Below are 57,671 nucleotides of genomic sequence, written 5' to 3' on the forward strand. Positions count from 1 at the left end.
CATTTTCTGGCTGATGAGTTTTATACAATTGCAGCACTGATTCTTGAGAAGGGCGTACCTCACCAATAATTAACAAACAAGCAGGACGCACTTGTCGAACTGTTGTTAAAGCATTCAATAAAAATTGCTGCCCTTTTTTATCCCTTAATTCCCCACAAAATCCCAAAACTACCTCATCTGCGGCAATTCCTAATTCTTCCCTGCTAATTTCTACCTTCTTTGCTGGCGGAGAAAATATTTCTGTATCAACAGCATTTTTCAATACCAACACATCACCCCGCCCACCCAGTAGCTGAATTTTGCGCGACATATCAGCACTTACTGCCGTAATCACCTTGGTGTGTTGTAGCGTCCATTGTAAACGGGCAAAATCTCCCGGTGGAAACATTTCGCGGTCAATATCATTACCACGGGCGCTAACTGTACTCGGTAATCCCACAAGTGCAGCAAACCAAGTAGCCAAAAAACCACTGGGAAACAAATAATGTCCCCATATAGCATCATAACCAGAGGCAGAATGTAACCATTCCAGAACATTTAATGTATGAGGCATCGTCATGTCCCAATGACGATATAACCCAATACGATAAACACGAATATTTGCTTCCTTAGTTTCCGGTGGTAAAACCTCACCTGGTTGGAGGTAACGACTCCAAGTCACAACATCAACTTCAACACCCAGTTGTGACAGCGTCCCTACCAACCGCGTTGCACTCCTAGCCAAACCACCCAAATCTGGCGCAAATCTCTCTGTAATGAAAAGTAGGCGTGTCATGACTTTCCTTTAGCTCATTTCCGCCTTGTAATTATCTCTTACAGAATGGGAATAAAGGAGTAAAGTTTAACTTTGCGATCGCATTCTTCAAAACTACAAAAAGGCGATAACTTCGTTAAGCTGCGCTAACGCACTTCTCAAAACTACCAAAATGCGATTGCACTCTCTCCACTACAACAAAAACGCGATTGCACTTCTCAAAACTACCAAAATGCGATCGCACTTCTCAAAAACCAAATGCGATCGCACTCCTCAAAACTACTAAAATGCGATCGCACTTCTCCAACACCACAAATGCGTAGCCGTAAGGCTTGTCGTCAGACATCGCACTACAAATCTCTAGCCCAGCAAACGTTTAAGCTGCTTATACACTTCATCGTCGTTACGTTTACCGACTAAAATTACCTCGACCAAATCTGCATCTATATCAAAGCGGTAAACAATACGATATTCTCCAGAATCTACGCGATAGTATCCTGGATAACCAATTAATTCTTTATAATCTGCGGGTAAGGGGTCAACATTGAGTGACATTACTTTTTTCGCTATTTGGGCAGCGATTTTGGGTTGTAAACCTTTGAGAAAATCGAGAACCGTCTCTAAACCATCTAATTTTGCCATACCATAAATTAATCATCAAATGCTGCTAGACGTTCGAGTTCTGTAGTAAAAATCTCAGACCCAACCATTTTAGAATTAGCTACAGCCATTTGTGCTTGTTGACCTAAAATTAAATCTTCTAATTGAGCAATTCTATTCATTAATTGCTCGTAATTCTCCGCTGACATAATTACGTAACTAGCTTGTGATTCGCTTGTCAGTATGATTGGTTCCGTCGCAGCTTGTTCTAAAACATCGCTGTAGATATTTTGGATATCTCCAAGGGTAAATTGGCGCATTTTCAAGCTTTCCTAAATGCTTATGAAGAGATTATAACAAGTACATCATTAATATTTTTTAGCAACTAATTAAATTCACGCGATCGCACTTTCCCAACATCACAAAGGCGTAGCCGTAAGGCTTGTCGTCAGACATCGCACTCTCTCCACTACAACCAAAAGGCGATCGCACTTTCCCATAAACTTAATAAATGCGATCGCATTCCTCAAAACTACCAAAATGCGATCGCACTTTCCCATAAACTTAACAAACGAGATCGCAATTCTCCAAAAACCAAAAGGCAATCGCACTTTCCCAACATCACAAAGGCGATCGCACTTCCCAAAAACCAAAATGCGATCGCATTCTTTAAAACTACCAAAAAGTGATCGCATTCCTCAAAACTACTAAAAGGCGATCGCATTCTTTAAAACTACCAAAAAGCGATCGCATCATCTTAGAATTGACCAAAGATCATCTCGAATTAGCCACCGAACTACTAGAAAAATTAGACGAGCATTGGAAATTGGCTCCCCGTAAAGCTTCTCTATGACCGTATCATCAACGCTTAAAATCCCTCCTATCAAATTAATTACGCTCTTTACCATATCGAACAAATCTTTTGGTTCGTATCTCTCTCTGAGTAAAAAGCGATTTACACTATCATGTGAAACATCTTTCAATATCTCTGCTAATCGGCTGCATCCCCCATGCTTTGGCTCTGATAGCAGAAATAGAGTGTAATGTTCCAGATTACATTGTGCTGTCGAGGGTTTGCTGATTTCTCTAATTGTCCGATACCTGTGAGTAGACGACACCAATCTCAAGTCAGCATTATATTACCACTCTGTCAATGCGTAAGTCCTAGATCCAATAGTCATCAAATTACGAAAAATTGGCGCGGGAGGGGACACAGCAGTGCTGTGTCCCTACGATATATGTAGTTTTAAAAACCATGCATATTTAGTATTTCCTGGCTTAACTCTTAAAGGCTATAAATTCAAGAGTGCGATCGCACTTCCCGCATCAATCAGAAGGGAATGAGGGAACAAGGGAGAGAAGGGAGACAAATACCCAATGCCCCATGCCCAATGCCCCATAACAAAAAAGAGGCCTCACTCGACCTCTTCGCAACTCCCTACAATAATCTTCGTTATATAGATGGTAATTACAGCAACCCAGTGTTAGTACCTTGCTTACCAGTTGCCAATTCAACTTTAACGATTTTGCCACCCATTTTCATGATGCGTTGCTGTTCGCGGAACCAGTTCTCGAAGGGGACTAACTTGGTGAAGTAGGTATTTTGCAGTTCGCGTTGGGTGCGAATTCGGGTTTGACTGGGTACACAAGCAGTAACTTTAAACAACCGGGCCATCTTAGATTCTCCTGTAGTAATTGTGAAAACTTTTTTATTTCAAAAAAGGGGAGCGTTTTTAAGACAAATTCTTTAAATTAATCACTGCAAAGGCTGGAAATCAAGCATCAATACTAGACCGCTAACACTCATCATAATTGATTATTTCAACGAAGTTAAGCGATAAACGCTCTAGCACTCACAATTGATTTCCAGACTTCAATTAAGCCGCACCTAAATTATTAAGTGCCAACTAACTCTTAGCTTAAGCCAGAGGAGATGTAGTCTAGGTAAACACCCATTTCTTTACCAGCATCAGAACCTACCAAGCTAGCGGTTACTTCTTTGATAGCTTGGATAGCTTGTACGGTAGAGCTAACGGGAACGCCCAAGGAGTTGTAGGTTTCTTTCAAACCGTTGAGTACGCGCTCGTCGAGGATGGAAGGATCGCCAGCTAGCATAGCGTAGGTAGCATAGCGGAGGTAGTAATCCAAGTCGCGGATACAAGCAGCGTAGCGACGGGTGGTGTACATGTTACCGCCGGGACGGGTAACGTCAGAGTACAACAAAGATTTAGCTACAGCTTCTTTAACGATCGCAGCAGCGTTAGCGCTGATGGTGCTAGCAGCACGTACGCGGAGTTCGCCACTTGCAAAGTAGTTTTTGAGTTTGTCTAAAGCAGAAGCGTCTAGATATTTACCTTGAACGTCTGCAGAGTTAATGACAGAGGTAATTGCGTCTTGAGCCATGTTGTTAATTCCTTTTTTCCAACCGTATTACAATACTTCGGTTTTAGCAGCGAAACCGCTTTAACCTAGGAGAGGGCACCAACTACGTAGTCGAAGTAAGAACCAGCTTCAGCTGCATCATCAGCAGACAGTAATGCAGAAGCGCCGCTCTTTAGACCACGGATACCTTCAGTAATACCTTCGATAGGAGTACCCAAGGACTTGTACATTTCACGAGCACCGATTACACCGATTTCTTCGATGGGGGTTACGTCGCCAGAAACGATTCCGTAGGTAACTAGACGCAAGTAGTAGTCTAAGTCGCGTAAGCAGGTAGCTGTCAATTCTTGACCGTAAGCGTTACCACCAGGAGACACTACGTCAGGACGCTTTTGGAAAACTTGTTCGCCAGCTTGCTTAACTAGACGCTCGCGGTTTTCAGTTAAGATTTGTGCAATCCGCAGACGACGCTCACCGCCGCTAACAAAGGACTTGATCCGATCTAACTCACCAGGGCTGAGGTAGCGGGCTTCTGCATCAGCATTCACGATGGACTTCGTGACGATACTCATTAATGGATTCCTCCAATCTACGAATTAAACCAGAATTTTAATTAAAACTGGTGCGACTTTAAATTTTGGATGACGGTAGCTTTTTTCTTGTTAATTCTTCAGAACAAACACTTGACAAAAATGTCATATGTAGTTTTCAGAATAACTGCTTGAGTCAATATCTACTACGCAAGCTGCGAAAATTTAGTTACCTTCCGCAAAACATTCTCCGGCATTCTGTTGAGCATTTATGACTGCTCTTAACACTTTGTAATATTCCTTTTCAGATTTAGCGAAAGTTTTAAGAGTCTGAAAGTAATGTTACGAAAGGTTACAGAATTACCGTCAATAGGCACAATTAAGCAGTGCTGAATGATTGCTGAGTCATCAGTATTCAGCACTGAATGAGGTCAAGAGTCCAAGATGTTGAACTCCTGACCTGTGATTATTGATGATTAACTAGTTAACTGCGCTCAACGATTAAAAGCGTGCATAAGGCACTACATCTTCACCGAAGTAGCGAGCATACTCTGCACTATCTACAATGGCTTCAACAGCGGCTCTTAGACCCCGGCTAGCCAACAGCTTGTTGTATTCGCTGATTTCGGTTTGAGTTTCTGGTGCGCGTCCTAACAAATGACGGCAGAGGAACTCAATTACTTTAGCACTGGGGTAAGGAGTGTAGAAGCGATCGCAATATATGTCGGAACTAGCTAGTTCGCGGACAAACTCGCGCACAGAGATTTCTCCTGCTTGCAGTTTGCTCTCTAGTGCAGTTAAGCGGTAATTAGCAGGGATCTCATTGCTAAATACATCCAATACCTGAGAGTAAATAGCATTGATTACCAATTGCGCTTCCGCTTGGTTCGTACCTTGACTCAAGCGATAAATGCGTGCAGGCTTGGAACGGTTGCTAGCTACAGTAACTTCACCAAATTGTCCCTGAATGCTGCTGGAAGAACGACCCAAATCAGCATAAGAACTGCCATTAGATGATGAGCCAGCCAAAGCCAAGCGTTTTTGTACTGGCTTAAAGCTAGGTACTACCAAATCATCATTTTGCTTAGTTAGCTGGTTGTACAGCTTTTCAGTATTCGGGAAGTTAGCCGCAGGTAAGGTGGGGAAGCGACGGTAAGGTACTGTATCTTCACCAAATACCTCGCCATATTCTGCACTATTCACCAAAGCACCAATAAAGGCGCGAATACCTTGAGTAGCCAAAATCTGGTTATACTTGCGGATTTCTGCTTGATCTAAAGGTGCACGGCCTAAGAAGTGCTTAGTTCCTAGTTCAATTACCTTGGTGTTGGGGTAAGGAGTGTAGAACTCTTTGATGTACAGGTTAGAGTAACCTAAACCTTCAATGAATTCTTTAACAGTAATTTCCCCGTTACTCAGTTTGCTTTCTAAAGCTGAAAATTCGTTTTTCGCAATATAAGGTGCAACATCGCGTTCAAAAATCTGACGGTAAGCAGCACTAATCAACGTTTGCACAGCAGCTTTATCGTTGATATTTGCCACTTGCTTGAAGATTTTTGTTTGTTCCCGTTGCTTGCTAACACCTTGGTTAATGCGGAATTGAATATCTGGTTCTGTCCGGTTGTCAGTAACCGCACCCAAAGTTACAAACAAAGGTGTTTCTTTCTTCTGGACTTTCGCACCCACATCTTCGCGAATACTACCAACTCGCAATTGACGTAATGCGACACCAGATGGAGTCACATAGCGTTCGTAAGGTACTGTATCCTCACCAAAAGCTTCGCTGTATTCCAGGCTGTCAATAATCGCATCTACCACAGCATAGAAGCCTTTCTTAGCGGCGATGTCAAAATATTTGTTGATTTCTTGACGACCGTAGGTAGGACGACCTAACAAGCGGCGGTGAATATATTCGATCGCTTTACAAACATACAGCGATGTCCAGTAGGTTTTGCGGAATACATCCGACTTAGCCAAAGCCCGAACAAATTCCCGTACAGAAAGTTGTCCATTTTCCAGCTTAATTTCTTGGACTGTTAAGCGCTGACCTTCGTAAACATCGCGACCGAAAACTTGCAGGTATGCAGCTTTGATGACCTTTTGGGTAGAGCTTTCGGAGAACTTAATGCTTGCACCCTTGGCAGCCTTTTTACCAATTGTGCCTGGCAGTTGATCCAACCGGAAGACTTTAGGCCCTAAGCTACCAGGAAACTCACCTCTAGCTCCAGGATTGCTAATTTGGTTATTAATTCCCGGCCCTTGGTGAATTAAGATCCGCTTGGTATCCTTGCCAAAGGGTGCAGGACTGCTGCTGGGATTGCGGGTTTCTTTCGGAAAAATCGCGCCAAATTGGATTTCTAATGGATCGTTACCAGAACCGTAGGGATGCTGATCTGGTAATGGGCGATCGTAAGCAGCGAATGTTGTAATAAACTGAGGTACTTTGCGGAAAGGCGCACTGTAGTTAAACAGGTCTTGTTGTGGCCCCCAGTTGCGACATTCTTGTGCTTCTTGACCTAAACCACGCAGGTAAGGTACTGTCTCTTCACCAAAGTAATCGCTATATTCTGGTGAATCCACCAAAGCATCTACTAAAGCTGGTAGACCACCGTTAGAAATAATTGCGAAGTATTTTTGGACTTCTTCACGACTACTTGGCCCCCGTCCCAAAATGTGACGGAAAGCCAATTCAAGTACACGACTGTTAATAAAAGGCTGGTAAAACTGTTTTTGGTAAAGGGGAGATTTGGCAAGACGACGAACAAACTCTTTCATTGAGATGTCGCCGTTTTTCACCTTCGACTCTATGTCAGAGATGGACAAGCTGTAAGCACGAGTAATGTCGCGCTCAAAAATTTGCCGATAGGCAGCTTTAACTACCTCATTTTTTTCACTGGCTGATAACCCAGGCTTCATCACAAACTTGGGACGCCGTTCTGCCGCTTCAAAGTAAATTTGCGGCAGTTGTAACCCTTGCTGATCATTAGAAGGACGTTGGCGTACTTTATTGGAAGGTGTTGCTGCTTTAAATTCTGTGAGCAACACATCCATGTACTGAGACACAATCTCAGTTGCCTTAGGATCTTGGCGGAAAAATGAGAGTGATGCTGCTTTAATTTCTTGTAAAGCTACAATTGTTGCTTCACCAGAACAAGCATTTTCAATAATTTCCCGCAAACCCCTAGTATTCACCACAATGATACTGGGGTCGCCTGCCACGATCGCATAAGTAGCATAGCGTAAGAACCAGGATAAGTCCCGCAAGCTCTTGGCCATATTGCTAGGGCCATAACGAGCAACGTTAATCGGTCTAAAACCTGGAGGTGTTGGGCCGCTAGGAGAACTGTTAAAGATGGAGCGTAAATTTTCTAGAAATCCACCCCGACTTTCAACATAGGTAACAGTACCCAGTTTCATGCCTTCTTGAACATTCCCACTAGCAGCACTAGCCATAGCTAATTCTGCTTCTCTTGGTTTTTCTAAAAAAGACATTGGCGAGCCACCAACAAAAATTCTGTTGGCTGCCCGAGATACAATAATCTCGGAATTTTCCGTGAGCGTCTGGGCAATTTCTAAACGCTTTGCGCCAGATGCAAAATAGCTTGCCAGTTCATTTAGTTCACCAGTTCCCAAAAAGCGGTCTTGCTGCTCCGCTTGGGAAATTGTCGCTACTGCTAGGGTTTGATATAGTTGCGGACGCGCAACTGAGCTTCCACCACTTGCCTTAACACTCATCGGATTTTTAAAACTCCCATCATAATCATTTATGTGTTAAGTCTGGGTCGCTTTGAGGCTTGACACATCGGTGTAGTCATGCCTTAAGAGTACCGCCTTCAAAACTGCCAGTAAATTAACCCAGTCAGCTTTTAGATTAGAACGTTTTGCGGCTTACCTGTTGATTTATTAAGAAGTATGTAGAATCTGACTTGTCCAGACGCTAAGTTCCAGAGCCAATACTCTTGCTTCCCTGAGATTTAGACTAAGTTTTGTATCTATTCTTGATCAAAACCTACAAAAATATTTTCGCAGTCAATGGTCATTAGTCAATGGTCATTGGTCACTTGTCCTGCGTCCTACTCAATGAGTGGAGCGATACTTGGCTTTTTTTATACGCAAGATAAAATGTTTTTTATAACACATAAAATAGTAGCGAAAAAATACTATGTTGAAGAATCACATCTTTTACATAAAGCTTTCTTTTGCTTTATGTACTGTGCCTGTAAGTCTTTCTCTGGCTCCTGCTCATGCCTTACCTGGACAAAATATTAAGACCGTTGTCAATTGGGTTAAGACCAAAGCCATGTTACCAGCGCTCAAATATAACAGCGAATCCCATGGTTATGATGGCACCAAAGGTAAATTGTATTTTTATGCTGATGTTACTTCTCAAAACGGGACAGTAACCAAAGAGGGAATCACAGTCAGTGGTAACTCTAGCCTGAAATTCACGCAAAAAAATAGTCCATCTGTAAAATTAATTCAAAATATTTATAATTCCAGCATTGCTAACGATTACCAAAAGTCTCGTAATGTAATTAAGGTTGGTCGAGACCTTTTCTCTCGCGGTCAAAAATATGCATACATCACGGCTGAAGTTCAAGGTGGCTCTGCATTTCAGATAATTTCCTTAAGCAGTCTTCAAGATGCAATAGATAATGCTAAATTTTGCCAAACCAATCAATGTGATATTTAGCACTATCACTTGATTTATAAATTTATTTGTAGAGGTAGGCAACAGCTAAGACGTAAATAACTTGTAGTAGTTAAGTGGCAAACTACATCTGGTAAACTCAATTTTGCCGCCAAAATTACTTGTTATGTCCGACGCCCAAACTGTTAGCGCTGCTGTTGCTCAACTTTACAACACTTACCCCTTTCCTCCAGAACCGTTGTTAGATGAACCACCTCCAGGTTATAACTGGCGCTGGAATTGGCTAGCTGCTTACAATTTTTGTACTGGTAAAAAACCGCAAAAGCAAGACATCCGCATTTTAGACGCTGGTTGCGGTACTGGGGTCGGTACAGAATATTTAGTTCACCTCAATCCGCAAGCTTCGGTTGTTGGTATCGATTTGAGTGCTGGTGCTTTAGCTGTAGCTAAAGAGCGTTGTCAGCGTTCTAAAGCCAACCGCGTTGAGTTTCATCACCTCAGCTTGTTTGATCTGGAACAGCTACCAGGTGAGTTTGATTTAATTAATTGCGTTGGTGTGTTACACCATACTTCTGACCCAATTCGCGGGATTCAAGCCTTAGCGAAGAAGTTAGCACCAGGCGGCTTAATGCACATTTTTGTCTATGGTGAGTTGGGACGCTGGGAAATTCAACTCATGCAAAAAGCGATCGCTCTCCTTCAAGGTGACAAACGCGGCGATTATCGCGATGGCGTACAAGTCGGACGGCAATTATTCTCTTCTCTACCAGAAAATAACCGAATTGTCAAGCGCGAAAAAGAGCGCTGGTCACTGGAAAATCATCGGGATGAAAACTTTGCTGATATGTACGTTCATCCCCAAGAGATTGATTACAATATTGAGACACTTTTTGAATTAATTGATGCTTCTGGTTTAGAGTTTATTGGCTTCTCTAATCCTGGTTTTTGGCAATTAGAAAGACTTTTAGCCAAAGCACCAGAGTTAATTACCAGAGCCAATCAGTTGAGCGATGCCTCCGGCGGGCTACGCCAACGCCAAATTTACCGTTTAATTGAATTACTCGATCCAGAAGTTACCCATTACGAATTTTTTCTTGGGCGTCCTCCAATTACCAAAGCCGATTGGTCAGATGATAACAGTCTATTACAAGCGATTCCCGAACTGAATCCTTGTATAGAGGGTTTTCCCAGCCAATGTATCTTTAACTACGATTACCAAATAGTTAATTTGTCGTTAGCAGAATTAGAATTTCTACAACGTTGTAATAGTAATTATACAGTGGCAGATCTATTAGCTGATGTGCAGATAAATTTGGATGATGTCAGAAAACTGGTGAAACAGCAGTTGATTTTGTTAACACCAGCTTAATTTCGCTGCTAAAATTCTTGTATTTTACTTATGTTCCGGTCGTTTGCAACGTTCCGGATTTTTTTTACTAGCAAAATATATATTTATACAAATTTTATCAAAAATTACTTTTATATAAAGTTTCTATCAAAGCTACTCTTTTTGGCTAAGTATTGAAAATTATTAAGATACATTGTTTACAGCCTCATATCAGAGGTTGTACTTAAAAAACTTAACTGTAGTCATTCAGAGAATTTGCGGATGAAATTAACTAAACATGTGAGTGTTGCTGCTGCGAGCCTAGCCTTAACTGTTGCGGCTGTGAATGCTAAACCTGCACAAGCAGCAAGTGTAGTACTCGACAATCAAGTTGGTCAAGAATACAAGTACAAGGTAAATTTTGATAATTCTAATACTTCTGGTAACCAGGAAACATTAATACCTGGTTCATCGTGGACTTTGTCTGGACTCAAGGGTGTAACAGATGTCTTTGCTGATGTGAATTACTTATTAGCTGAAATCTTCGGACAAGAAACTGTTCGTTTGACCCTGAAAAAATCAGTAAGTGGTACAGAAGGGACTTCCAATCCATCCTTAAATTTTTCTATATTGAGTCCCTTTAAACCAAATAACGTAAATTGGAGTCTCACACGAGTCAACCCGAATGGAAAGCAAAATCTATTTTCTGATGAAGTTATAGGGCCAGTAGAAGATGTTCCCGAACCTGTGACAGTTGGTGGCTCCTTGCTAGCTGTAGGCTTTGCTGCATGGATGAAGCGCAAAAAAGCAGAATTAGCTCAGGAAGCCTAATTCATCAACCATAACTACTGTTAACTAGTTAGTTAAACGGGGTGCAAAAACCATTGTGACTATAAACAAAAACCTTATGCCCCAGAGATTGCCTGTGCTTCTGTTGGGGCATTCATCATTGTTTGGTTTTGAATCTGGTACTATAGCTGTATCGCCTATCCTCTGAATTAACAACCTCAAAACTTAGATTTCTCTTGCTAGTTAGCCCCTCATGGGAAAAACCAACAACTACAACATGAAAATCTCTCTTCCCTAGCCCCTAGTCCCTAGCCCCTAACCCCTAATTTAAATAAAGGCGATCGCTCACAAAAATTCTGGGAACTCTGAAGTTAGAGTCGCTAAAAATCCCCATCAACTTAACTAGCCTCTACTCACTACATTCACTACAAATGGGAGTTTTACGTATTCACACTGATGACATTACCGAATAGTAACTTAGCCCAGTATTGGGGAAACTCTCAATAGACCCTGACCTTGCATTTAGAGCTTTCTCAATCTCTTCACTTCACCAACTTGGGGAGTTGCTGTTTGCTGAAAAGAAGTTAATTGTTTTTTTCTAAAGTATTGTTACCAGATCGTGATATGATTCAGCTGACTGGATGTGCAGTCATCATCCTTAGCTGTACTGGTTTCAAGTCTCGTGAGCTTGTCAGACGAATCAACTGCATCGACTCCAACAACAACACAAAATGCTCAATCTGGTTCCGAGGACGAAGAACGAGTAAACTCTATGGAGGAGTTCTATCAACTCTACCAGAAGTTGTTGGTAATCACACTTGTCATAGCAGGGATTGTTTTTATCTCTGTGTGGATTTTTTATTCACTGAACATTGCTCTGAATTATTTGATTGGGGCGTGTACAGGTGTGGTTTACTTAAAAATGCTGGCCAAAGACGTTGAGCGACTCGGTGGTGAGAAAAAGCGTCTGAGTAAAAGTCGTTTTGCTCTATTTATTGGGTTGATTGTATTAGCAACTCAATGGCATGAGCTAAAGATTTTGCCCATATTCTTGGGATTTCTAACTTACAAAGCCACGCTCCTCGTCTACACCGTGCAAACTGCGTTTCTTCCTGATTCTTAACAAGTCAGGCTCACAAAGAAAATACTCCCATCCTCGCTCGTTGGGGAAAATGCTTGAAGAATGCAAATGCTTAGTGTCTTAAACGCCTTTAATACATTTCCCCTCGCCTCGTTAGAAGTAGGTCATCATTTCTACTGGCAGCTGGGAAATCTGAAAATTCATGGGCAAGTTTTTCTCACCTCATGGTTTGTGATTGGCCTGCTAGTAATAGCTTCACTAGCTGCTACTCGCAATGCCCAAAGAATTCCTCGTGGCATCCAAAACTTGATGGAATATGCCCTAGAATTTATTCGGGATCTAGCAAAAAACCAACTGGGTGAGAAAGAGTACCGCCCTTGGGTGCCATTCCTGGGCACATTGTTCTTGTTTATCTTCGTATCGAACTGGTCAGGCGCTCTCATCCCTTGGAAACTAATCAAGTTACCATCTGGTGAATTAGCAGCTCCCACCAATGACATCAATACGACCGTAGCATTGGCATTGCTGACTTCTTTGGCGTATTTTTACGCCGGTTTTAGCAAGCGGGGTTTGGGCTACTTTAAAAAGTATATTGAGCCAACGCCTGTCCTGTTGCCGATCGCGATCCTAGAAGATTTCACCAAGCCCCTCTCCCTAAGCTTCCGTCTATTCGGGAACATATTAGCGGATGAATTGGTTGTAGCGGTGCTGGTTCTGCTTGTTCCTCTATTTATACCTCTGCCTGTAATGGCTTTGGGCTTATTTACCAGTGCCATTCAAGCCCTGGTATTTGCTACCCTAGCTGGGGCATATATTCACGAGGCCTTAGAGGGACATGGTGGAGATGAGCATGAGGAGCATCATTAAAGCTTCTCAGTAGATAAGCACAGTTCCGACGAGCCTAGATGCTCAAAATATCGCCCAGCGCGATTTGTGAGAACTTGGTGCAGCGTGGAAACCACGTCTTAACTAGTTAACCTACTTTTGTTAGTTCTGTACTTCAAGCAAGGAAAATCATCATGGATCCATTAGTTTCTGCTGCTTCAGTTCTGGCTGCTGCTCTCGCAATTGGTTTAGCTGCAATTGGCCCTGGTATCGGTCAAGGTAATGCTGCAGGTCAAGCAGTAGAAGGTATCGCCCGTCAACCCGAAGCAGAAGGCAAAATTCGGGGTACTCTACTGTTAACCTTGGCGTTCATGGAATCCCTAACCATTTACGGTCTGGTAATCGCTCTAGTATTGCTGTTTGCTAACCCATTTTCCTAATCCCTAAAAGTTTTATGAATGTAGAGGCGTGAATCTTCACGACTCTACAATTCAAAGCTTTTGGGTATTGAATCGTTCTGATGTAAGTTACCCTTGTTGGCTAAGGGTTCCTAAAATATAAACGGTTGGATGTTATTGCTAGCCATGAAAACTGCTACTCCAACCAAAGAGGAGAGAAATGTTTGATTTCGATGCTACTTTGCCATTAATGGCATTGCAGTTCCTGTTGTTAGCAGCTTTGTTGAATGTAATTTTCTATAAGCCACTGACCAAGGTGCTGGACGATCGCGATAATTACATCCGAACGAATACCCTTGAAGCCAAAGAACGCTTGGCTAAAGCCGAACGCTTAACCCAGGAATATGAGCAGCAGCTAGCAGACGCTCGCAGGCAGTCGCAAGCTACTATAGAATCTGCTCAGTTGGAAGCTAAGAAAATTACTGCCCAAAAAATCGCTGAGGCGCAACAGGAAGCTCAACAAGAAAGAGAACGCGCTGCTATTGAAATAGAGCAACAAAAACAACGAGCTTTTAGCGAGTTGGAACAACAAGTTGATGCTCTAAGCAGACAAATTCTAGAAAAACTATTAGGGCCGACTCTCGCTAGATAAGCGACAGTATAGGTTCTGTGAAAGCATACGCGCAAATGGGCACTTCACCCAGAGCGCTTAATTAAGTGTCAGCAAAAGGCACTTTTTTCCTTCGGGAAGTTAAGCAACTTTATTTCCTTTGCGGAGGTTAAGTAACTTTATTTCCCTGCGGGAAAATACAACGTATTAGCAAGCAGCGCACTTGTAGATGGGTAACATGGGCACATTCTTATTACTTGCCACAGAACACTCTGAATTAGCAGAAGGCGCAGCAGAAGGTGGTTTCGGTCTAAACCTAGACATATTAGAAACCAATCTCATTAACCTGGCGATTCTGGTTGGCATATTATTCTACTTCGGACGTAAAGTTTTAAGCAATATCCTGAACGAGCGACGGTCAAAAATTGAAACCGCAGTTCGGGAAGCAGAAAAGCGCCAAAAAGAGGCACAAACTTCTTTATCTCAGGCGCAAGAGCAGTTAACTCAAGCGCAGGCAGAAGCGCAACGCATCCGCAAAGCTGCCGAAGAAAGCGCCCAAGCTGCGAAAGACGCTGTGTTGGCAAAAGCAGCACAAGATGTGGAACGCTTAAAACAAACAGCAGCAGCAGATTTGAATACAGAAAGAGAGCGAGCGCTAACCGAATTACGGCAGCGTGTAGCTGCATTGGCATTGCAAAAAGTCGAGTCAGAACTGCGGGCTGGTATTGCTGACGATGTTCAACAAACAATAATTGACCGCAGTATCGCGCAGGTGGGAGGACGCTGATGAAAAGTAATGTAGAAACAGCCGAAGTAGCCCAACCTTACGCCCAGGCTTTGATGTCAATCGCTCAATCCCAGAATCTGACAGAAGGATTTGGTGAAGATGCGCGAGCATTGCTGAATTTGTTGAAAAATTCAGCGCCACTGCAAAATTTAATTGACAATCCGTTTATTCAGCCTGAACGGAAAAAAGCAGTACTCACTCAAATACTGGGTGATGGTGCAAATCCCTACTTACGCAAATTTTTGAATCTGCTGGTAGACAAACGCCGCATTTTCTTCTTGGAGCAGATTTTACAGCAGTATTTAGCGTTGTTGCGCCAGCTGAATCAAACCGTATTAGCGGAAGTGACTTCAGCTGTTCCCCTCACAGAAGCTCAACAACAAGCTGTAAAAGATAAGGTTCTGTCTATCACTAATGCTCGCCAAGTAGAACTGGAAATCAAAACCGACCGCGACTTAATTGGTGGTTTGATCATTAAAGTAGGCTCGCAGGTAATTGACGCTAGTTTACGAGGTCAGTTGCGCCGCCTTTCTTTGCGTTTAAGCAGTTCATAGAAATTCAGTAGTTTCGGTGAACCGATTACTCTGTTCCGTCTCCCAAAAAAAAAGTTAGACACATGAGCATTTCAATCAGACCTGACGAAATTAGTAGCATTATTCAACAGCAAATCGAGCAATACGACCAAGATGTCAAAGTTGCTAACGTCGGTACCGTGCTGCAAGTCGGTGACGGTATTGCCCGGATCTATGGTCTGGAAAAGGCTATGGCTGGGGAGCTATTAGAATTTGAAGACGGTACAGTTGGCATCGCCCAAAACTTAGAAGAAGACAACGTGGGTGCGGTGTTAATGGGTGAAGGTCGGGAAATTCAAGAAGGTAGCTCTGTAACCGCTACTGGCAGAATTGCCCAAGTACCCGTAGGGGAAGCCTTGATTGGACGAGTTGTTGATGCCTTAGGTCGTCCCATCGATGGTAAGGGAGATATCAAGTCTTCAGAAAGCCGTTTGATTGAATCTCCTGCGCCTGGTATTATTGCTCGTCGTTCTGTACACGAACCGATGCAAACCGGGATTACAGCTATCGACTCCATGATTCCCATCGGTCGTGGTCAGCGGGAGTTAATCATTGGTGACCGTCAAACTGGTAAAACTGCGATCGCAATTGACACCATCATCAACCAAAAAGGTGAAGATGTAGTTTGTGTATACGTTGCTGTTGGTCAAAAAGCTTCCACCGTTGCTAACGTTGTCCAAACACTGCAAGACAAAGGCGCAATGGACTACACCGTAGTCGTCGCCGCTAACGCCAGTGACCCTGCAACTCTACAATTCCTCGCTCCCTACACCGGAGCTACCATTGCTGAGTACTTCATGTACAAAGGCAAAGCTACTCTCGTCATTTACGACGACCTTTCCAAGCAAGCCCAAGCTTATCGCCAAATGTCCTTGCTGCTACGTCGTCCACCCGGACGGGAAGCTTACCCCGGAGACGTATTCTACATTCACTCTCGCTTATTAGAAAGAGCAGCGAAACTGAGTGATGAATTGGGTAAAGGTAGCATGACTGCTCTACCCATCATCGAAACCCAAGCCGGTGACGTATCCGCATACATCCCCACCAACGTAATTTCGATTACCGACGGTCAGATCTTCTTGTCTTCTGACTTGTTCAACGCTGGTATCCGTCCCGCTGTAAACCCCGGTATCTCCGTATCCCGTGTAGGTTCTGCGGCACAAACCAAGGCAATGAAAAAAGTTGCCGGTAAGATTAAATTGGAACTAGCACAATTTGATGACTTACAAGCCTTCGCGCAATTTGCTTCTGACTTAGATAAAGCTACTCAAGACCAATTGGCACGAGGTCAGCGCTTACGGGAACTCCTGAAGCAGCCCCAAAATGACCCACTGTCTGTATACGAGCAAGTAGCAGTTCTCTATGCGGGTATCAACGGTTATTTAGATGATATCCCAGTAGAAAAAGTTACCAGCTTTACCAGAGGTCTCCGCGATTACTTAAAGACAGGCAAACCTCAGTACGCTGAAGCAGTGAAATCTTCCAAAGCATTAGGTGACGCTGAAGAAGCTGCTTTGAAGGAAGCGCTAACCGAATTCAAAAAGACCTTCAAGGCGACAGTGTAACTAGTCATTGGTCATTGGTCATTGGTCATTAGTAGAAAACTGGTGACTAATGACACAAGACAAAAGATAAATGGCTAAAGACTAAGGAAAAATTATGCCCAATCTTAAAGCAATACGCGATCGCATTCAGTCGGTCAAAAACACCAAAAAAATCACAGAAGCTATGCGGCTGGTAGCGGCGGCGAGAGTACGCCGGGCGCAAGAGCAAGTATTAGCTACCCGTCCTTTTGCTGATAAACTAGCGCAAGTTTTATACGGTTTGCAAACCCGGCTGCGGTTTGAAGAAGCCAACTTACCCCTGTTGAAAAAGCGGGAAGTTAAAACAGTAGGGCTGTTGGTTATCGCAGGCGATCGCGGTCTGTGTGGCGGTTACAATAGTAACGTCATTCGTCGTGCCGAAAACCGCGTTAAGGAACTGCAAGCCGAAGGTATAGATTACAAATTTGTGTTGGTAGGTCGCAAGTCAATCCAATACTTTCAACGCCGTAATCAACCTATTGATGCTACCTACAGCGGCCTAGAACAAATTCCTACCGCAGCCGAAGCTAACAAAATCGCTGATGAGTTACTGTCTTTGTTCTTGTCAGAAAGTGTAGACCGCATTGAATTAATCTACACCCGATTTGTCTCCTTGGTTAGTTCTCGTCCGGTGGTACAAACCCTGCTACCTTTAGATCCTCAAGGTTTAGAAGCAGCAGATGACGAAATCTTCCGCTTGACAACCCGTGGCGGTCAATTTCAAGTAGAACGCCAAAAAGTCACTACTGAAGTTCGTCCTTTGTCTCGCGATATGATTTTTGAACAAGATCCAGTACAAATTCTGGATTCTTTGTTGCCTTTATACCTCAGCAACCAGCTATTACGGGCGTTGCAAGAATCAGCAGCTAGCGAACTAGCAGCACGGATGACTGCGATGAACAACGCCAGTGACAACGCTGGTGAATTGATCAGAACCCTATCTTTGTCTTACAACAAAGCTCGACAAGCTGCAATTACCCAAGAACTTCTAGAAGTTGTGGGTGGTGCGGAAGCGTTAACTTAGGGAATTGTCAATTGTTGATTTCTCATAAATAGCCAATTGCTAGTTGTTTTAAGTTAGCAGTTGGCTATTTTGAGTTTTAGGGTAAAGTTTTGTTTTATAGATGACCCGTGAAGGCTGTCATTGTTTGTTACTGGAATATTGACTTTTGACTACAGACAAATTTTTTGTCTGCACACACAATTGAAAATCCGCGTATTATAATTGGAGTATGAAGCACATGGGTCCGTCACGGTTTCGACAGGTTGGCGAACGCTGCTCTGTGATTCAGGTCGAGAGTGAGTCTCCTCTCGCAAATCAAAGGCTCAAAACAAAAGTAAATGCGAATAACATCGTTAGCTTTGCTCGTAAGCCTGCTCTAGCAGTTGCCTAAAAACCTCTAATTGGTTCGAGCGTCTTTAGCCTGACTCCGTTAAGGGCTAGAGACCAACCCCAACGGATGCTCTAGCAAGTGTTCTCTGGTTGGCTTGCTAGCTAAGACTTAATCAGAGCATCCTACGTTCGGGATAATGAACGATTCCCGCCTTGAGGGTCAGATAGGCTAAACCTGTGAATGAGCGGAGGGTTAATACCCAATTTGGACAGCAGTTCGACTCTGCTCGGATCCACTAAAATATATTAAACAAGTCCACCTGATAATTCTATGTTCAGGTGGATTTTGTTTTTGAGTATAGCTGCGATCAGCCTACTGCAAAGTCAGTGTAATGCCTCATTTTTGGCAGATGGTTTTGCTCAATGAGTTCCTGAATAAATGGTGCCTGAAAAATGAATGCTTGTACAATAAGTATTCAAGCGGAGGAATAAAGCTTGAAACTGATATTAGTAGCGCCCGATTCATCATTAGCAGCAGCATTTCAAGAACATTTTTATTATTTGCCTAATGTTGAAATCGTTAATGACTACTTTGAGTGGTTACCGAACTATGACTGTTTAGTTAGTCCTGGTAATTCATTTGGGATGATGGATGGTGGGATAGATGCTGCCATTATCAAATTTTTTGGTAGTGCATTGATGGAAAAAGTCCAGCAACAAATACTGACAAGGTATTTAGGCGAACAGCCAGTAGGAACATCAATGATTGTAGAAACCGATTATCCATTACATCCGTTTTTAGCGCACACGCCGACAATGCGAGTTCCTATGTCTATTATTGGGACAGATATTCCTTATGTAGCGATGTGGGCTATGCTGTTGTCTGTGCGACAACATAACCAAGATGCTGAGTACAAAATTAATACCATTGCTTGTCCTGGTTTAGGTACGGGAATCGGTCGAGTAGCATATAGTGAGGCTGCTAGACAGATGGCGTTAGCCTACGATCATTTCCTTTACCCACCAAAGCATCTTAACTGTTTTGTTGCAGCTTCTAGACAACTTTTGATCTGGGAAGGAAGTTGTTAAGCGGCATATCAATATATTTTAGAGGGCATGGCACTGCCATTGCTCCTACTATGGCATTGTTTTTTTAATTGGTGTAACGATGTTGGGGATTTTGGCGTAAGTTCTGTTTTGATACCAGAGGTTTTGGAGACGACTTCTCAGGCTAAGATGGGAAGAGTACCCGCCTCTTCCCATAAGACATAACTTAAGCGTCCCCTCTTCTTTTACAAAGCGTTCTACTCCTAAGCTGAGAAATGTATCTGGTACTAATGGCGGTTGTAATGGTGCATAATAAATGCCCATATCGATACCAAAAAACCAGTCAGCACTGTTATTCTATGCTCAAGCTAAAATCGCTGTTATTAAATTAGGGATGAGGTGTTAGAGTTCGTTATCTACCAGGGTGTCATCAGAGTCGGGAAGTTCTGCTGCGGATGGCAGATAGTCAAGGGGATTGTACTGTACCATGACAGTCTTGAGTTAGAGTAGGTGGCTATATTTTAAGGTTAAAATAATCAAGCTCCTGAGAATATGTACCTTTCAACAGTCACATTACGCCTGTCACAGATAACATTTATATATGAACGCTACACAAGAAAAACTAAAACATCAATTTGCACAGGCCTTGGTGGCTGCGTTTGGCGCTGATTATGCTGGAGTAGATCCGATTTTGGTGACTGCTAGCAATCCTAAGTTTGGAGATTATCAGGCGAATGTGGCTTTATCTTTGAGTAAAAGATTAGGAAAGCAACCAAGACAAATTGCAGCTGCGATCGCGGATAATCTAGATGTGTCAGAAATCTGCGAAGCGCCGGAGATTGCTGGGCCTGGGTTTATCAATCTCAAGCTGAAAACCACTTACCTGGAAGCACAAATCAACACAATTCACGCAGATTCGCGCTTAGGTATTCCCACTGCGAAAACACCACAGCGAGAAATTGTTGATTTTTCCAGTCCGAATATTGCTAAAGAAATGCATGTTGGGCATCTACGTTCTACTATTATTGGTGATAGTATTGCCCGGATTTTGGAATTTCTCGGACATGATGTTTTGCGGTTAAATCATGTGGGTGATTGGGGTACTCAATTTGGCATGTTAATCGCCTACCTCAGAGAGGTTTATCCAGAAGCTTTAACTACTGCAAATGCTTTAGATATTGGCGATTTAGTTAGCTTTTACCGCAAAGCTAAACAACGGTTTGATGCAGATGAAAAATTCCAAGAAACCGCCAGACAAGAAGTTGTCAAATTACAAGCTGGTGCTGAAGATACAATCCATGCTTGGAAATTGCTGTGCGAACAATCCAGACAAGAGTTTCAGCTAATTTATAATTTCCTAGATGTTGATGTAAAAGAACGGGGCGAATCTTTTTATAATCCTTTACTACCAGGAATTGTGGAAGATTTAGAAAAATCTGGATTACTGGTAGAAAACCAAGGCGCAAAATGTGTATTTTTGGATGGGTTTACTAATAGAGAAGGTGAACCTTTGCCGTTGATTGTGAAAAAATCTGATGGTGGTTATAACTACGCGACAACAGATTTAGCCGCATTACGCTACCGGATTCAAAAAGATGAAGCGAAGCGGATAATTTATGTCACAGATGCTGGACAATCAAATCACTTTGCCCAATTTTTTCAAGTAGCACGTAAAGCCGGATGGATTCCTGATGATGTGGAATTAGTTCATGTACCTTTTGGTTTGGTGCTTGGGGAAGATGGAAAGAAATTTAAAACCCGTTCGGGAGATACTGTTAGGTTGCGGGATTTGTTAGATGAAGCAATTTCTCGTGCGCGCGCAGACTTAGAAGTAAGATTGAAAGAAGAACAACGGTCAGAAACTGAAGAGTTTATTAATCAGGTTGCTGAGGTAGTTGGTATTAGTGCAGTGAAATATGCTGACTTAAGCCAAAACCGCACCAGTAACTACATTTTCAGTTACGACAAAATGCTGGATCTCAAAGGTAATACGGCTCCTTATATGCTGTATGCTTATGCCAGAATTCAAGGAATTAGTCGTAAGGGTGAGATTAACTTTGAGGAGTTGGGAGAAAATACCAAAGTTCTGTTGGAACATGAAACAGAATTAGCACTGGCAAAATATTTACTGCAACTCGATGAAGTTATTAATACTGTAGAGCATGACTTAATGCCCAATCGATTATGTGAATATTTGTATGAACTGAGTAAGAAATTTAATCAGTTTTATGATCGCAATCAAGGGGTTCAGGTTTTGGGCGCAGAAGAACCTTGGCGGACATCTCGGTTAGTTCTGTGCGATTTAACGGCGAGAACTTTAAAGTTAGGTTTATCGCTGTTGGGAATTCAGGTATTAGAAAGAATGTAACAGCTTGCATAATTTATTGAGAGAATTCCAAAAAATAAATTATGTCAACTTAAGCTATAAATAGCTTTACTTTAAGCTTCCTAGCTCGCCTGGGAATTAATTAATTCCCAGGCTAATAGCTCAGTAGACTCAAAATTTTGAGGATACTCTTGGATTGATGTGGTAGAGGTAGGCGATAATGCGATCGCCATCAATGATTCAAAATAGAAAAGTAGTTGATTTGCGAAATTATGAAATTCAAGGTTGTACTAGAACCCAGTGATGAAGGCGGATATACTGTCTATGTTCCCTCTCTTCCTGGTTGTCTCAGTGAAGGGGAAACAGTAGACGAAGCATTAAAGAATATCCAAGAAGCAATCGAACTCTACCTTGAGTAAATAGTTATTTAGTCTCTTCTACTATCAGTGTAGAATCAGCCGCACGCCCAAATTCTTCTGGTGTATATTGTAAATGCGCTTGGGCACCAGGCCAGAGGAATTTACCGGGGGTAACGGAACGGACTAAGTAATGCAGGCTGTAAACTCCTGGATCGAGGTGGTCGGCATAGGCGATAATGCGATCGCGATATATATTCCTAAATCCTAATTGCCAACTATCGGCTTTTGCTTGCAATGCGGCGGTTGTAGTTTGGAAACTAGCGTCTACTGCTTCTAATCCGGCTGGTAGAGGATCTGTAATTACTACATGCTCTACTGGATGGTCGGTAATAATTTCTACACCAATATCAAATACTTGTCCCGGTTTTAAGGTTAAGGGTTTATCGAAGGCGTAAAGTCCAAATTTTTGCAGAATGTTTTTCTCTTCGCCTAATTTCTGAATTTCTCTGCTGACTCTTAACCCGTTAAATTTACCTGGTTGATTTCCTTGCAAGCGGTAATTATAAGCTACCAGATAATGTAATTTACCTCTGCCGGATTTTTGTAAGATTAAATCGTGGCGATCGCGTGGTAATTTATCCATTGGCACATTAATCTGTAAGCTAGGATTGCTGTACCCTTCAAAGCGATTTTCGCCTAACTTTTTACCCGCTAATTGTACGGAAGCAACAAAGTTTGGTGGTGTGGGTTGGAGTTGGCTATATTCTACTAAGGCTGTGAGTGCTTGCGCGTTGTTATAACTAGTTTGCCATGTACCATCTCTTCTTTGAGCTAGCAAACTTTGAAATAATTTATCGACAACTTCCGGTTTGGCTTTATTAGCAATAAATAACCGCAAAGCTTGTGCTTGTGCTGTTGTCTGCGAACTCATCCATCCCCAACTATTAGGTATACTAATTACTGCTGTCCTACCAGTTTCATAGATACTTTTTTGTAACTGGTTAAACATGGTTTTGGCTTCATCTTGCCATTCGGGGAATTGGGATAAGTACTGCGCTAATTTGATTTGATTAACTACATCAAATTTATTACGCTGTTGGTAAATATCTGCTAAGAAGCTATTGCGTTTATCGCCTAATTCTGCTAATGCGATTAAGGTATTTAGTTGAAGTTGAGTTTTACATACTTGCTGTTTACAAAAATCATATTGTCCGGGGTTAGCGAGGACTTTTTGCAAGTAACTCTTAAGGCGAGACAGCATTGCCGAATTAATCGCGCCGGGGAAGGCTTGATTGGCTTTGGCTAAGGATTCCGCCGCATAAGCAGATATCCAAGGATCTGATTTTTCTTGTTCTGGATAGGAAGCAAAACCACCATCGCCTAGTTGCAGTTTTTGCAGTTGTTCTGTGGCTTGATTGGCTTGTTGATTAATGTTGAATTCCGCAAATGTCTGTCCATATTTTTGGGATAAAGTTTGCAAATTCGCTGCAATCATTAACTGACTGGCTGCGGGTTCAGCGAAGGGTAACTCATCATCACCTAAAACTTGTTTGGCTGGTGCTGTAATTTCTGGAACTAAGGTACTCGCCAGTTGAATATCTAAACCTCCCGCGTTGGGGATGGTATTTTTATCTACATTTAAAGGTATCTTGATTTGCTTTTCGGTGATGCCGGTTTCTACAACTTGTTCAGTAATTTCTAGCGGCTTAATTTCTAAAGGTAGTTCAAATGCATCGGCTGCATTATTTAACTGTGTGGTAAAGCGGATTTTCGCCTCTCCCACATCTTCCGCCAACATGGGGAAGCGATAAGCTTGGGTAGTGGTTTGTGCTGGGGTTTGTAAATTTGTGGTGGTGGGGTTATTCTCGGCAAATTTGACTGTACCGCTAATTTCGCCGTTAATCGAGAGGTTTCCGCCGTTTCCCGTGTTATTGGTAACTGATAAACCAGCCAGCAGGCGATCGCCTGGACGGGCGAATTGTGGCAAAATGGCGTTAGTGAGTAATGGTTTTGTCGTGATAAAAGTGCGATCGCCATTGCCAAATCGCAAATTACCATCGGTAGCTACAGCCATGACGCGCCATGTAGTTAAGTCATCGGGAAGTTTAAAGGTTATCTGTGCTTTCCCTGTAGCGTCGGTGAGTACAGCACCGTTGTAATAGGCTAAGGCTTGAAAATCTGTGCGCACCCTGGTATTTGCTGCGCCTGATGAAAAGCCACCGCCATAACCCCAGCCTTTGGGTTTGGGGATGTCTTGGGGTTGAATGACGACATCGGGACGATTATCACTGAAGCGAGTTGCGATCGCTTGTTCGGCGTATACTGTATTTACTAAATCTGGTGGACGATAGCCAGATAGTTGCAATACAGCTTCATTCACCACCATGACTGTAATTTGTCCGGAGGTGGGGTTACCTTGGTTATCTTTCAGTTCTAGTTGAACAGTTTCCTCCGCACCAGGTTCTAATGATGCTTGCAATGGGTTAACTTGTACTGTTAAATATTTATCTTGCAAGTTGACTTTAAAAGGTGCAAAGCCAATTTTCACTAATTTATCTAAGCTTCCCGGTTCTACTTCCTGAATTGGTTTACCTTGTCTAACTAATACAGCTTGTACTGCTGCATTGGGTAACATTTCTGGCGTAACTGTAAACTGAATTTGTGGTGCGCCTCCCTTAACTTTGGTAATTTGTTGATAGAGAGGTTTGTCTTTAATGACTGCAAAATACAATTCTGCTTCTGGGTAGGGAGATTGAATTAATGCTGTTGCAGTTTCCCCTGGTTTAAATTCTTTTTTATCTAATTTAACTTCTAGCCTATCTTCATCTGGCGCACCCCAATAAACTTGGTTATCTCCAGTTACCCAAATTTGTAAATCTGTGGCGCTGATTTCGTCTTTGGTATCGCTAAAATTTGCCCTAATTCTATAAGAACCGGATGCTTTTGGCGTTAAAGTTACCGATTGGGGATTACTTGCAGATGTGACTTCTACTTGTCCGACTGTTTTATATTCAACTTGATTTTTTGGCGTGCGGCTACCTTCAACTACTTTGGTAACGCTACTATATTTTATCTCTTGTAATTCTAGCTTTAGTCGTTGACCTGTAAGCAATTTTCCGCTAGGGTCAGTAACAATGGTTTCAATATTAAATGGTTTACCAGCATCAGCCACAAAATTACTTTTTAACCCAATTAACCGATTACTAGGTAAAGCTGTAAAACTTTGGGAATTTGCTACCGATAAATTAGAAACATCTGCGACTTGTACATCTACCCGGTAAGTCATGGGGTAGGGTAAATCTTTCGCTACCGTCAGACTTTGTTCGCTTTTCCCATTTGCATCGAGTGTAGCAGTAGTTTGTAAAACATCGCTAGTGACATTCGGACTCTCTTCCGGCCAAAACCATTGTCTACCAAAACTAAATTCTTCCCAACCTTTAGGAATAAAATTAGCTTGTTGGCGAGTCACAAAATATTTTGCTTCGCCTCCTTGTACAGGCGCACCAAATAAATAATTACTAGCAGCTTTCGCCGCAACAGTATCGCCAATATAAGCAAATTCTTTATCTAAATTCAGTTCAACTTTAAAATTAGGCGGTTTAAATTCAGCAACGCGGAATTCTCCAGAAATTGCTTGCCCAGATTTCCCCTTCGCCTCGACTGTATAATAGCCTAAGCGTTGAGTTTTACTAATTGGTAATTCTAAGGAGAATGTCCCAAATTCATTAGTGGTTTTCGTGCCTAAATTCGTCCTTTTGCCATCAGGATCTACTAAATTTACTTGGTAAGCTGCATTTTTATCTTGCTGAATGTTACCATTTTGTAAATAATCGGCAAAACCAGTTAACCAAGCTTTTTCACCTGGTTGATATAATTGTCTATCAGAGAAAATAATTCCCCGCGATTCTGGTTTACCATCTTGCCAACCTGCATCAATCCCATAACCATATACGCCGCTATATTCTTCTGTTCTTGTAAATGCCCAATCTTGATTTTCACGGGCAATTATTAATAGTTCAGGTGCTTTTGCTAATCTTTGACTACCAGGAAAACATTGCTGTAAATCTGCGGGTTTAATAGTTAAATTACCACTATCATCTGTTTTCCCTGTTGCGCAAGGTGAAACTGACAGACGAGATTTTGTATTTAATTTTGATTGATAAATTTCTACAGATGCAGCTTTCACCGGCGCACCATCACTTAAATGATGAACGCGAATTAAACCGGAATCAGGAAACCATTGAGAAAATACACCTAAATTGGTTAATTGTACTAAGCCGTAAGTTGTAGGTTCGCGCCAAAGTTCTTTACCATTTTCTTGATATTTATTAGTCCTGGCTTGCACGCCATAGGCTAACATTCCTGTAGGTGCAGAGAGTTTTTCTCGTAGAGGTACGTTAATATCAACGGCTTGGTTGTTCTTCCTAGCCACAGAGAAACTTTGCCATTCACCTGGTTTAGGTAATAAATTACTCGCGTAATTATCGTAAACTAAATCTGTTGGCTGAACGACTTTATATGCGGCTTTGTATTTCGCCTCTGGTAAATTTATTGTATTGATATTTAACTGTAAATCTTTACCAGCAGGGAAAATATTTAAATCAGAGGGAAGCCAAATATCTCCAGCTACATCACCAGTTTCATAATTAACTGTGACGGGTTTACCTAAAGTTTGTCCAAATTTATCTTTGAGATTTCCCCCGACTGTAATTGTATAACTAGTTGCTGGCGCTAAGGCATAGGGATTGATATTAATTACTCTATCTTCATCGTTAACTTGGATGAGTCGAGGAATATCTTTTGGTGTCGGGGTAATGGTGATATTTTCTTTAGCAGAATCGGGAAGGATGATGTTATTAAATTCTAATTGCGGACTACCTTTAACAAATCTCCCGTAAGTTCCCCCGGCGTCTGGTTGTCCGTAATAATTAATTTTTTGCAATGCTAAAGGTGAATAAGTAGCTAATTTACTGACGAATTCTTTTTCACTAGGTAAATTACCATAAGCGGGACGAATCCCTGGCGCAAAAGTTAGGCGATAACGAGTAGCTGTGGTGAGATTTTGTTGGGGAATCAGTTTGTAAACCCAATTAATTTGTGACGGATCGAATTTTTCTAAAGGATCTTCGGTTTCTTGGGGTTTATCTTCTTTAACTAGTTCTACTTTAAAGTTAATTTTTTCTGTTTTACCTTCGGGAATTAGCTGTAAATTTTTGGCGACAGAATTAACATCTAATTCCACATTCGAGGTAAATTCTAATTTAGGCTGTAAATCAATTGGTTGATCGTCAGCCTTTTCCATTGGGTTAACGCCTGGTAAATTCGTCAGTTTAATCGGTTCTGTATTAAAAGTCCAAGCTAAATCTTGATTTAAACGATGTTTTTTTAAGTCAGATAAGCCAGATTTTAGGGTTACTTGAAATCTTGTTGCTTGGGGTAAGGCTTTATCAGCTTGAAAACCCACCATCCGGGGTGTCAAAAAGCGAAATCTTCCGGGAATAGGTGGGGTGAGTTCAAATTTTTGCAGTAAATTTTGCTGTTCTGGACTATCTAGACTTTCAACGGGAATTAATGCTTCTTTAAACCTGATGCGAATTTGATTCAGGGGTTTCGCATCGCCAACGGGACTAATTTGTTCTATCCAATCTGGTAATTTAGGCGGTGCGAGAGGCGCAACTGTTGGTAGTGGTTCTTTTCCTGAATTAATGCCGAAAAAGTTACACCCTGCTATTCCTAGCATTAGTGTGAGGGTAAGTAAAAATTTAATTAAAGTTTTAATAATCATATTTAATATAGATATCTCTTGTCTTAGCGTGAGATTATTCTATAGATAACCAATAAGAGGGGATTGTTCCTAGTAATAAGTACAATTCTTAATGATATTTAAACGAACCGCGTTCGCGCAGCGTCTCGCAGAGAAGACACAAAGAACACGAAGAGAAGAGTGATGAACCGCAGAGGCGCAGAGGACACAGAGAATTAAGAAATGTTGATTTTTTGGAGATGATAATTGGAGAATAAATACCAATGACAAATGACTAATGACAACTGACAAATCAGTTGTAAATTGTTAGTAATATTTCCTGATTAAAGTGCGATCGCTACGTCAAAATTAAAGTAAGTTTGACAGGGTAGAGCATTCGCTGATGCAAGTAACTTCACGCAGGCTAATTCAAATTACGCAAAAGTTTTGGCGACGATTAAATCGCAGTCGCCGGGGGAAGGTTATTCTAGCTTTGCTGCTGATGTGCTTGGCGGTGCGCTTAATGCCCTATTTTGCACCAGTTCGCGCTACAGATATTCAACAAAATCAGCTAGCGTTACAATTTAGCGATCGCAATGGGCTATCTTTAGGAACTATACTCACTCGCGATCAAGAGCATACTGCTGTAGTCCCATTAAATCAGGTTTCTCCCCAGTTTATTCAGGCGATTTTGGCGGCGGAAGATAGCAGTTTCTATCATCATGGGGCGTTGGATTTAAAAGCAATCGCCCGCGCGATTAAGGAAGCGATTCACGCGAAAAGAATTGTCTCTGGTGCTTCGACGGTAACAATGCAGTTGGCGCGGATGTTAGATCCGGTTCCCCGCAATCTTTCTGGTAAACTGCAAGAAATTTGGTTAGCTTGGCGGTTAGCTGCGGGGATGAATAAGGATGAAATTCTCGCAGCTTATATTAATCGGTTACCAATGGGGGGAAATATCTACGGTGTGGAAGCAGCAGCCCGTACTTATTTTTCTATCCCCGCTCAGGATTTAAATGTTGCTCAAGCTAGTCTATTAGCTGCTATTCCTAATAATCCCACATATTTTGACCCTTTAGCTCATTGGCAACGGTTGAAGCAGCGTCAAAGATATGTTCTCAACCGCATGGTACAGGATGGTTATATTAGTTCTGCCTTAGCTGAACGCGCTTATACAGAAAAGGTAGTATTTCAATCCCGTCAACGGGGAATTATTGCTGCACCTCACTTTTTATTTTGGTTAGCCAGTCAGCAAAGTACCCCAGAAGGGGAAGGACAAATTCGCACTACAATAGATAGACCTTTACAACAATTTGTGGAAGCACAGGTAAAACAAGTACTTGCTTCTTTAGCGGCGAATAATGTCCAAGATGCCGCCGCTTTGGTAATAGATAACCACACTGGGGAAATTTTAGCTTATGTGGGTTCGCCCAATTATTTTGATGAAACGAAACTCGGACGTAATGATGGCGTACAAGCGCTACGTCAACCCGGTTCTACCCTCAAGCCTTTTGTTTATGAGTTGGCGCTAGCTAAAGGTATAATTCGCCCGAATACCATTTTGGCAGATGTGCCGGCACATTACGCGATTCCCGGTGCGAAACTTTATAGCCCTACAGATTATACTCAAAAGTTTCAAGGCCCGGTGCGGGTGCGGGTGGCGTTGGCGAATTCTTTGAATATTCCCGCAGTTAGGGTGTTAGAAAAGGTAGGCGTACCAGCTTTTTTAGAACATCTGCGTCAATTGGGTTTTGAACATCTCAATCAAACCCCGGAATATTATGGTTTAGGTTTGACTTTGGGTAGTGGAGAAGTCAGTCTGTGGGAATTAGCCAAGGCTTATGTGAGGATGGCGCGACAAGGTGAAGCTGTATCGCTAGTTAGTACCATACCCCAAACATCAAACAGCAAACCCCAAACACCGAACCCCAACCCAACAACATGGCAATTAATTATTGATATGTTGAGTGATAATCATGCCCGCGCTACGGCTTTTGGTGTAGATTCTGTATTACATTTACCTTTCCCCTCAGCAGTAAAAACTGGTACTTCTTCCAATTTTCGCGATACTTGGACGGTAGGATTCACAACAGATTACACTGTTGCTACTTGGGTAGGAAATTTCACCGGGGAACCGATGCGCCAAGTATCAGGGGTAACTGGGGCTGCGCCTTTGTGGAATCGCATTATGTTACATTTGCACGAACATCACGAACCAGAAAATTTCCCTTCACCTCAAGGTTTAGTGCAATTACCAATTTGTGCCATTTCTGGGTTAAAACCTACACCCGATTGTGCTTCCGTGGCGCAGGAATATTTTTATCCCGCAGACAAAATCGCCTATGAAAACCCACAACCAGGCGGTTTATCGCCAGAATATGATGAATGGTTAGCTAAACAGCAACCAGCAACTTTTAATACTAGCAATTTACGAATTATATCTCCGAATAATGGCGATTTATTTTTGCTGTATCCAGGGGAACAAACAAGCCAAAAACTAGAGTTTAAGCTAATAGGAAAGACGGCTGAACCTGTAGAGTGGCGGTTAAATGGGGAAAAGCTAGCTCTAGATTCAGCGAAGTCTTTATTTTGGCAGATTCGTCCTGGTAACTGGACATTGGAAGTGAACAGTAAAAATAGTAGCGATCGCGTCAGCTTTCAAGTACAGTTAGCCAAAAGCAAATCCACAAGACGAGGTTTTTCAATTGTGAATTCTCAGGTAAATCATAGCAGCCCATAAGTGTTATTGCGCAAGCTATCACCCACTGCTGAAATGAAGATACTGGATGACATTGATACTAATTGTCAAAAATGCGACAGCAAATATAATTCAGAAAATCCTTGTTGCGCTGCATCCCATTTTTTGATGGCGCATTGGTATTAATTTTTAAGCAGTTGTTAACTGAGTCTTATATCTGACCTAATATCTACCCTAATACAGTCAATAATTGAAGAGATTGCTATTCCCGTAGGAATACTGAAAAAAATAAGATATTTCTTGCGAAATTTGCACTTTTCAATTTGATGTTATACATTAGTGCTGAAGTTTTCATTAAAGGTTTAAATAGCCATGACAAACACCACGAATTCTCCCACCCAAGACAGTAAATCTACGAAGAAAAAACAGTCTTTCCCTAAGACAGATATTGGTTCGCCAAGAGTTCCCCTGAAAAAACGTCCGGTAAAACAACAGCATGAGTTACTCAGCGATTGGGAACACGCGAGTTAATCACCTCATGGAAATCCCTAATTAAACAGTTGATCCGCAGTTGTCATGCGAGGACAATTATCTCGAACGAATCTCTCGATATTTCCCAAAGCATTGCGATATACAATCTATTCAATCGTATCTTCTGCATATTTTTGCAATACGAAAGATCCTTACTAGGCTTATTGTCAGACGTTACTCAGAATTCTTTTTCAACCCAAATTCAGGTATTCGATTCTGCTGAACTACGGCCCATAATATCGCTACCGCTTCACTTGCGATTCAATTGCCATCAACTGTACTCTCTACACAGATACAGTAATCTTTCAGCAAATAACAATTTTGCCAAGCACAGCAAAGACTACACACTTCTGTAATGTATCAGAGTGGGAATGTTGATTTTTATATAGCTGGGGCAGCAGCTACAATCATCAGTATTATTAATGCCATCATCAACACAGAAATTTTGACGATGAGGTAAGTGCTGAAATCAGGTAATAAAATATCGTGAAACATAATTACCTCCCTTTGGGTGTTTCTGTCAGACTAAACACATTGAGGTGATAGGGAAACCGAGGTTAGCTGTTAACTTTAGTTTCCCTATAAAACTATTTTCCTGCAAAAGTCGTTGCTTTCAATGGTAAGTAAAGTTTAAGTAACATTTTTTAGCTTACTGAAACTATCATTTGTCATTGATTATTGGTTATTTGTAAAGACCAATGACTAAATTGAAACCCTTTTGTGGGGTGGTAACAATTGTTTACTAGCCAAATACTCATGTAGTTCATGAGGTTTGAGATGACAAAGGTCTTTGGCTAATTCATGTATCTTAATATTTTTTGGTAATACAGGCGTTATAGCTGTACGCATTGACCCTAGTATTTGTGGTTCAGCTATAACTAACAGTTGTTGAATTTGATGAATCTGAAGTAAATTAACTATCTTATTAGTAATGCTTTGGATAAAACGACGTTCAAATTCAATCAAATGGCGATCGCGTCCATCATCATAGCTGTGTGCTTGACCAGCAACACCGCGATTCCGTCCAGTTTTAGAACTCGTCCACAATTCTTGATCTTGTAGTTCGCTTTGAGAACTTAATAAAGCTTCATCTTCCATGAGACTTGGGCCAGGTTGATATCCTGGTAATTCTGATGGCTTTAAGGTTAAAAAACGTGCTTTTGTACCATCAATCACAGCAACAAGGTATCTATTCATAAAAACCTACTTTCAATGCTGGATCTCTAAATACTAGCAATAGTCATTGGTATTTTAAACCTCTTACTCACAAAGCTTTAAATATAAGTAAATATCAGTGTTGACGGTTAACAGTCAACCGTTAACTGTTAACCATCAACAATGTTTATACAACCTGCTTCAAAAAATTGACTATATCCTCAATATTTGGTGTATCAAGTAAATCTAAAACTGCTGATGATTCTTCGGAAGGTATATAATCATCGGGTATACCAATCATGCAAGTTCCGAGATTTTGCGCTAATTGATACCAAAAGCCCAGCTTGAGATCTGGACTCATTGCAGCATATTCTTCAATGGAAATGCTAGTATTATTCGCTTCCTTAGGGTTAAACAACTGACGTAAAGCTAATATTTGTTCGGCTTGAGGTAGTTTCTGAACTTGTGCAACTAAATTAGCAGTCTTTTCATTTGGCTCATTATTGAGAGCGATCGCGGGAATTTCATCAGCAATTTGCGTATATAAGGATGCTAGTACTGATAAGCGCTCGTCAGCATTCAAATTATTAAATTTTGATACAGCTTGTTCTAAAAAATTGACATTTGTCGAAGTCATAACTAACCCTAGTAAAATAGTTAAATATTTTGTAGCTATACCTGTGTTTGTTATTAGGTAGGAAAAAAAGAGAATTGAATTTTCACTAGCCAAAATATTGACTGGTTATGTTTATATCTCTATTCACGTTATATAGTTGAGCGTGAAATAAGCACTACAAAAAGATAGAATATTCCGGCAAAGTTCCCATATAGAAACCAGTCAAAAGACAGATGCCATTGAGCTAAACGCTTAGACCCGCATTTCTCACAAACAGTAGGGGCGGGTTCACAGATATGCTCGAATCATTCAAGAATATTTCGCTCAACCCGCCCCTACTCTGGACTCTGAACTGAGGTTGCAATAATTGGTGAGAAATCCGGGTTAGATATGCGCCTGTATAGAAGGGTTGGTGAACTACTTTGCTATCCTTGAACTTCTGAAGCGAAACTGGTTTATAGATTACTGTAGTCTAGTCTGCATTCAAAACTTTCCGCAACACAATTTTATCAGCCCCCGCTGCGTAAAAGTCTCGGATACAAGCCTCTTCCTGGAAACCGCACTTCTGGTAAAATTTCCGCGTGCGGTCTAAGTTTGCTAAAGTTTCCACTAGTAACATTCGTCCACCGCGTGCTTTCAAAGTTTCTTCAACGTAGCGCAGCAGCTTTCCACCGCGTCCTTGTCCTTGATAATCGGGGCGAATGGCAATTAATTGCAAGTTCCATGTCCCATCGGTCATTCGTTCAGACTCACAGTAGGCGACTCCTACTAGCCCATTTTGATCATCGTCATCAGCAATCCAAAAGCGATCGCTATTAGTTTTACCACTGAAGTAGTCAGCTAGCATATTGCTGAGAACCTCTAACTCGTGCGGCTCAAAACCGATTGTATTAGCTACAGCCATCAGCGCTTCTGTATCTTCAGGTTTTGCAAATCGGATCGTGGATAGATTCATAAATTATATGCTTGACTCATATACTAACTAGCAAATTTGCTTGAGGCTAACTACATTGCAGATATCAAATTTATTTTATTGACAAGCTACTACTGTTTCGAGAGTCACCAAAATAGCTTTTGATACTACAATTGCCATTTTCGCCACTACAATTGCTATTTTCGATAATACAATTGCTGTTTTTGATAATACAATTGCTATTTTCGATAATACAATTGCCATTTTTGATACTACAATTGCTATTTTCGATAATACAATTGCCATTTTTGATACTACAATTGCTATTCCTGGCATCGCCAAAATAGCTTGTGAGACAAAAATTGCTATTTTGGCGATGTCTACGGCAATTGATACACACCTAAAAGGTATAACTTGCAGTTTCGACTCAATTTAAACTGTCACACCTTCTAACTCTTCATCAGTTAATTCATACAATTGACGTAACTTATCTAACTTATCTTTATCCGCTTGCCAAAAACCCCGCCCATGCGCTTCTAACATCCTGCCGATGATATTGCGAAAGGCTTCCGGGTTAGCTTTGCGTAACTTTTCCGCCATCTCTGCATCTAAGGCATAAGTATCCGCAGCTTGGTCATATACCCAATCATCAGTAAAATCCGCAGTCCCACCCCAACCAATCAACGCCGTCATCCGTTGGGAGATTTCAAACGCACCACCAGAACCTTGATTAGCCATAGCTTGCGCCCATTTGGGATTTACTAACTTCGTGCGGTATTCCATGCGTAGTAAATCATCTAAATTGCGGGGTGTGGTGTCCTTTGAGAAACTTTCGACAAAACTAGTGGTTATCTTCTTCCCGCGCTGTTTTTCTGCCGCTTTCTTCAATCCACCAGTATTGGCGTAATATTCCTGAATATCGGTAATACCATATTCTACCGAATCTATTTCTTGAACAATGCGATCGCTTGTTTTTAATAAAGTATTCAAAACCTCAGGTCTAGCCTGTCCCTTATCCTGTCTCCCATAGCTAAACACATTGCGGCTTTGCCAAGTATTACCTAACTCCTCACCCGATTCCCAATTACCATCAACAACTTGGTCATTCACCAAAGAACCAAAATCGCCAGCCGGGTTAGAAAACAATCTTGCAGACACATTCTCCACCCCTTGCGCCTTCAAAGCTAAAGCATGTTTTCTAATAAAATTCTCTGCTTCCGACTCCTCAATCTCAACCGCCCGTTGAAACAAATCATCTAATAACTCGATGATATTCACAAAACTATCACGGAAAATTCCCGATAGATTTCCTAACACATCAATTCGCGGATGTCCCACATCAGCCAAAGGTTTCAACTCATAACGAACAATTCTCCCCGTTCCCTCCTTCACAGGTTCAGCACCCACCAATTCCAACAAAATTCCCAAGGATTCACCCTTAGTTTTAATCGCATCCAAACCCCATAACATCACCGCCACAGTTTCCGGATATTTCCCATGTTCTTGTAAATGCTGGGCGATAATTTTTTGCGCTATTTCCCTACCCCGTTCATAGGCAGCAGGCGACGGCATTCTATAAGGATCTAAAGCATGAATATTTCTCCCCGTAGGTAACACACCAGGCCCATCCCTTAACAAATCACCACCAGGCGCAGGCGGAATATATTCCCCATTTAAACCCCTCAACAAATTCCCCAACTCATCCCTAGATTGCATTAATAAATCTCTAATTTCTTCCTCCTCCTCTCTGTGTTCTCTGCGTCTCTGCGGTTCATTTCCAAAATAAGCCTCCAAATACCCCGCCAACTTTTCCTCATCAGGTTCCTCTCCCAAAACATGCAACCCCGAAGAAAACAACCGCCCTTCTAAAACCTGCAAATACTCATATAACCTCACCAAATAATCATCAAAAACATGGGCACTAAACATCCGCACATTTTCATAACTAAAAGCAATCCCCAACCTTTTCGCATCTTCCAACGGACAATCTACATCCAACCCAGTATCAACAATTTTTTGACAAATCCCTTCCTGCAAAACATAATTCTTTTTTGGATCTTCCCGATACTCAGAAATCAAATCCCTTAAAGCCAACAATTCCTTATACAAACCAGCACGACCATAAGGCGGGACATTATGAGAAATTAACACCCCATAACCGCGACGCTTCGCCAAAATAGATTCCGAAGGATTATTTGCCGCATATATATATAAATTGGGGATATCACCTAATAAAATATCCGACCAAGAATAACCTGTATTTCCTAAAGGCGAACCAGGTAACCATTCCACAGTTCCGTGCATTCCAAAATGCACCACAGCATCAGCTTGAAACTCATTTTGTAACCACTTATAAAAAGCAGCATATTGGGGATGAGGTGTTAAATCCCGTTCAAACATTAACCGCATCGGGTCACCTTGCAAACCCAAAGGCGGCTGCACACCTATCCAGATATTTCCTAACTGTACGCCGCCAATTTGAAACTCATCACCATAGGTTTTAATTCCCGTTCCCGTCAAAGATTTCCATTGTTTTTCAATTCGAGAAATGCGGAGATAACCTAACCATTTTTCCAGGGTGCGAACGTTAACTGAAGCAGGAATTTTATCTTTTTCTCCTTCATTGATACTTTCATCTGCTTCTTTTACCCAGCGAATTAACTCTTCCCCATCATCCGGTAAATCGCCTATAGTATAGCCTTGTGCTTTGAGTGCGTTGAGGAACTTTAATAAACTACGCGGCACATTTAATAAAGCAGCTGTACCCACAGCCCCATAACCGGGAGGAAAACCATATAAAATAATGGCAATTTTCCGTTCTGATGCAGATTTTTGACGTAAATTAATCCAGCTTTTTACCCTACCAATTAATCGCTGTACTCGTTCAGGAATCAAATAAATATCTTCACCCACCAAACCACCAAGGGGAACTGTATCAATTGCCCCATCGAGTTCCGGTAAAGCATATAAAACTACACTTTGTAAACCACCAATTCCTTGACGAGTCCAAGAATGAATATCTTGAATTAATAAAGGTGCAGCCACAAAATAAGGTACATTTTTTGCTGTTAAAATCCGTTTAGCTACTTCTACCTGTCGCCCTGCTTCCATTGAACCAGCCGGGCCGCCAACTAAAGGAAAACCAATTGTAGATACAACAGCATCAACTTTTACTGCTTCTTTGGAAAGCGAAAGAGTTTCAATATTACCCAGTTCTCTTTGCTGAATTTCATAATCAGTTGTCATCCAATCTCTGACAGCTACATGTCCTTCTACACCATTGATAAAAATTGGTAAGGGAATTAAACCAGCCGCTTCAAAACGTTTAATTAATTGGGGAATATATTGTTGTTTTGTAATAACATGTTTGCGATACAGCAGAATCCCCACAACTGGATTCTCAACTTTAAATTGCTGTTGATACCAAGATAAATAGTCTTTTGGTGATGCAAAAAAACCTTGATAATCTGGGTGCAATAAACCCATATTTGGCGTTTCCACAGGCGCAGGAATATCGCCAATCTTTAAACCTAAATATTTTTCCGCCAGCGTCCAGAATAATGACGCAACATTATCTGCGCCGCCAGCATTCCAATAACCGTAGATAATTAGCCAGTTGCGTAAATCCTGGACTTTTTGCACTGGCACATATTTGAGTAATTTCGGACCTACCTTTAAAAAGCTAATATAACCAGCGAGTTTATCTTCTTCTCTACCATTACTAAATTTATCGAGAATAAATTTTACTGGTTTGGGCATACCTTTGGGTTTATCGCCAATAGCAAAATCGCCCAGCTTAGTTAAACTCATCAATTCCAAAGCCGACTCGAACACCAAGCGAATGGGAATTTTCGAGATGCGATCGCGCAGCCACATAACTTGGTCATAATCAAATAGTAAGCTGCCAAAAAATACCTCAGCATCTTGGAGTGCGGCTTCTACTTCCTGGCGCTTAGTGGTAATATCGCGATCGCTAAACACTCGAATATCCAAATCTAAACAGCGAGAGTTAGCTAAAAAAGCCGCTTTCCTATACAAGTCAGCGTTAAAGGATTCAAACCCAGCAATCAAGACGATGCGTTTCATGCAGTAAGCTACAAAATATGTCTTTATCTTGATCTTAATTCGCCTTTCAAGCTAAAACCTGACACTGTTGAGTTAAAGGGATATTTCTAGGTAAATTGGCGATCAGTTAGGTAGACGAAGTGATTATCCCCAATGCCCCATGCCCCATGCCCCATGCCCAATTAATAATTACTATTGAGCATATTACTCAAAATATTAAAATTCTTGTCCAAACCACCAATAATATCTTTCAGACTAAGTAAATTTTTCGGCGGGCGAGAAACTAACGAATCCAACTTAATCAAGTTTTGGAAATTCACCTTAATCTCTCCCTGACGTTCAGTTTTACTATCCAGTTGATAAAACTTCACCCCAGCCAATTGCATAATTTTAATCAATTCTTGGGCAATAATCCCATAGCCAATAGTTGTTGGATGAATCCCATCTAAAGAGAATAACCCGCCTTGGGTGCGCCCATTCGGCCCGGCTAGCAGAAACCGCGAATCAGGTACGGGCTTTAACGCTTGTAGTTCTGGCGGTAATGGGTAAGCACCGCCCACTTCATCCCACCATACGGGTTTAGCTGTGGGGTCTTGTAAAAAACGCCGGGATGCTAACCTATCTAATAATCCCGCCATTTCAAATAAATACCAATCCCTACCTTCAGTGCGTGCCTGACGTACCGCATCAGTTATATAGTCGTTATATTGATCAATGGCGCTATCAATTGCTCTCGCTTCCTGTTGTGTCAAATTTGGGTGTTTCTTGGGGTCAAAGTCTTTATCTTGTATCCAGGGTAAAGTGTAGTAAGGAAAATATCGCGAACCTGGCTTTACTTTGTGATCCACACCACGAGCAAACGGCACAATTGTAATATGGGGCACTGTACCAAAAATTACATGACGGGCGCGGATTTTTTTTACTTCAGCCACTAACTCATCGAGTTCGGCTTTAAAGTGAATCGGACGCCAAACCGTATATTTATCGTTAATTTCCATATCCGCATAGTCATTATCACTCCAGACAACGCTAAACGTCAGAATAGTGCCTAAAGCGTTATTTGCACCCACAATTACAATCAGCGTTTCAATTCCTTCTGTATCTGGCGTACCTTCTTCACCTAACGCTGCGGCTGCTTGCACTGGGGAAAGTGCTACACCATTGCTATCCCGTGCGGAATTTAATACCCTAATCGCCGCCCGGTCATTATGATTTTCCACTATTAACCGCAAAAAATCATCCTTGGGAGGTTGCTTTTTTACCATGTTGATACAAATATCTGCATTCCGCGATATTGTATTTCGCAAATCCCAGCCATAAACTGCAAGATTATGGTTGATTCCTTGGTGAATTGGGAATAAGGAACCGTCACCTCGTTCCCAATAGTTTTCGTTAATATCTAAATATTGGCGGATAAATAAGGCTGCATTAACAAACTCTAAGGGATTAATATTAGAACCAAATTTTTTATCTAAATCATGGGCTAAGCGTTCTACATTTAAAGGCAATCCATCTGTGGGACTTTGATAAGTAGGATAGCGAATTTCATTCCAACCTAATTCTTTAGCAATAATTGCTGGATATGAAAGTTGCGTATTAAATATAGCGCCACTTTGAAAACCTTGGGTGATGGAATCTCCGATTGTTACTAACCTATTTTTCGGAGTTCCGGTTTTTGTAATATTTACAGGAATGCCCAAAGTTGGATCTGTAATAGGTTTGCGTGGTTGCACAGAAATAACCACATCATTTGGAGTTTTGGAGTCTAATATAGAATTCGCTAGATTTGTCATGGCTTTCTAGTTTATTCAGCAATTAACTGAAAATAGAATACTTTGATTAAGGTAATTTATAGCGTGTATAGACATAAATCTCTACTTTGTTGGGCGATGCTATAAATACTTATTCCCATGCAAATTATCTGGCGCATTCATATATTCTAGAGGGCAAGGCATTGCCTTGCCCCTACCATCTGTCGTATTGTTTTTGCAAATAGATTATATGCCAATACGGTTCAGTTAAGGATAAATTGTAGGTTGGGTTGTAGCTTGCTTCCCGAAGGGTACGAAGTGAAACCCAACAAACCCCCGGAAATGTTGGGTTTCGTTCCTCAACCCAACCTACGCATTTTCAGGTTTTTGGCGCTAACTGAACGGTATTGGATTATATGCATCTTTATATTAAATTAATCTAATAGCGATAAATCAAACCATGAAATTACGCTTTATTTGCGGTTTTCCCGTCGCCATTTTCCCCTAACTAAGCGAATTTCATCATAAGTATAATTCTCTCCCAACTGCTCGCGAATTGGTGTGAGGGCAATATCGCCAAGAACTTCTAAAACTTGCCAAATTTTCTTTTGTCGTTCTAAAGGAACTAACTGATTTAAATCTACTGGTTGGTTTTTGGCAATTAAGTCTTCAAGATGGCGGATAATTGTTGTCGGGCGAACATTTCTTTTTTGAGCGATTTCTTCAACACTCAAACCTCTTTGATGTAAGAGTAATGTAGCTAGTTCGGTGTCAGAAGGTAAGGAATTTCTCACCACTGGGTGAGAATTATCTGGCGGATCTATTAAACCTTGTTCTTGACGATAGGCGCGAATTTCACCGAGAAACTTTTCTCCATATTGGGCTAGTTTATGACTACCCACACCGGAAAGTTTAGCAAATTCAGTTAAATTTCTCGGTTGTACTTGCGCCATTAATTTCAAGGTGGAATCTTGGAAAACTACGTAAGGCGCTACAGATTGTTCATCAGCGAGTTGTTTACGCAGCGATCGCAATCTTTGCATTAACAGTTCCGCATCCGCAGCTTTTTCGCTTCCCTCTTCCCAAGTAATCTTTTGCACTGTAGGAACAGCCAAGCTAACTGTGCGCTGTCGGCGCATGACTTCCCAACTCAAGGCGTTCAGTTTCAAGACGGAATAGCCATCGCTGGTTTGTTCTAATAAACCTTGATGTAAAAGCGATCGCCCTAGCATTCGCCATTCATCCACAGTTCTATCTTTACCAATCCCGTATGTAGACAGCTTATCGTGTTCGTTTTGAATAATTTTCTGACTTTTCCCACCCCTTAACACATCAATAATGTGCAACATCCCAAATCTTTCTTTACAACGCGCCACGCAAGATAAGAATTTCATCGCTTCAATTGTCCAATCTTGCATTGGTTTGGGATAGCGACAATTGTCACAGTTACCGCAATTTCCCGGAAAGCGTTCACCAAAATAACTTAACTGAATTGTCCGCCGACAGTCTGTACCCTCGGCGTAATCTATCATTTGTCTTAATTGTTGTTTGGCGATTAACTGTTCTTGCGGATCGGTTTTTTGCTCAATACTCCATTCAATTGTTTTAATATCACCAAAACTAAAAAAGATTGTACAGCGCGATGGTTCTCCATCTCTGCCCGCTCGCCCTGATTCTTGATAGTAACTTTCTAAATTTCTGGGTATATCAAAGTGAACTACTAACCGCACATCTGGTTTATTAATTCCCATCCCAAAGGCGATAGTCGCAACCATAACTCGCGCATCATCGCGAATAAATCGCGTTTGATTTTTGCTGCGTTCATCATCAGGTAAGCCAGCATGATAAGCTAAAGCAGAAATTTTATCTTTTTGCAGTTTGAAAGTCAGTTCTTCAACTTTTTTGCGCGTTAAACAATAAACAATTACTGCACCTGTAGTATCCCGAATTAATTCTAATAACTCTGCATAAGCAGATTTATTTTTCGCCCGGACTTCATAATAAAGATTTTGGCGATTAAAGCTAGCAATGTGGATACTCGGTTGCTTTAAAGCTAATTGTTGGATGATATCACCCCGGACGCGATCGGTAGCTGTGGCGGTTAGGGCTACAGTGGGAACTTGAGGATAACGTTTGCGCACAGATCGTAATTGGCGGTACTCTGGGCGGAAGTCGTGTCCCCACTCCGAGACGCAGTGCGCTTCATCAATTGCAAAAGTAGAAATCCCCATTTGGTGATTAACTAAATCGAGAAAGGGGAGAAATCTTTCACTGAGAAGCCTTTCTGGAGCGACATAGAGTAATTTTACTTTACCTGCAAGGATGGCTTCTTCCCGCGATCGCACTTGATAAGCATTCAAACTACTATTGAGGAACGTAGCCGAGATATTATTATTACGCAGCGATTCTACTTGATCTTGCATCAAAGCAATCAACGGCGACACCACCACAGTTAAACCCTTCTTTAACAGCGCTGGTAGCTGAAAGCACAAAGACTTACCACCACCCGTAGGCATCACCACCAACAAATCCCGATTTTGCAGCGCATCTTCGATAATTTGCCGTTGTCCCGGACGAAATCGGTCATAACCGAAGTGATATTTTAGCGCTTGTTCGAGATTGGGATACTGAAGCATAGCGATCGCTTTTTCTGTAGCCTGCTGCGTGAGTTGTTATGATAACAGGATTTTAGCAATCTGGATGGTGAAAAGCGATTAGGAGTTAGAAGAGAAGCGAAGGCTTCCCGACTCAGGCCAATGGTGCTATTGCAGCGTCAAGGCTTTTCCTAAAATCGCTGCTGTTGCTAGCTTGCTTCAAATCGGATTTATCTGGAAAACCTCTGTCCAAACCTCTCTCCTACAAGGAGAGAGGTTTGAATTCTCCCCCTTCCCTAACAGGGAAGGGGGCTGGGGGGTTAGGTTTTGCGTTGGTTTTTCCACATAACGCGAAAAGTCAGTTTATATATTAGGGGTGTTGTCAATTACAGAGAAATTTGCCCCATACGGATCAGAAGGCCCAAAAGACTGTGGATATGTCAAACCACCAGACAAAACAGTTATATCTCCTTTTTTAAACTCAACGCTCTTGAAAGCTCCTAGTTGTAATTGTGGGAAAATACCTGATGCGAGATTGCGATCGTAGCTTGTATTAGAGATTGTTCTCTGATCAATCAAACCATCAGCATTGAAATCAAATTCAGACACCGAAAGAGTTAGGTTACCTTTGTTGTCATAAGTATTATTGGTGGTGGATCTGCTATCAATGATGCCATCAACATTGAAATCAGATTCAGACAGCGAAAGAGTTAGGTTACCTTTCTTGTCATAAGTATTATTGGTGGTGGATCTGTTATCAATGATGCCATCACCATTGAAATCATCTTCAAAGACCGATTTGGTTAGGTTACCTTTGTTGTCATAAGTATTATTGGTGGTGGATCTGCTATCAATGATGCCATCAACATTGAAATCAGATTCAGACACCGAAAGAGTTAGGTTACCTTTTTTGTCATAGGTATTATTGGCAGTGAATCTGTTATCAATGATGCCATCACCATTGTTATCAGATTCAGACACTGATTTGGTCAGGTTACCTTTGTTGTCATAGGTATTATTGGTGGTGAATTTGTTATCAATGATGCCATCACCATTGTTATCAGATTCAGACACTGATTTGGTCAGGTTACCTTTGTTGTCATAGGTATTATTGCTGGTGAATCTGCTATCAATGATGCCATCACCATTGAAATCATTTTCAAACACTGATTTGGTCAGGTTACCTTTGCTGTCATAGGTATTATTGGCAGTGAATTTGTTATCAATGATGCCATCACCATTGTTATCAGATTCAGACACTGATTTGGTGAGGTTACCTTTGCTGTCATAGGTATTATTGGTGGTGAATCTGCTATCAATGATGCCATCACCATTGAAATCATCTTCAAACACTGATTTGGTGAGGTTACCTTTGCTGTCATAGGTATTATTGGTGGTGAATTTGCTATCAATGATGCCATCAGCATTGAAATCAGATTCAGACAGCGATTTGGTCAGGTTACCTTTGCTGTCATAGGTATTATTGGTGGTGAATTTGTTATCAATGATGCCATCAGCATTGAAATCAGATTCAGACAGCGATTTGGTGAGGTTACCTTTGCTGTCATAGGTATTATTGGTGGTGAATTTGCTATCAATGATGCCATCAGCATTGAAATCAGATTCAGACAGTGATTTGGTCAGGTTACCTTTGCTGTCATAAGTATTATTGCTGATGGATCTGCTATCAATGATGCCATCACCATTGAAATCATCTTCAAAGACCGATTTGGTGAGGTTACCTTTGCTGTCATAAGTATTCTTGATGATGGATCTGCTATCAATGATGCCATCAGCATTGTTATCAAATTCAGACACTGAGCTAGTTAGGTTACCTTGGGTGTTATAAGTATTCTTGGTGGTGGATCTATAATCAATGATGCCATCACTATTGAAATCAGATTCAAAAGTAACAGATTCAGAAACAGGAGTATTTGAAGCCATAATTGCATACCTCAAAAAAGATTGAAATCAAATTAAGTAGTGATGAACGTAGCGACTCTGCTATGACCAGCCTGGTATCTCCTAAAAGTGTGAATGCCCGGTGGTCACTTTATGCAAAATAAAAATCGAATTATCTAGTCAGAATGTAAGTTTAAGAAAGCAGTCCCAATAAAAAAATTTCATCACCATGCATGAAAGGGAGATGTGGTACCCTGCGGGTTCTGCTTCGCAGTAAGACTTCGCGGTAATCGAGTTTCGACTCCGCTCATGCCTTCTTTGGTCAACTATAGGTAATCAGTTTTACACACTGAGCTAGTTAGGTTACTTTTGCTGTCATAAGTATTGTTGGCAATGTGTTAGCGATCAACGATGCCATCAGTATTATAACCATACTCAGCAATAAAATTGTCTGAATTTTTGGAAAAATATGCTTATATTTGACGATATATAGCAATACGGTTCAGTTAGCGTCACAAATCTTAAAATGGCGTAGGTTGGGGAGCCACTGCGTTGGACGGGTTTCCCGGCTTGTTCGCCGGAGGCGTTCCCGCAGGGTAGCAAGTGGCGTTTGAGGAACGTAGACGCGGAGCGGTGAGGCATTGCGTTGGGCGGGTTCCCCGACTTGTTCGCTGAAAGCGTTCCCGAAGGGTAGCAACTGCCGTTAGCGAAGCGGTAGCGACGTTCGCGTAGCGTCTCCCCTTGGGAGAAGGAGCGTCACCCGAAGGGCTTCCCGTAGGGTAACCCAACATTTCCGGTCGCTTGTTGGGTTTCACTGCGTTCAACCCAACCTTGTATCTTAGAAGAAGTGGTAGACTGAACCGTATTGCGATATATAGGGGTTATCAGTTAACTCCAATACACGCGACGATATAATTTTGTATTGCATCCAACCCAGAAGCGCTATTTTGACTGATATCATTCACGCTCTAGTTGATGTGTTCGTAGGAAACAAGCCTATGATCACAGGATTTTACCAATCTCTATGGAAAAAGGGACGGTTGACTGTTGATTGTTGACGGTTGATGGTTGCCCAATTACTCAAATACTACTGTCCGATTACCATAGACTAAGACACGGTTTTGTAAATGCGATCGCACTGCTCTGGCTAGTACAATCCTTTCTAAATCTTTGCCTTTTCTAATTAAATCTTCTACTGTATCCCGGTGGCTGACTCGCACTACATCCTGTTCAATAATTGGCCCGGCGTCTAAATCTGTAGTTGCATAATGGGCGGTAGCACCGATAATTTTCACGCCCCGTTCAAAAGCGCGGTGGTAAGGATTTGCACCAATAAATGCAGGTAAAAAAGAATGATGAATATTAATAATTTGCGGAAATTTAGTAATAAAATCTTCGCTGACAATTTGCATATATTTTGCCAATACAACTAAATCAATGTTGTACTGTTGCAGTAATTCTAATTGCTTAATTTCCTGCTCTGCTTTGTTTTCTTTGGTAATGGGAATATAGTGATAATCAATGCCAAATTGCTCGGCTATTGGTTGTAAACTCTTGTGGTTACTAATAATTAAAGGAATTTCCGCGATAAACTCCTTCGCCCGGTGTCGCCAAATTAAATCAAATAAACAATGGTCTTGACGACTCACCCAAATAGCAATTCGGGGTATAGTATCAGAAAAATGTAGTTCCCACTTAGCGCCCAAAGGTTGAGCGATCGCATTAAATGCCGGGCCGATTAAATCTCGTGGTAAATTAAACCCTGCTAATTGCCATTCAATCCGCGTGAGAAACAACCCCGCCGCAAAATCTGTATGCTGATCGGCATGGATAATATTGCCACCATTCGAGTAGATAAAATTAGCAATTTTTGCCACCAACCCCCGTTGATCGGGACAAGAAATTAGCAATGTGGCTGTTGGATTAGTCATGGGGCATTGAGCATTGGGCATTGGGCATTTGTCACTTGTTAAGAAGCGAACCGTCAACAGTCAACAGTCAACAGTCAACCGTCAACATCAATTATTTACCAGTTGGAGTTGGAGTTGGTTTATCGCTATTATTTTTAGGTTGTTGCCATTCTGATAATTCGCGATTTACGGCATTTTCAAAGTCTTTTGATACCAACAGCACATCTATATTACCATCGGGTTTAACCGTTGGATTAGCTTGGACGTATAAGGAACTACCATTAGGGTTAAGCTTTCCTAACAATAATTGCTGATTTTGTTGATTCTTCAGCTTGATGTTAATCGTGGCTTGGGGTTGATCTAAACCGAATTCAGCTTTTTGGCTGGGTGGGATAGATAAAATGCGATCGCTTTTTCCTTTAACTAACAAATCCATCAAATAAGAAACAATAGCATCATTCGCCGGCTCTGACACAGGCGATTTCAACAACCACTTTGGCTGGTTTCCTTGAGGATTGCGTTCTAAAGACAAACTCAGCTTTTGAGTTGTCACCGTCAAAGATTGCACATCATCAGCAGTAAACGAGAAAATTTGCTGCTGTTTCTCCTTCACCTCTTCCCGCTGAGTTCCCCCACGAATCTCATAAAAATAAACAAACGTACCCAAACCCAGCGCCAGCAATAGCAATATTAAAGTCGTTCGCGAAAATTTCATTTTTAGTTAGTTGTCAATTCTCAGTTGTCACAATCAACCGTCAACAATCAACCCTCTACCTCCTCCGCCACCAAATCACCGCAGCGCCTACCAACCCAAGCAAGGGTAAAAGTAGCAGCGATGATAATGCTAAAACACCAGCTTGGACAGCGTTGATGTTCAAGCGGCGGTTTTTGGCTTCTTTGGGACGAATGGATAAAGGTTGTTTATCTTCTTGTTGACTTAGCCAAGTGACTGAATTCAAGAAGACATCACCGTTAAGTTGCTGTTGAAATAAGCCATCTTTGACAAATTCCGAATTACCAAAAACTACTAATCTGGATTCCGTTGCAGTTTGTTCTGGTTGTTTGTCGGTTGGCGGTGCAGAATTAGCGGGACTTGGTGAAATTATCGGACTAGGACTAGCCTGACTGGCTGTAGTTGGTGATGGTAATGCAGCAGGTGAAGGTGAAGGTGAAGGTGTTACTTGTCCTTGAGTTGTGGGTGATGGTAAAGGTGAAGGTGTTGGACTAGGTTGAGCTTGAGTTGTTGACGCGGCGGAAATTTTCTTTTTCAACGCTACGCCTAAAGTTAACGGCCCTTTTAAATCTTTATCGGCGTTAAACTCTAATTTTTCACTCTTCAGGTCGCTTTCTGCCCAACTATCAGGATAAGGTTTAGTCCGCAGTAAAGGTGTAGATTCAATTCCCGGTACTGGCGTGACTTCTATTGGTCTGGCTAACTGATAAAAAGAAATACCATTGGCGAAATCTTTGGTAATTGGATGTTGTCCGTATTCGGTAACGATGGAAATTGCTGGGCCAATTTCCGCATTTCTTTTTGATAAATCCACAGCTAAGCGATTATCCAGACGTACACCCCAATCTTTGAGTAAGTTATCAAGTTTGGGTTCTGTACCTAAGTCAATCATCAGCATTAAATTACCGCCACGATTGAGGTAATCTTGTAAAGCTTTAACTTCACTGTCAAATAATCCGCGTTCTGGCCCAGCGACTACTACAGCCGTTGCATCATCGGGAACTTTGGGCTGTTCGGCTAAATTTAAAGGTGCGGTGATGAAATTTTTATCAGTTAATTCCTGAACCGCTTGAGACATTGCATCTGGTGCGGCTGTTATTTGATGTTCGCCATGACCTTGGAGAAAGTAAACTTTAGCTGAGTTAGCTGTAGTAATTTGCTGCAAGCGATTAGTTAATCTAACTTCTGAGAGTCTATCTCTCTCATTCACTACTTGCACTAACTGTCTTTTATCTTGATATTCTAAATAAATTTCTCCGTTATCTTTATAACCAAATTGTCTAGCTAATCCCGGTCTCGCATCGGGATCGACATATTCAAATTGAAACTTAGAATTTTGCCGCCGATAATTTTCTAATAAATCTCGGTCTTGGGGATTTTGGGTTTTATCAAAAATCCAGACTTTTACAGGTTGTGCCAGATTATTGACTAATTCCCGCGATTGGGGGGCTAGGGTAAATAATTGGGTTTCGGTAAAATCTGCCCGGTAATGGTAGCGAGTACCTAAGAAGTTAATTAATCCCAAAATTACTAATACTGCCATAGTGGCAACTAAAGCATTAGTACCAGCTTGGGTGGAACGTCGCCCCCACCATTTACTTTCTTGGCTTTGCAAAATTACCCATAAGCCAATAATTACTAATCCAGTAATCAAAAATCCTAAGGAAATTGGCCCCCATCTTGATGCAACTAATCCCGAAGTTAAACCTGCAACCAGGAAAAAAGGGCCTAGCCAAAATAGATATTTCCAAAGTTTCTTTTTAGCGACGATTTTCATTTTGTGTCAGTTGTCGGTTGTCAGTTGTCAGTAGGGGCGGGTTTATTAAGATCATCATTGATCGGCAAAGATATTCGTGAACCCGCCCATACAGTTGTCAGTTATCAGTTGTCAGTAGGAGCGGGTTTATGGGAGATCGTCATGGATATTTGAGGATATTTGTGAACCCGCCCGTACAGTTGTCAGTCGATTTTTATTGTAGGAATTGCTTACCAAAACCCCATAATTTATGGACTTCCAGAAAATAAATTATCCAATTTCTTAGAGAAGATATTTTTATTTTTCACCCCTGCACCCTGCCCCCTGCCCCTCTGCCTACACAGTGATAGTATATTTTTTTAGTTGGAAGTCCTTATGACGAATCACCAATGACAAATAACCAATGACTATCAACTATTGCCGCTGAAAGCGCAATGTATCAATGGATTGTGATGTCAAAAAGACACCGAGAAATATGTAAGTCGCAAATAACAGGATGGCGCTGGTGTCAAAGATGCCCTGAATCAGTGTATTAAAATGCTTGAGTAAGGAAATATAGCTTAAAGCTTCGCCAATAAAACCAGGCAGAGCTTTAGAAATTAAATCAACAAACAACAGCAATAAAATCACTGCAAAGGTGAGTACGGCAGAGATAATTGTACTGTCTGTTAAGGAAGAAATAAACATTCCTAACGATAAGATTGCGGCTGCTAGCAAGATTAAGCCTAAATGACCCAACAATAAAATTGTGGGTGACATGGGTGGATTTGATTGACTAATGACGAAAACTTCCAGTGCAATTAAAGGCACAATCATGGTGATGAAGAAAGTTAGCACGCCTAATAATTTACCGACAGCAACCGCCCAGTTTGTGATTGGTGACGTAGCTAATAGTTCTAAAGTGCCCCGTTTGCGTTCTTCTGCATATAACCCCATTGAAAGAATCGGCAAAACAAATAATAATAGCCAGCCCATGCGGTCTAAAAATGCGCGGACAAATTCATAAGGTACATCAATTGGTGGTAGTTGTACGCCTATTTGTTGCCCTTGTAAATCTATGGCGGCTACAGTTGCTAAAATTCCATCTGGTGCTGGTGCTAGCAAAAGCATGATTAAGAACAACCCAGATAAAAACCAGAATATGCCAGCAATTACATAAGCTAGGGGCGAGACAAAGTAACTCTGCAATTCCCGGCGATAAATAGCAATAATATTACTCAGTACTATACCCATTTACGCGGCTTCTCCTTCTGTGGTTGCTGAATCTTCTAGAGACTCTAGATTCTTTTCGGCTGTGGTTAGTTGCAAGAACACATCTTCTAAGGTAGCGCTGACACGCCGCATTTCATGCAAAGCAAATCCGGAACGCACTAATGTTGTGGCAATATCTTTTCCGGGTTCGGTTCCTGGTTGCGATATCACCCGCAAATAAGCGCGGTTTTCTGGCGCTGGGTGATGACTTCCCACTGTCGGAATTGATTCTACCAGACTGACACCGGATATATTTTGCAGGACTTGTTTTGCTAGGGCTGGTTCTCCCTCAATTTCTATTTCATATCCTGAGCCACCTGTCAACTGTGTCATAAGATTTTCTGGTGTGTTGGTGGCGACTACTTTACCGCGATTAATAATGGCAACGCGGCTACAGGTCATGCTAACTTCAGGAAGAATGTGGGTAGATAAAATGATGGTATGGGTGCCGGCCAGACTTTTAATTAAATTCCGCACTTCTATAATTTGCCGGGGGTCTAGTCCTACGGTGGGTTCATCTAAAATAATTGCTGGCGGATCGTGGACGATCGCCTGAGCAATTCCTACCCGTTGCCGATATCCTTTAGAAAGCTTGCGGATAATGACTTTGCGCTTCTCGTCTAAATTACACCGCGCGATCGCAGCTTGCACTTTACTATGGCGATCGCCTGCGGATACTCCCTTAATTCTCGCCACAAAATGCAAAAATCCCTCCACCGTCATATCGGGATATAAAGGCGGCGTTTCCGGTAAATAACCAATTCGTTGACGCACAGCTAAAGAATTCTCATGCACATCAAAGCCTGCTATCTTCGCCGTCCCCTTAGTTGCCGGTAAATAGCCAGCTAAAATGCGCATAGTCGTAGTTTTACCAGCGCCATTAGGGCCTAAAAACCCTAGAATCTCCCCAGGTTCGACATTAAAAGTCACATCATTAATCGCTGGGGTAGAACCGTATATTTTACTCAGATGCTCAACTTCAATCATCGGTCTAAGGCGATCGCATTTTTAGAGAATACCCAACAATATTAGATCACCATGTTTTGATTGCAAGCATTAATCAGGCAAAAGAAACGGAGTTAGGCGGTAACTTAAGGAAATCAGAAATAAAAAATTCCCATACCCAATGCCCCATGCCCCATGCCTTAATCTTAAAAAACCAATCCTGTTACAGTAGACGTACTCATTCCTAGAGAACTTTGACTCATTTGTGACCAACGAGATCTGGTTGTCTATCAACGAGAACTCATCCATAGAGAACCTCAACTCATTTGTGACCAACGAGATCGGGTTGTCTATCAACGAGAACTCATCCATAGAGAACCTCAACTCATTTGTGACCAACGAGATCTAGTTGTCTATCAACAAGAACTCATTCATAGAGAACCTCAACTCATTTGTGAATAACGTGTTTTTATTCGGACACAATTATTTCCAGCTAATCCCTAGAGTAAAATATTTGATAAAAGCGATACAAGGTTGCGGTAGATGCTCAAGCGGCTTTGGCGATGGCTCAAAAGCTTATTTAGGCAAATATTTGGTAGAAAACAGCCTATTTCTCCGCCATTGGCAGCGCAGGAAACTGGAGAAATACGCAACGAATTGACAGATGCGGAGTATGAATCGTTATTTATCCAGTTGTTAGCGGGAGTTCATGAGGAAGGCTGGAGTCGGGGACGGGTAAAAGCTTTTTTGGATGGTAAGCGCATCAATCAGGCGCATTTGTTGGAGTGGTTGCGTGGGTTTGGTGATAGGTTACTAGCTTCACCGACAGCGAATGATGAGTTAGCAAGGCGGATAATAAAGCTGGGTGAGTTGGGTGTTGGAGAAGTTAGTGATTTTGCTGATGATATTGGTAGGCGGTTGTTGAGGCGGGAGGAAGAAACAAACCGCAGAGGCGCAGAGGACGCGGAGGAAGAAGGAGAGAAAAATATTACAGATGATGCGGAAGCTTGGTTAGATCAAGGTAATGAACAATTTGAGGCGGGAGATTTTGCAGGTGCGATCGCATCATATGACAACGCGCTCAAAATTAAACCAGATTACCATGAAGCTTGGAAAAATCGGGGCATTGCGTTGAATTGGTTACAACAATATGAACAAGCAATATTATCCTGCGATAATGCCCTGAAAATTAAACCTGATGATCATGAAGCTTGGATACAACGAGGCTTTGCCCTGCGCCAATTAGGAAAATACGAAGAAGCAATATTATCCTGTGACAACGCACTCAAAATTAAACCAGATTACTATGAAGCTTGGAAAAATCGGGGCATTGCGTTGAATTGGTTACAACGATATGAACAAGCAATATTATCCTGCGGCAATGCCCTGAACATTAAACCCGATGACAGTGAGGCTTGGACACATCAGGGCTTTGCCCTGCGCCAATTAGGAAAATACGAAGAAGCAATATTATCCTGTGACAACGCGCTCAAAATTAAACCAGATTACCATGAAGCTTGGAAAAATCGGGGCATTGCGTTGAATTGGTTACAACGATATGAACAAGCAATATTATCCTGCGGCAATGCCCTGAACATTAAACCCGATGACAGTGAGGCTTGGACACATCAGGGCTTTGCCCTATGTCAATTAGAAAAATACGAAGAAGCAATATTATCCTGTGACAACGCGCTCAAAATTAAACCAGACGAACACGAAGCATGGATACATCGGGGTTTAGCAGTCAGAAATTCAGTTAGTTTTAACCAATTTTTGGCTTTCTCTAGTGCTATTGCTAAAATAAATCCTCATCTTAACCAGCGTGGCTATCAAGGAGAATTGATAAGCTATAAAGAAGGATTAAAATATTGCCATCAACATACTCACCCAGAAAGCTGGGGAAAATTGCATCAAGCGATAGGTAATGCTCACTATTTCCGAGGAAGAGGAGATTCTCACCCCCGTAGCTATTGGTACAAAGCTGTTAAAAGCTACAATGAGGCACTACAAACCCTCACAGCAGAAGATTTTCCTGAGTTGCATCTAAAAATTTTACAGAATTTAATTCACGTTCAGTTGGATTTGGGAGAAACGGCTAAAGCTGAAGAACTCCAACGAAGAGGAACAGATTTATTACGGCGCTTGCTGGATGAGTGCAAAAGTTCTGAAAAGAAAAAGCAGTTAGCTTTAAAGTTTGCAGGCTTTCAGCAGTTAACTGTTGACTTAGCAATACAGTCAGAAAACTTTTGCACAGCATTGGAATTAGCAGAACAGGGAAAAAATGCTTGCTTGTCTTGGCTACTGGCTGGATGGAGTGATGATTCCCCCAAATGGGAGGAGATGAAACAATTACTCAATCCCCATACTGCTATAGTTTATTGGCATCTCAGCCCAGCCGCCTTACATACTTTTATCCTCAAACACAACACCCCATCACCCATTGTTTTAAGAGAAACGCTTCTCACTCCAGCGCAACGCCTATATAACTTTGAAACCTGGGTGAAAACTTGGAATGAAGAATACGCCAATTTTCGCAAAGGTAAAGACAAGCAAAGTCAAGACGCAAAAACTTGGCGCGACAATTTACCCGCCATGCTTGATGAACTGGGTAAAATTCTCGATATCAACGCTATTGTTTCTCAACTCTCAGATATTACCCAGCTAATTCTCATTCCTCACCGCGACTTACACCGCTTTCCTCTTCATGCGCTGTTTCCCCCACAATTCACTATCAGCTATTTACCCAGCATTCAATTAGGCTTAATCTCCCAAACCCACAACGAAAATCAGCTAAGTAATCAGCATCAGTTACTCAGTATCGAACATCCCGAAAACCCATATCCAACACTAGAATTCGCACAAGTTGAATCAGAAGCAATTTGTCGCATCTTTCCCCACAACACCCGCAAGCGTTCTGAGGAAGCAACAAAAGCAGCGGTAATCAATGCTTTACCTCAAGGCTACGGTATTTTACACTTTACCGGACATGGCGAATACAATTTCCACAATCCAGCTTTATCGCACTTAGCCTTAGCCGATGAAGATAAACTAAAGCTGACAGATATCCGCGATTATGATTTGCACAGCTACCAACTCGTGTGTTTAGCTGCTTGCGAAACAGCGATTACAGGTAATTACACCATCACCACTGAATATGTCGGACTTGTCAGTGGTTTTATGAGTTGCGGTGTAGCTTCCGTTGTCAGTACTCTGTGGACTGTGGAATCAGCCGCGAGTGCTTTGGTGATGATTCAGTTTTACCAACAGTTGCAACAAGGTAAATCAAAGGTGGTAGCTTTAGCTGAGGCTACCCAATGGCTGCGAAATGTCACCAACGGCGAACTAGCACAATGGTATGCAGAGGAAATTGCAAAACTTCCAGAAAATGAAGTGATTTTGCGCCGTTTTTTGTTAAATCATTTAAATAACATTAAAAATCAACCAGAAACTTGCAATAAACCCTATAATCACCCATACTTCTGGGCCGCTTTTACAATTACTGGTATCTTTTCCTCATGCAACCACTAGAAGCTTTTGAACTCAAAGCCTTTATCTTGGCACTATCCCAACTTGATGCACCATTACCAAATACTGTACAAGCTAAGGTAAATAAAATTACAGTTACTGGGGATATTAGTAAACTATATGCGATCGCCACTAGTTATCCACCCCTAGCCATAGCATACGACCAAGCCGGGGAACAGTTGAGTGCGATCGCTCAATTTCGCAGTAAAGGCGTTAGTAGTACTCCTGAATATAACCCCGAACCTCTCAACACAGAAATCGACAATGCAGCTAGAGATATTCAAGCAGAATTGGTAATTTTAGAAGAAAAAATTAATCATAATCAACTAGCAGATGCATCTATTCAAATATTTAATCATTCTAATTCCGTGCAAAAAGCTAAAGATTTTTTCAAAGCCATTCTTGCTAATTAAATATTTGCCAATTCCGCAAATTGCAAGTTAATAAAATTAACAGCTATGGGCACAATATTGTTGTGCCCTTATAATCATCCATACACCAATTTAAAATTATTTATATGCAACAACAATATGAATTAATTTACCCAACAATTGATTTATTTGTATATAACCTCAAAGAAGGTTTAGGACAAAACGAACAACAAATCAAAGACAATCGTCAACTATTTTGGCAAAAAATCTATGGCGATAACTTAACAGATGCTCAACTAGAAACATTAGAACAAGCAGAAACCGATAGTTCCGATTATCATGAATTATTTAGTAATCCCAACTTTCTCAAGTTTAAATCACCCCTAGATGGTTATTATTACCCCGTGCAATTGGGAGACACTTATGGGCTGCAAGTAGACTGTACAGCCAATTACATCAAAGATTATGAATCTAAACCCCAACCTATCACCTGTTTATCAAAAGTACAAACAGAAATCTTCTCACAAATCAATCAACAAGCAGGTAAAATTGGACAAAGTTGGTTTATTTGGGGTCAATTAGCCATAGATAATCAAGACCCAGAAGCTACTGCTCAAGCTTGTTATGAACAATTAATATTAGACTCGCAGCAAAATTGGCAAGATGATTTTCGAGGTAAAGGAGAATTTTTTGGTGGAACTATCTTTGAACTATGGCGGCTACCTTCAAACGCGCAGCAAAGCGAAGGTTATCACATCTTAATCTGTCTATTTCCCAATCAAACGAAAACATCCGCTATCCAAGATGTCAATAAAAAGCTTTATCCCCAAGTAATGCAGTTATTGCGATACCGAAATAAAATTATTTGGGCATACAATCAAAGTCGCCAGATTAAAACTAATTTAAAAACAGTATATAAATCAGCCCAAAATATAATTAGTCAATTAAACACCGAATCTAAAAAAGCAGAAATTAATATTATTACTTTACAAAATATCCTCAAACAAACCCCAGATATTCTGTTAAAATATACTAATAACCTAACTTATCTAGATGACTACTACCGGACTGTTAACATTAACATCGGTAATTATGAAAAACGCTGTCAAAAGCTAGAAGAAATATTAAATAATAGCGATTGGCAATTTTTGCAAACATTCCATGATTTTGCTAAAGAGAAATTTCTCGAACAAATTACCACAGACCAAGCTAACTACAGCCCAGGATTAACTTTAGTCGAGAATTACATCAAGACGATTCAGGGGATAATTGACTTAGAGCAGAGCAAAAGCGATCGCACTCTCAACACTACCATTGCGATCGCAGGTATTGGTCTAGCAACAAGTCAAATCGCCTCTGCTGTCATTTTAGTAGAAGTCCCTGCCAACAAAAACCCCACCGCTTACCGCCTCGAAGCCTTCATCTGGAGTTTGGTTATAGGAGCGTTGTTTGCGTTCATCACATATAAATTACTTCAACTCCGTCGCCGGTAACAACAATTCGTCATCACCTTTGGCAAGCCGCGTCTCAGCAATTACAAAACTTTTATTACTCAAAGCCTGACTATTATTACTGAGTAAATATCAAAGACTTGATTTTTACTGCACGAACCTATATAGTTCTTCCCATCTTTCGCCGCTAAATTACTGGAAGTACCAATGCGGTAGCTCACCATGTCTCAACGCACAATCCAAAGCATATATACTGATGGCGCTTGCACGGGAAATCCCGGCCCTGGGGGTTGGGGTGTCGTCGTTTATTTCAGTGATGGCTCAATTCACGAGTTAGGCGGTGCATCATCCCACACCACTAACAATAAAATGGAAATGCAAGCTGCGATCGCAGCTCTCCAATTTCTACAAACATCTGGACAACAACAACCCATCACCCTTTATACCGACAGCGAATACCTCATCAAATCCGTTACTCAGTGGATCAAAGGTTGGAAAAAGAAAGGTTGGAAAAAGTCCGATGGTAAACCCGTGCAAAACCAAGACCTTTTAGAAACTTTGGACGAACTCAATAGTTATATAGTAAAGTGGGAATATGTTAGGGGTCATTCTGGTAACGTAGGTAACGAGCGGTGCGATGTCATTGCTCGTAGTTTTGCTAATGGCAAAGTTCCATCACTTACACAATCATCCCTGACAAATTCCCACCAAGCTTTAGCACAATTAAATCAAATAAATGTAGCAAAAGTAACTGAATCTCCAACAACCTTGACAATAATTGAGACAAACAACTCAGAAATCAGTTCCGGAACACATCTAACCACTATGGAGCCAACTATCACAAACTCTTCTACCTCAATTGATGATAAGCCACCAGAACTGAGAGTGGCACAAATGCGCGCTCTGGTGGAAACATTACGTATTGCCGACGAAATTGCCACTAAAGGTTACTTAATCACTAGTTCGGAACTTGCCGATCTCATGGATGTTCACGCTAGCGCTGTTACCAGTCGCGGAGATCAATGGCGCTGGCGCAACTGGATAGTTTCACGAGTCAGACGTGAAGGTAATCAAATTCTCTGGGAACTAGAACGCGGCGATCGAGTAGGAGGTGAAGAAGATTAGTTAAAAGGAGCAGGGAAGAGGCAAGGGGGCAGGGGGCAGGGAGCAAGGGCGAAGAAGCTTTCTGATGCCCAATGCCCAATGCCCTAAACCCCATTACTATACTTTCTCCCGCGCCATTCTTTAGGCTGGCGGAATGCAGAGAGGAAAATTCGCAGCACTGCTAGAGGATCGGCTAAAGGTGAAAGCCAAAATAACCAGCCACCTTTAGCTGTTTTGCGATCGTATGAGGGAGCGATCGCCAATAACATTGCAAAGCGGATCGCGAGCAAAAATACATTTAGTCCCAATAAAACTAGAATCGGAAGCTCAGCAAGTTGGGGGGTAAGCAAACCATAACTCAGTAAAATTAGTAAGGGTAAACCTTGCACTGCTGAGAGTAACCACAAATCTCCCCAAATCTGAGCGCGAGGTGATGCATCTTTGAGGTCGAGGCTGCGTCCCCATTCTTTCCATGTCTCAACTGCACCCTCATACATCCGTACTTTTAGCACCTTCGCCCCATCTAAAAAACCCACCTTAAATCCTTGCGCAGCAATGTAACGAGCTAAGGTCACATCATCGCAAAAAGAGCTACTTGCACTTGTATAACCATTTACCGCAGATAGCACAGAACGCCGACATAAAAAGCACTGACCATTTGCCATTACCCGTTCTGGCTGTTCTGTGTTGACACCGGCTGGGT

Annotated in this window: 45 protein-coding genes, 1 other RNA gene and 2 pseudogenes (2 of these 48 running past the window's edge); 22 read left to right on the plus strand and 26 right to left on the minus strand. The window is 41.6% G+C overall.

Annotated elements, in window-relative coordinates; all coding sequences use genetic code 11:
- The 4 genes from H6G41_RS04315 to H6G41_RS04330 form a co-directional block, all read right to left on the minus strand.
- Nucleotides 1-775, minus strand: partial view of a glycosyltransferase family 4 protein gene (locus tag H6G41_RS04315; RefSeq protein ID WP_190743916.1) — the 5' portion only. It extends 389 nt beyond the left edge of the window; only the first 775 of its 1,164 coding nucleotides appear in the window; it begins with the start codon at nucleotides 773-775; its stop codon lies beyond the left edge, outside the window.
- Nucleotides 776-1,114: 339 nt separating this feature from the next.
- Nucleotides 1,115-1,396 carry a type II toxin-antitoxin system RelE/ParE family toxin gene (locus tag H6G41_RS04320; RefSeq protein ID WP_015131022.1) on the minus strand — a complete coding sequence of 94 codons (282 nt, stop codon included), beginning with the start codon at nucleotides 1,394-1,396 and terminating at the stop codon, nucleotides 1,115-1,117.
- Between the two features lie 8 nt (nucleotides 1,397-1,404).
- Nucleotides 1,405-1,674 (minus strand): type II toxin-antitoxin system prevent-host-death family antitoxin, encoded by a 270-nt coding sequence (locus tag H6G41_RS04325; RefSeq protein ID WP_015131023.1) that lies wholly within the window; start codon nucleotides 1,672-1,674, stop codon nucleotides 1,405-1,407.
- A 99-nt stretch (nucleotides 1,675-1,773) separates the two neighbouring features.
- Nucleotides 1,774-2,049, minus strand: coding sequence for a hypothetical protein (locus H6G41_RS04330; protein ID WP_190743917.1), 276 nt, complete (start codon nucleotides 2,047-2,049; stop codon nucleotides 1,774-1,776).
- Between H6G41_RS04330 and H6G41_RS04335 the strand changes: the two genes are divergently transcribed.
- Nucleotides 2,040-2,207 (plus strand): hypothetical protein, encoded by a 168-nt coding sequence (locus H6G41_RS04335; protein ID WP_190744115.1) that lies wholly within the window; start codon nucleotides 2,040-2,042, stop codon nucleotides 2,205-2,207. The two genes, H6G41_RS04330 and H6G41_RS04335, sit on opposite strands and share 10 nt — an antisense overlap.
- Here the strand turns inward: H6G41_RS04335 and H6G41_RS04340 are convergent.
- The 5 genes and pseudogenes from H6G41_RS04340 to H6G41_RS04360 all read right to left on the minus strand — a co-directional run.
- Nucleotides 2,179-2,385 (minus strand): annotated as a pseudogene (locus H6G41_RS04340) (IS701 family transposase); the annotation flags it as partial. The gene H6G41_RS04335 and the pseudogene H6G41_RS04340 overlap by 29 nt on opposite strands.
- A 437-nt stretch (nucleotides 2,386-2,822) precedes the next feature.
- Nucleotides 2,823-3,029, minus strand: a complete 207-nt coding sequence (locus H6G41_RS04345) for a phycobilisome linker polypeptide (RefSeq protein ID WP_045870451.1) — start codon at nucleotides 3,027-3,029, stop codon at nucleotides 2,823-2,825.
- A 239-nt stretch (nucleotides 3,030-3,268) separates the two neighbouring features.
- Nucleotides 3,269-3,757 carry an allophycocyanin subunit beta gene (gene apcB / locus H6G41_RS04350; RefSeq protein ID WP_190546703.1) on the minus strand — a complete coding sequence of 163 codons (489 nt, stop codon included), beginning with the start codon at nucleotides 3,755-3,757 and terminating at the stop codon, nucleotides 3,269-3,271.
- Between the two features lie 65 nt (nucleotides 3,758-3,822).
- Nucleotides 3,823-4,308 carry an allophycocyanin subunit alpha gene (gene apcA / locus H6G41_RS04355; protein ID WP_190743919.1) on the minus strand — a complete coding sequence of 162 codons (486 nt, stop codon included), beginning with the start codon at nucleotides 4,306-4,308 and terminating at the stop codon, nucleotides 3,823-3,825.
- A gap of 459 nt (nucleotides 4,309-4,767) precedes the next feature.
- Nucleotides 4,768-8,001, minus strand: coding sequence for a phycobilisome rod-core linker polypeptide (locus tag H6G41_RS04360; protein WP_190743920.1), 3,234 nt, complete (start codon nucleotides 7,999-8,001; stop codon nucleotides 4,768-4,770).
- A 427-nt stretch (nucleotides 8,002-8,428) separates the two neighbouring features.
- Here H6G41_RS04360 and H6G41_RS04365 point away from each other — a divergent pair, with 427 nt between their 5' ends.
- From H6G41_RS04365 to H6G41_RS04425, 13 genes are all read left to right on the plus strand, one after another.
- Nucleotides 8,429-8,959: a hypothetical protein gene (locus H6G41_RS04365; RefSeq protein WP_190743922.1), complete on the plus strand. Its 531-nt coding sequence runs from the start codon at nucleotides 8,429-8,431 to the stop codon at nucleotides 8,957-8,959.
- Between the two features lie 124 nt (nucleotides 8,960-9,083).
- On the plus strand, nucleotides 9,084-10,286 hold the full coding sequence (locus H6G41_RS04370) for a class I SAM-dependent methyltransferase (RefSeq protein WP_190743923.1): 1,203 nt from the start codon (nucleotides 9,084-9,086) through the stop codon (nucleotides 10,284-10,286).
- 240 nt (nucleotides 10,287-10,526) lie between these two features.
- On the plus strand, nucleotides 10,527-11,075 hold the full coding sequence (locus H6G41_RS04375) for a PEP-CTERM sorting domain-containing protein (RefSeq protein WP_190743924.1): 549 nt from the start codon (nucleotides 10,527-10,529) through the stop codon (nucleotides 11,073-11,075).
- 640 nt (nucleotides 11,076-11,715) lie between these two features.
- Nucleotides 11,716-12,156 (plus strand): ATP synthase subunit I, encoded by a 441-nt coding sequence (locus H6G41_RS04380; protein ID WP_190743925.1) that lies wholly within the window; start codon nucleotides 11,716-11,718, stop codon nucleotides 12,154-12,156.
- A gap of 60 nt (nucleotides 12,157-12,216) precedes the next feature.
- Entirely contained in the window at nucleotides 12,217-12,981 is a 765-nt protein-coding gene (gene atpB / locus H6G41_RS04385; protein ID WP_190546689.1) for a F0F1 ATP synthase subunit A, read from the plus strand.
- A gap of 152 nt (nucleotides 12,982-13,133) precedes the next feature.
- Nucleotides 13,134-13,379: an ATP synthase F0 subunit C gene (gene atpE, locus H6G41_RS04390; RefSeq protein ID WP_008233924.1), complete on the plus strand. Its 246-nt coding sequence runs from the start codon at nucleotides 13,134-13,136 to the stop codon at nucleotides 13,377-13,379.
- A gap of 178 nt (nucleotides 13,380-13,557) precedes the next feature.
- The gene (locus H6G41_RS04395) at nucleotides 13,558-13,989 is read left to right on the plus strand and encodes a F0F1 ATP synthase subunit B' (RefSeq protein ID WP_190634860.1); all 432 of its coding nucleotides are present in this window, start codon (nucleotides 13,558-13,560) and stop codon (nucleotides 13,987-13,989) included.
- 187 nt (nucleotides 13,990-14,176) lie between these two features.
- Entirely contained in the window at nucleotides 14,177-14,734 is a 558-nt protein-coding gene (locus tag H6G41_RS04400; RefSeq protein WP_190743926.1) for a F0F1 ATP synthase subunit B, read from the plus strand.
- Nucleotides 14,734-15,288, plus strand: coding sequence for an ATP synthase F1 subunit delta (atpH, locus tag H6G41_RS04405; RefSeq protein WP_190743927.1), 555 nt, complete (start codon nucleotides 14,734-14,736; stop codon nucleotides 15,286-15,288). The genes H6G41_RS04400 and atpH overlap by 1 nt, the downstream gene beginning before the upstream one ends.
- Before the next feature lie 62 nt (nucleotides 15,289-15,350).
- Nucleotides 15,351-16,871 carry a F0F1 ATP synthase subunit alpha gene (gene atpA, locus H6G41_RS04410; RefSeq protein WP_190743928.1) on the plus strand — a complete coding sequence of 507 codons (1,521 nt, stop codon included), beginning with the start codon at nucleotides 15,351-15,353 and terminating at the stop codon, nucleotides 16,869-16,871.
- A 94-nt stretch (nucleotides 16,872-16,965) separates the two neighbouring features.
- Complete coding sequence (locus H6G41_RS04415) at nucleotides 16,966-17,913, plus strand: F0F1 ATP synthase subunit gamma (protein WP_190743929.1); 948 nt, start codon at nucleotides 16,966-16,968, stop codon at nucleotides 17,911-17,913.
- Nucleotides 17,914-18,132: 219 nt separating this feature from the next.
- Nucleotides 18,133-18,521: a transfer-messenger RNA gene (ssrA, locus tag H6G41_RS04420) on the plus strand.
- A 196-nt stretch (nucleotides 18,522-18,717) separates the two neighbouring features.
- Nucleotides 18,718-19,311, plus strand: a complete 594-nt coding sequence (locus H6G41_RS04425; RefSeq protein WP_190743930.1) for a macro domain-containing protein — start codon at nucleotides 18,718-18,720, stop codon at nucleotides 19,309-19,311.
- A gap of 140 nt (nucleotides 19,312-19,451) precedes the next feature.
- On the opposite strand, the pseudogene H6G41_RS04430 reads toward H6G41_RS04425, so the two are convergent.
- A pseudogene (locus H6G41_RS04430) lies at nucleotides 19,452-19,758 on the minus strand (Uma2 family endonuclease); the annotation flags it as partial.
- A 112-nt stretch (nucleotides 19,759-19,870) separates the two neighbouring features.
- Here H6G41_RS04430 and argS point away from each other — a divergent pair.
- Both argS and H6G41_RS04440 read left to right on the plus strand, forming a co-directional pair.
- Nucleotides 19,871-21,637, plus strand: a complete 1,767-nt coding sequence (gene argS / locus H6G41_RS04435) for an arginine--tRNA ligase (protein ID WP_190743932.1) — start codon at nucleotides 19,871-19,873, stop codon at nucleotides 21,635-21,637.
- A gap of 230 nt (nucleotides 21,638-21,867) precedes the next feature.
- Nucleotides 21,868-22,014: a type II toxin-antitoxin system HicB family antitoxin gene (locus H6G41_RS04440; protein WP_190743934.1), complete on the plus strand. Its 147-nt coding sequence runs from the start codon at nucleotides 21,868-21,870 to the stop codon at nucleotides 22,012-22,014.
- Nucleotides 22,015-22,018: 4 nt separating this feature from the next.
- Here H6G41_RS04440 and H6G41_RS04445 read toward each other — a convergent pair whose 3' ends face one another.
- The gene (locus H6G41_RS04445; protein WP_190743936.1) at nucleotides 22,019-27,739 is read right to left on the minus strand and encodes an alpha-2-macroglobulin; all 5,721 of its coding nucleotides are present in this window, start codon (nucleotides 27,737-27,739) and stop codon (nucleotides 22,019-22,021) included.
- 361 nt (nucleotides 27,740-28,100) lie between these two features.
- Here H6G41_RS04445 and pbpC point away from each other — a divergent pair, with 361 nt between their 5' ends.
- On the plus strand, nucleotides 28,101-30,437 hold the full coding sequence (gene pbpC / locus H6G41_RS04450; protein ID WP_190743938.1) for a penicillin-binding protein 1C: 2,337 nt from the start codon (nucleotides 28,101-28,103) through the stop codon (nucleotides 30,435-30,437).
- 330 nt (nucleotides 30,438-30,767) lie between these two features.
- Nucleotides 30,768-30,926 (plus strand): hypothetical protein, encoded by a 159-nt coding sequence (locus H6G41_RS04455; protein WP_190551996.1) that lies wholly within the window; start codon nucleotides 30,768-30,770, stop codon nucleotides 30,924-30,926.
- Between the two features lie 702 nt (nucleotides 30,927-31,628).
- Here the strand turns inward: H6G41_RS04455 and H6G41_RS04460 are convergent.
- The 14 genes from H6G41_RS04460 to H6G41_RS04525 form a co-directional block, all read right to left on the minus strand.
- Nucleotides 31,629-32,123 carry a host attachment protein gene (locus H6G41_RS04460; protein WP_190743940.1) on the minus strand — a complete coding sequence of 165 codons (495 nt, stop codon included), beginning with the start codon at nucleotides 32,121-32,123 and terminating at the stop codon, nucleotides 31,629-31,631.
- Nucleotides 32,124-32,268: 145 nt separating this feature from the next.
- Nucleotides 32,269-32,718: an orange carotenoid protein N-terminal domain-containing protein gene (locus H6G41_RS04465; RefSeq protein WP_190743942.1), complete on the minus strand. Its 450-nt coding sequence runs from the start codon at nucleotides 32,716-32,718 to the stop codon at nucleotides 32,269-32,271.
- A 451-nt stretch (nucleotides 32,719-33,169) separates the two neighbouring features.
- A complete protein-coding gene (locus tag H6G41_RS04470; RefSeq protein WP_190743944.1) occupies nucleotides 33,170-33,652 on the minus strand; it encodes a GNAT family N-acetyltransferase in 483 nt (160 codons plus the stop codon).
- A gap of 75 nt (nucleotides 33,653-33,727) precedes the next feature.
- Complete coding sequence (locus H6G41_RS04475) at nucleotides 33,728-33,946, minus strand: hypothetical protein (protein WP_190743946.1); 219 nt, start codon at nucleotides 33,944-33,946, stop codon at nucleotides 33,728-33,730.
- A 96-nt stretch (nucleotides 33,947-34,042) separates the two neighbouring features.
- Nucleotides 34,043-37,696 (minus strand): magnesium chelatase subunit H, encoded by a 3,654-nt coding sequence (gene bchH, locus H6G41_RS04480; RefSeq protein ID WP_190743949.1) that lies wholly within the window; start codon nucleotides 37,694-37,696, stop codon nucleotides 34,043-34,045.
- A 161-nt stretch (nucleotides 37,697-37,857) separates the two neighbouring features.
- A complete protein-coding gene (locus H6G41_RS04485) occupies nucleotides 37,858-39,468 on the minus strand; it encodes a hypothetical protein (RefSeq protein ID WP_190743951.1) in 1,611 nt (536 codons plus the stop codon).
- 431 nt (nucleotides 39,469-39,899) lie between these two features.
- Entirely contained in the window at nucleotides 39,900-42,062 is a 2,163-nt protein-coding gene (recQ, locus tag H6G41_RS04490; RefSeq protein ID WP_190743953.1) for a DNA helicase RecQ, read from the minus strand.
- 321 nt (nucleotides 42,063-42,383) lie between these two features.
- On the minus strand, nucleotides 42,384-43,964 hold the full coding sequence (locus H6G41_RS04495) for a hypothetical protein (RefSeq protein WP_190743955.1): 1,581 nt from the start codon (nucleotides 43,962-43,964) through the stop codon (nucleotides 42,384-42,386).
- A gap of 479 nt (nucleotides 43,965-44,443) precedes the next feature.
- Nucleotides 44,444-44,737: a hypothetical protein gene (locus tag H6G41_RS04500; protein WP_190743957.1), complete on the minus strand. Its 294-nt coding sequence runs from the start codon at nucleotides 44,735-44,737 to the stop codon at nucleotides 44,444-44,446.
- 261 nt (nucleotides 44,738-44,998) lie between these two features.
- Complete coding sequence (gene purU / locus H6G41_RS04505) at nucleotides 44,999-45,853, minus strand: formyltetrahydrofolate deformylase (RefSeq protein WP_190744111.1); 855 nt, start codon at nucleotides 45,851-45,853, stop codon at nucleotides 44,999-45,001.
- 91 nt (nucleotides 45,854-45,944) lie between these two features.
- On the minus strand, nucleotides 45,945-46,547 hold the full coding sequence (locus H6G41_RS04510) for a DUF4340 domain-containing protein (RefSeq protein ID WP_190743960.1): 603 nt from the start codon (nucleotides 46,545-46,547) through the stop codon (nucleotides 45,945-45,947).
- 55 nt (nucleotides 46,548-46,602) lie between these two features.
- Complete coding sequence (locus H6G41_RS04515) at nucleotides 46,603-48,342, minus strand: Gldg family protein (RefSeq protein WP_190743962.1); 1,740 nt, start codon at nucleotides 48,340-48,342, stop codon at nucleotides 46,603-46,605.
- A gap of 393 nt (nucleotides 48,343-48,735) precedes the next feature.
- Entirely contained in the window at nucleotides 48,736-49,554 is an 819-nt protein-coding gene (locus H6G41_RS04520) for an ABC transporter permease (protein ID WP_190743964.1), read from the minus strand.
- Nucleotides 49,555-50,559, minus strand: a complete 1,005-nt coding sequence (locus tag H6G41_RS04525; RefSeq protein ID WP_190743966.1) for an ABC transporter ATP-binding protein — start codon at nucleotides 50,557-50,559, stop codon at nucleotides 49,555-49,557. It lies immediately after the preceding gene.
- 501 nt (nucleotides 50,560-51,060) lie between these two features.
- Here H6G41_RS04525 and H6G41_RS04530 point away from each other — a divergent pair.
- The 4 genes from H6G41_RS04530 (at nucleotide 51,061) to rnhA (ending at nucleotide 56,989) form a co-directional block, all read left to right on the plus strand.
- Nucleotides 51,061-54,045: a CHAT domain-containing protein gene (locus tag H6G41_RS04530; RefSeq protein ID WP_190743968.1), complete on the plus strand. Its 2,985-nt coding sequence runs from the start codon at nucleotides 51,061-51,063 to the stop codon at nucleotides 54,043-54,045.
- Nucleotides 54,033-54,455, plus strand: coding sequence for a hypothetical protein (locus tag H6G41_RS04535; RefSeq protein ID WP_242037799.1), 423 nt, complete (start codon nucleotides 54,033-54,035; stop codon nucleotides 54,453-54,455). The genes H6G41_RS04530 and H6G41_RS04535 overlap by 13 nt, the downstream gene beginning before the upstream one ends.
- Nucleotides 54,456-54,559: 104 nt before the next feature.
- Nucleotides 54,560-55,906 carry a hypothetical protein gene (locus tag H6G41_RS04540; protein ID WP_190743970.1) on the plus strand — a complete coding sequence of 449 codons (1,347 nt, stop codon included), beginning with the start codon at nucleotides 54,560-54,562 and terminating at the stop codon, nucleotides 55,904-55,906.
- A 180-nt stretch (nucleotides 55,907-56,086) separates the two neighbouring features.
- Nucleotides 56,087-56,989: a ribonuclease HI gene (gene rnhA, locus H6G41_RS04545; protein WP_190743972.1), complete on the plus strand. Its 903-nt coding sequence runs from the start codon at nucleotides 56,087-56,089 to the stop codon at nucleotides 56,987-56,989.
- A gap of 83 nt (nucleotides 56,990-57,072) precedes the next feature.
- On the opposite strand, the gene cruG is transcribed toward rnhA, so the two are convergent.
- A protein-coding gene (cruG, locus tag H6G41_RS04550) for a 2'-O-glycosyltransferase CruG (protein WP_190743974.1) crosses the window boundary here: on the minus strand, nucleotides 57,073-57,671 show its final stretch. It continues 643 nt past the right edge of the window; only the last 599 of its 1,242 coding nucleotides appear in the window; its start codon lies off the right edge, out of view; the stop codon is at nucleotides 57,073-57,075.

Origin of the sequence: Tolypothrix sp. FACHB-123, assembly GCF_014697075.1 — a bacterium.
GTDB lineage: Bacteria > Cyanobacteriota > Cyanobacteriia > Cyanobacteriales > Nostocaceae > Aulosira.

What these genes read in the sequence shown, in the direction of transcription:
- rnhA (WP_190743972.1), top strand. Translation starts at nt 56,087, where the DNA reads ATGTCTCAACGCACAATCCAAAGCATATATACTGATGGCGCTTGCACG.
- H6G41_RS04365 (WP_190743922.1), top strand. Translation starts at nt 8,429, where the DNA reads ATGTTGAAGAATCACATCTTTTACATAAAGCTTTCTTTTGCTTTATGT.
- H6G41_RS04485 (WP_190743951.1), bottom strand. Translation starts at nt 39,468, where the DNA reads ATGACAAATCTAGCGAATTCTATATTAGACTCCAAAACTCCAAATGAT.
- H6G41_RS04330 (WP_190743917.1), bottom strand. Translation starts at nt 2,049, where the DNA reads ATGCGATCACTTTTTGGTAGTTTTAAAGAATGCGATCGCATTTTGGTT.
- H6G41_RS04465 (WP_190743942.1), bottom strand. Translation starts at nt 32,718, where the DNA reads ATGACTTCGACAAATGTCAATTTTTTAGAACAAGCTGTATCAAAATTT.
- atpE (WP_008233924.1), top strand. Translation starts at nt 13,134, where the DNA reads ATGGATCCATTAGTTTCTGCTGCTTCAGTTCTGGCTGCTGCTCTCGCA.
- H6G41_RS04515 (WP_190743962.1), bottom strand. Translation starts at nt 48,342, where the DNA reads ATGAAAATCGTCGCTAAAAAGAAACTTTGGAAATATCTATTTTGGCTA.
- bchH (WP_190743949.1), bottom strand. Translation starts at nt 37,696, where the DNA reads ATGAAACGCATCGTCTTGATTGCTGGGTTTGAATCCTTTAACGCTGAC.
- purU (WP_190744111.1), bottom strand. Translation starts at nt 45,853, where the DNA reads ATGACTAATCCAACAGCCACATTGCTAATTTCTTGTCCCGATCAACGG.
- H6G41_RS04440 (WP_190743934.1), top strand. Translation starts at nt 21,868, where the DNA reads ATGAAATTCAAGGTTGTACTAGAACCCAGTGATGAAGGCGGATATACT.
- H6G41_RS04345 (WP_045870451.1), bottom strand. Translation starts at nt 3,029, where the DNA reads ATGGCCCGGTTGTTTAAAGTTACTGCTTGTGTACCCAGTCAAACCCGA.
- recQ (WP_190743953.1), bottom strand. Translation starts at nt 42,062, where the DNA reads ATGCTTCAGTATCCCAATCTCGAACAAGCGCTAAAATATCACTTCGGT.
- H6G41_RS04320 (WP_015131022.1), bottom strand. Translation starts at nt 1,396, where the DNA reads ATGGCAAAATTAGATGGTTTAGAGACGGTTCTCGATTTTCTCAAAGGT.
- H6G41_RS04495 (WP_190743955.1), bottom strand. Translation starts at nt 43,964, where the DNA reads ATGGCTTCAAATACTCCTGTTTCTGAATCTGTTACTTTTGAATCTGAT.
- H6G41_RS04325 (WP_015131023.1), bottom strand. Translation starts at nt 1,674, where the DNA reads ATGCGCCAATTTACCCTTGGAGATATCCAAAATATCTACAGCGATGTT.
- H6G41_RS04375 (WP_190743924.1), top strand. Translation starts at nt 10,527, where the DNA reads ATGAAATTAACTAAACATGTGAGTGTTGCTGCTGCGAGCCTAGCCTTA.
- H6G41_RS04370 (WP_190743923.1), top strand. Translation starts at nt 9,084, where the DNA reads ATGTCCGACGCCCAAACTGTTAGCGCTGCTGTTGCTCAACTTTACAAC.
- H6G41_RS04415 (WP_190743929.1), top strand. Translation starts at nt 16,966, where the DNA reads ATGCCCAATCTTAAAGCAATACGCGATCGCATTCAGTCGGTCAAAAAC.
- H6G41_RS04475 (WP_190743946.1), bottom strand. Translation starts at nt 33,946, where the DNA reads ATGCCAGGAATAGCAATTGTAGTATCAAAAATGGCAATTGTATTATCG.
- H6G41_RS04455 (WP_190551996.1), top strand. Translation starts at nt 30,768, where the DNA reads ATGACAAACACCACGAATTCTCCCACCCAAGACAGTAAATCTACGAAG.
- H6G41_RS04525 (WP_190743966.1), bottom strand. Translation starts at nt 50,559, where the DNA reads ATGATTGAAGTTGAGCATCTGAGTAAAATATACGGTTCTACCCCAGCG.
- H6G41_RS04360 (WP_190743920.1), bottom strand. Translation starts at nt 8,001, where the DNA reads ATGAGTGTTAAGGCAAGTGGTGGAAGCTCAGTTGCGCGTCCGCAACTA.
- apcB (WP_190546703.1), bottom strand. Translation starts at nt 3,757, where the DNA reads ATGGCTCAAGACGCAATTACCTCTGTCATTAACTCTGCAGACGTTCAA.
- H6G41_RS04445 (WP_190743936.1), bottom strand. Translation starts at nt 27,739, where the DNA reads ATGATTATTAAAACTTTAATTAAATTTTTACTTACCCTCACACTAATG.
- H6G41_RS04460 (WP_190743940.1), bottom strand. Translation starts at nt 32,123, where the DNA reads ATGAATAGATACCTTGTTGCTGTGATTGATGGTACAAAAGCACGTTTT.
- atpH (WP_190743927.1), top strand. Translation starts at nt 14,734, where the DNA reads ATGAAAAGTAATGTAGAAACAGCCGAAGTAGCCCAACCTTACGCCCAG.
- atpB (WP_190546689.1), top strand. Translation starts at nt 12,217, where the DNA reads ATGCAAATGCTTAGTGTCTTAAACGCCTTTAATACATTTCCCCTCGCC.
- H6G41_RS04540 (WP_190743970.1), top strand. Translation starts at nt 54,560, where the DNA reads ATGCAACAACAATATGAATTAATTTACCCAACAATTGATTTATTTGTA.
- H6G41_RS04510 (WP_190743960.1), bottom strand. Translation starts at nt 46,547, where the DNA reads ATGAAATTTTCGCGAACGACTTTAATATTGCTATTGCTGGCGCTGGGT.
- H6G41_RS04470 (WP_190743944.1), bottom strand. Translation starts at nt 33,652, where the DNA reads ATGAATCTATCCACGATCCGATTTGCAAAACCTGAAGATACAGAAGCG.
- apcA (WP_190743919.1), bottom strand. Translation starts at nt 4,308, where the DNA reads ATGAGTATCGTCACGAAGTCCATCGTGAATGCTGATGCAGAAGCCCGC.
- pbpC (WP_190743938.1), top strand. Translation starts at nt 28,101, where the DNA reads ATGCAAGTAACTTCACGCAGGCTAATTCAAATTACGCAAAAGTTTTGG.
- H6G41_RS04530 (WP_190743968.1), top strand. Translation starts at nt 51,061, where the DNA reads ATGCTCAAGCGGCTTTGGCGATGGCTCAAAAGCTTATTTAGGCAAATA.
- H6G41_RS04395 (WP_190634860.1), top strand. Translation starts at nt 13,558, where the DNA reads ATGTTTGATTTCGATGCTACTTTGCCATTAATGGCATTGCAGTTCCTG.
- argS (WP_190743932.1), top strand. Translation starts at nt 19,871, where the DNA reads ATGAACGCTACACAAGAAAAACTAAAACATCAATTTGCACAGGCCTTG.
- H6G41_RS04520 (WP_190743964.1), bottom strand. Translation starts at nt 49,554, where the DNA reads ATGGGTATAGTACTGAGTAATATTATTGCTATTTATCGCCGGGAATTG.
- atpA (WP_190743928.1), top strand. Translation starts at nt 15,351, where the DNA reads ATGAGCATTTCAATCAGACCTGACGAAATTAGTAGCATTATTCAACAG.
- H6G41_RS04400 (WP_190743926.1), top strand. Translation starts at nt 14,177, where the DNA reads ATGGGTAACATGGGCACATTCTTATTACTTGCCACAGAACACTCTGAA.
- H6G41_RS04535 (WP_242037799.1), top strand. Translation starts at nt 54,033, where the DNA reads ATGCAACCACTAGAAGCTTTTGAACTCAAAGCCTTTATCTTGGCACTA.